Genomic DNA, 57,671 nt, shown 5'->3' with positions numbered 1-57,671 from the left:
GTATCCAACATGGTTGGTGGGCATATTTGTTGGCGCGTCTTGTGCTGCGTTTGCTTATCTAAACGGTGGCAGTTGGTCAATTACCGCCGTGACCTTTATCGCAGGTATGGTAGCGATGTTCACCCGCATTTATCTGGCCAAGCACCATTTTAATCCCTTTATCACAGTCATTGTAACGGCTTTTATCGCCTCTTTAATTGGCTCGTCCACCTATTATTTTGATATTGGTAATAATGCCGATATTGCCGTTGCCTCGAGTGTGCTGCTACTAGTACCCAGCTTTCCTTTGATCAATTCTTTCTCAGATATCCTAAAAGGCTATGTCAATATTGGCGTTGGGCGTGCCGTTTTTACCTATATGCTCACCTTGTCCGCGTGCGTTGGTATCGTGATGGCGCTGGTTTTACTTAGAATACAGCACTGGGGGTTTTAAGATGTGGTTCATTAAAACCGTGGTGTTGTCATGCATTATTACCCTTGGTTGGACGCTGATGTTTAGCGTGCCCAAACGCTATATTTTGCCGTGTTTGCTGATGACCGCGTTTGGATTTGGGTTAAAAACAGCGCTTGTTTATCAGCACATCCATCTGGTGGTGGCTAGCTTTTTTGGGGCGATGCTTGCCAGCTTTTTGGGTGTCTACTTTTCTAAAAAATATACTCTGCCGCCCAAAGCGTTAATTTCACCGAGCGTCATCTGTATGATGCCAGGTATCGCTGCTTATAAGGCGATGGTCAGTATGGTGCAGATTGGTTATTTTGGTTTTTCCGACGAATTATTTAGCCAAATGATGGTGTATTTATTTGAGGCCTTGTTTGTAACCTCGGGATTGGTGCTAGGCTTATCCATTCCCGGACTGCTATTTTATAGGCGGCGCGCCATAGTTTAGGCGGGTATAAGTGGGTGTAGATGGGCTTAGATATCAAGCTATTTTCGCCTAAATACTTTTATATTCTGATATTAGCTGGCATATCCTTATAATAAAAAACTTGTAAGATTAATTATCATACCCATTACAATAGAGTTCAAAATAACAGAATTAAAAAATAATAGACTGCAAAATTGCACCAATACGCATTAATACGTACTGAATAAAGAGACTTAACCATGACAAAACATTATGACTATATTTCCATTGGCGGCGGTAGCGGCGGCATTGCCTCGATCAATCGCGCAGCGAGCTATGGCAAAAAATGCGCCATTATCGAAGCCGACAAATTGGGCGGCACTTGCGTAAACTGGGGCTGCGTACCCAAAAAGGTGATGTGGTACGGGGCGCAAGTGGCTGAAGCCATCGAAAAGTATGCGCCAGATTATGGCTTTGATGTTGAATTAAAAGGCTTTGACTTTCAAAAGCTGGTACAAAGTCGCCAACAATATATCGAAAATATTCACCGCTCTTATGATAATAATTTGGCGAAAAATGGCGTTGAGGTGATAAAAGGCTTCGCCAAATTTGTCGACACCAATACGGTAGAGGTCAATGGCGAACTCATTACCGCTGACCATATTTTGATTGCGACGGGCGGTCACCCGATTCAACCCGATATCAAAGGCGCAGAATACGGCATCAATTCTGATGGTTTTTTTGCTTTGAATCATCTGCCAAAACGCGTGGCTATCGTCGGCGCAGGATATATCGCCGTTGAAATTGCAGGGGTAATGAATAGCTTAGGCGCTGAGGTACATCTTTATGTGCGTCAACACTCGCCGCTGCGCTCATTTGACCACACTATCGTGGAAACCTTACTGATAGAGATGGAGCAAGACGGCATTCAATTGCACACTAATACGACGCTAACTGAGGTCAATAAAAATGAAGATGGTAGTCTGACCTTATGCACCAAAGATGGTACCCTCGATACGGTAGATTGCTTGATTTGGGCCGTAGGTCGTGCGCCCTCCACCGACAATATCAATTTGCAAGTGACAGGAGTAGAGACGACCGAGTTTGGCAAAATTAAAGTCGATAAGTTTCAAAATACCAATGTTAAAGGGATTTATGCGGTCGGCGATATTATCGAAAACAGCATTGATTTGACGCCGGTGGCTATTGCCGCAGGTCGTCGCCTGTCTGAGCGCTTATTTAATGATAAGACTAATGAGCATCTAAGTTATGATTTGATACCAACGGTCATCTTTACTCATCCCGCTATCGGTACGATTGGCTTGTCTGAAATCGACGCGGTTGAGCAATATGGTAAGGATAATATTAAGTGCTATAAATCGACCTTTACCTCTATGTATAGTGCGGTGACCCAGCACCGTCAAAAGTGCGTGATGAAGCTGGTATGCTTGGGTGAGGATGAAAAAGTGATTGGCCTGCATGGCATCGGCTATGGCGTCGATGAGATGATTCAAGGGTTTGCGGTGGCGATAAAGATGGGCGCGACCAAAGCTGATTTTGATGATACGGTCGCCATTCATCCTACGGGTTCAGAAGAGTTTGTGACGATGCGTTAGTTTTTATAGACTGGGCGATATTAATCACAGTCTTAGAAATTATAAAAAGGATGCTTATTAGGCATCCTTTTTTATTGCCAGTAATCAGTAGACATGCTTATTTATTAGAAAACACCAAACCTTCTAATTACCCAACACCCATTCATCATTGACTTGATAAACTTTAAAACTGGTCTTATTGGTACGGCTATTCCCTGCAATCGTTTGGGTAATATCAGCGGTACACATATAGGTATTGTCACCCTCGACGCTGTCACAGTTGATATTCTCGACGCGCTCAAGTTTTGGCATCATGCCTTCCATCATACCGCTCATGGCTTTTGCCATCTCATCATTGCCTGCATTCGCCATTGCATCATCTATCATGCTATTGGCTTGCGCATACTGCGCTTCGATTAACTCTTCGACCGTGCTTTCAGGAGGCGCGTTTGAACACGCCGCAAACAGAGGCGTCAATAAAGCGATTAGAGCCAATTTTTTAAAATTATTCATACCAGTCCCAATGTATCTGTAATGTTACTTCACTATATAGAATTATGTTTTGAAACCCAACTTAATTTTAGAAAGCCTACTTAACCTTATTATAAATAAATTTCGTAGGGAAATAAGATGAAAATATTAAAGTGCAGCTAATGCTTAATGCTGACAGTACAATCGCGATGCTGCTATGATGCGCTTAATAATGACCGTTGCGAGATGCTTGTGTGGCAGATGTATGTTTCTATATTACCGATTGGTCTGGGCATTATGAGCTTGGTTGCAAGCTTGATTTGCTTGTTTGCTTACTTGATGTCTGATGATAATGCCACGCGCTTGCCCGCTTTTAACTGGTTTAAGCGCTTAATTATCGTGGCATTTCTACTATTGAGTGTCGGGCTATTTATGACCTTTGGACGTTTTTGGGGTTGATTGCTGTGGGGTTAATTACTTTGGATTCAGTTGAAATGAGGTTAGCTGAATTGAGGTTAATAAGCCTAATTGGCTTATGATTGACTCACGAGCTTTTCTAATTCTAGTAATTGCAAGTCTTGACGTTTGGGTTCGCCATTATTGCCATCGACGGGAAACGGCATACTATTGCCATTTAATTGATAACCACGGCGCTGATAATAAGCCAAAAGCTCAGGACGATGACTTAAAATAGACATGGTCAGACGCGCAGGATGTTTATCAGGCGTTGGCGTACTTGATTGTAAGTGCCGCTGCGCAAACGTCTCAGCTGCCTGTAATACTTGATGACCGACGCCATGTCCTTGTAGCTCAGGCAGTACAGCAAACATACCGATATAGGCTTTTTTATTGCCAGCGCTCTTACTTATCTCAGCCTCGTCCTTTATATCGACCGCGATACAGCCTAATAACTCACCTGTTTCTTTACCATCACGTTCACCTGTCGTGGTTTTTGGATAAATAAAAACGTAATGTTTGGGGTCAGCGATGACGCCTAACAGCTCGTCTTTGGTGGTGCGAATACCGCCGATTAAATCTGCCTCATTGGTCCAACCTTCTGCTTGCCGATAACAGCGATTTAGCAATTGTTCAAGTGCATCAATATCGCTTGTCTCAGCTTGACGTAAAAATACGGTTTTTTTATTTAATGGTTTTTTATTAAAGGCTTCTTTATTCAGTGTTTCTTTATTAATGTGATCTGTACTCATAACATCGGTTTTCCTTTTCCGTTTATTTATTATAAAAGCTATCGTATAAAAGGCTGACCTGAATAACCAAGCCAGCCTTTATAGTAAACCTTATGACCCATTAAATGCTAGCGCGATAACGCCTGTGCCTGCTCGATAATATCAAATCCTGCCTTTATTTGGGCGCGCGTTGGCGCATGACCACGGCGGAGTAGCTCAGAGAAGGCAATCAGCTCTTTATCACGTCCGAGCGAACTTGCGGCACTGGCGCGCGTGTCCTCCCCATCATCGTCAAAATAATATTCGATATAATCAAGGTTATCAGGCGAGCCAAATAAAATGCCATTATCAGGCGTGGCCGCATGTCCGCTATAGCGTAAGCTTTTGCCATACTGCCCTGTCCAAAAGAAAGGAATACGCTCCGCTAACGAATCCACATTATCTTCATTTAAGATAGCAGCTGCTGTGACTAAACCATGTTGCAGAGCCACGCGCCAATGCTCGATACGCATGCGCCCCATTTGATTGGTGGCTTTGGCGATATCACCGAGTGCATAGACGCCGTCACGCAGTTGCAAATGCTCATCAACTTGCACACCATCTGGCGCGTTTACCTCATTTAATAGCTCAATACGCGGTGCGACACCCGTTCCTAAAATCACCATATCGGCGGCAAGCGTACTGCCATCTGATAGGGTTACGCTACTAACTTTAGCGCTTTTATTGTCAGTACTGTTTTCGCCAGCATTGATTTCATTAACGCCCGCACCAAAGGCAAAGTTAACGCCTTTATCCTCATGCAGTTTGATTAAAGCATTACTAACGGCTTCAGAAACGATATTCGCCATCACACGGCGACTACGTCCAACGACAGTGATGGAGGCCGCCTTCCCTGCCTCCATTAACGCCGACGCCACTTCCATACCGATAAAGCCGGTGCCGACGATAACGACATGCTTATTATCACTGGCACTTTTAATTTCTTTGGCATCATCCATACTGCGTAGCGTATAAACGCCATCAAGCTCAGCACCTTTAAAAGGTGGTATTTTTGGCTCAGCGCCTGTCGCTACTACTAAGAAGTCCGCCGTTTGTTGCTCGCTTTTACCATCTGCATCTGTGATGACGATGGTGCGCTCATTGGGTAATACCTCGCTCACCGTTTGGTTTAAGCGCAAATCGATATCATTGTTACGTGCCCAGTTAGCACCACCAAGCATTAAATATTTCTCATCCATTTTCCCCGCCAAAAACATTTTGGATAATAAAGGACGATTATAAGGGGCTTTATCGTCCTGGCTAATTAAGGTAATCATGCCGCCATAACCGGTATGGCGCAGCTGATTGGCCGTCATAAAACCCGCGCCACCGCCGCCAATAATAATGGTATGGGTATCCGTCATTTTGTCATTGGCCACACGCTTATCTATCTTCGCAGCGGTATTGACGATTAAGCTATCGCCCTCATCGGTCAGCTCATACTGGGTCAAGCCGCGCATGGCGACCGGCTCTAATAACGTGCCATCGCGACTATCAAAGCTGCCATGATGCCACGGGCAAATAACGCGATTGCCACAGCGTAAGCCTGCGCCCAAATCTGCGCCAGCATGCGGACATTTACCATCAAAGGCGCTAAATTCGTCCTCATCACGCGTGATTAAAATGATACTATCGTCATCCTGTTTATAGGATTTCATGCCGCCATTTGGAATGTCGGCTTTGCTAATAGTGACGGTATGAATCGTTGCATTGCTCATAAGTTATCCTTAACATTTAATATTAATCGTTATTGGTTCATGCTGAAAAATTCCTGCTGAAAACGTATTGATGTCAGCTGATTAAATCAATCAATATCAATAAAAATACGCGATTTAAAAAACCAGATACCTTGATAGTAGCAAGCCCATTTGACAGGCGCTGTTTATTTGTATGCTGCCTGCGTTGCAAAACGTAATTTTGACTTTTAAATCTTTAATGCCTTTTAAACCTTTAATATATAATCCAGCCACTTTACGTTAAAACCTATAATCAAAAAAAGATGCCTTTATGACTTCTCAAGACGACAATGCAAACCTGAGCGCAAATTCTCAAGACGATTTAAATAACGACTCACTTAATAACGAAACGCTTGATGATAAGACATTTGATATCGCAAGCTTCGATATTAGCGCCGCTACTGACACGGCTAAATTACCGCAGCCAATGCAGCCGCCTTTAGCACAAGCGACCTATAAAGCCCATGCCACAGATTTTGTGGTTAATGAGATATTGCCGCTCGACTTTACGGGCGAAGGTGAGCATTTATGGCTGCATATCGAAAAGCTGGGCATGAATACCGCTTATCTGGCTAAACTGCTATCAGAATGGGCAGAGATTCCACTGCGCGATGTTGGTTACTCAGGGCTTAAAGACCGTCATGCGCTAACGACACAATGGTTTAGCCTGCGCATACCAAAAAAGCAATTGCCAGAATCTGAATTTGCCCCAGTGGATATCGGAGCCGACGAATCAGTCACTATCCTTGCGCAGCATTGGCATAATAAAAAGCTCAATCGCGGTACCCATAAGGCCAATCAATTTATCATTACCTTGCGCGATATCCAGTTTGCGGACTTAGAAGTTACAGCGTCCGAGCAGGATTTATCGGCTAAACAAAGTGACAAAAGTGCTGTCGAGCAGCATTTAGCCAATATCAGCACAACGGGCGTGCCCAATTATTTTGGCCCGCAGCGCTTTGGCCGTAATGGCAATAATGTCAGAGAAGCATTGGCATTATTTGCCCGTCCAGCGCCTGAAAGTCGTCCGCAGCCCAAAAAGAGCAAGCGCAAACAAGCGCCGCGCGAGCAAAACAGCATGGAGCTGTCTGCTGCGCGTAGCTTGATATTTAATGAAATATTGGCAGCGCGAGTACGCGATGGTAGTTGGAATACAGGGCTTGCAGGCGAAGTGTTTAATTTGGACGGGTCAGGCTCGATATTTGCCAGCGAAGCAATTGATGAGACTTTACAAGCGCGACTTGCCAGCGGCGATATTCATCCAACTGCCGTGTTATGGGGCGTGGGTAATGATAAAGTCAGTGGCGTAGCAGCCGCTATCGAAAATGAGATTGTGCAAAACGACCCATTATTACATCAGCTAGCTACAGGCCTAGAGAAGCGCGATATCAAAGCACAACGACGCGCGCTAAGATTACCGATTGAAGGATTAAGTTGGGAATGGCAGGACATAGATAATGAGTCTATATTGGTGCTGAGCTTTACCTTAACGACGGGTAGCTTTGCGACCAGTGTGCTTGCAAGCTTGGTTCACAATCTAAACACAGCATCAATAACGATTTAAAAATCAGAATTAACGGATCTCTAATTGCTTATGTGATGTATGTAAGCAATTAAATTGCAGATGATTAGCTAGTAGCGAAAGTTGCTCAAAGTTATTAGCTAATGGCATAAAGGACGGCAATCTTGTCTTTTTCTGCTGCTAGCATATAATTGGCACTGACCACTTGATTGCGGCCACGATCTTTTGCCTCATATAAGGCTTTATCAGCGATACAGATTAAGCGCTGACAAATATCGCTCGGCAGCTGCGCCTTTAATATTTCTGTGGCAGCACGTTTTCTTCTATGAGAGATTCTTTTTTGGGCGCGGGTTTTTTGCGAGCTTTCTTTTTGCGTACTGGCTTTGTTGGTGCTAGCTTTATTGATGCTGGTTTTGTCGGTACGGGCTTTATTAATATCGGCCTCTTGCCTACGAGATTTCTGCATCTCCGCAAGCGGCTGCGCACTTTCTTCTAATGCCAAAGCCCTATATTCACTCTGAATACGGGCGCGCTCCTCATGGGTCAGGGTATAAACCCCTATACTGGCGGTGATATTAAAATCCGTGCCATCATCGCTCTTGATGACATGTTGCGCAATATCTTGGCGCAGCTGCTTCGCAATGGTCATGGCACTATCATGCTGGGTATCGGGTAGCACAATCAAAAACTCTTCGCCGCCATAGCGACTGACAATGCTCTCTTCTGATAGAGATTTTAGTAGCGTCTGAGCAACCTCAGACAGTACTTGGTCGCCGACGTCATGACCATAGTTGTCATTGATATTTTTAAACCAATCTAAATCCAATAAAATCACGCTAAAATCTTGCTTATCTCCCATTGCGAGCAGCGCTTGCTGCATCTGCGTCAAACCATAACGGCGGCTTTTTAACTGGGTCAATTCATCTTGATTGGCATACTGCATAATCTCAGCTTTACTGTTATCCAATATCAATAGCAGCGTGCGAAACATATAAATGATAAAAATTGCCTTTGGCAGCGCCATATAAATATGGGTGGTGCGCCAAAAAAATGCTGAAGACAAACGCAGTTGATTAAAGGTATCCCAACTCAGTATCCCATTTTTAAAAATCGACGCAGAAATGGCATTTTCAATTGATGTCATCTCGCTATAAGTAAGATAGCTATAGCCATCTAAAGGAAAAGAGCTCATCGTCATTTGACGTAGATTGGGTATCGTCAAGCCAAAATAGGGAACCAAAGTGACCAGGAAAATCAGGACGATATGACCCAAAAAGGCTTTCCAGACATAGCGGCGACGTATAAGCATCATACCTAACATCGCGCCGCCAACGAGTGATACTCCCGCGACCAAACTACTGTGACCCATGACTAAAATGACCACGGCAATATAAAGGCTATAAAGCGTGACGATTATCGCTTGCCATTTATATAACGAATCCGTGTCTTTTCTAATCGGCGATAAGCGGCTAACCATCCAAGAAAAAAACAGGACCATCAAGGTGAGCCATATCCACAAGGAATACAGCACATCCATATTTACGTAGGAGCCATAGATATCTTGGCGCCACCAGACAAATAAACACCATAGCCAATGCGATGACACTTCCAGCAAAATAAACAATGCCAGCAGCGATGCCCTATCAGCAGCTTGCCACTCAAAAATCACTCGCGAGAGTTTTCTGTAGCCTAGATGAGATATCGATACAGCCATAATGGGCTACCGCAGATAATGAAAGTTATTGAGCTAAAACCAAATAAGAAAGTAAAAAGGATGATTTATGTTAGATCTAAACTGACGCATTTAGTGTGGCAATTTTTCTTTTAATTATCAATCTGTTTAAGTGATTTATGCGTCAGTATCTGACACCTCATTTTGGCCTATGTTTTTTAGTAATGATTTTTAATAATGATGTTTAATGACATTGTAAATTTACAATGCCGAGTCACAGTATCGACTTATCATTTTAACTAAGCCAATGTCGCAAACGACTGCCAAATACCCTGCTGTTCAGGGTGAAGGTTCGGCACGTCACCCAAACGTCGCCACGGCATATTACTGCCATGAAAGTCGCTGCCGATAGAGGCGGCTAGCTGGTGTTCAGCAATACTGCGATCGACCATTCTACGGGTACTAACTGGTTCGCTATTCGCTGGTAATTCACAAGCATCACCGCCAAGCCTTGCAAACTCTTCGATCAATTTACGTACGCGGGTGGCCGAAAGCTGGTAGCGCGTTGGGTGCGCCAATACCGCCTTGCCGCCGCAAGCATGAATCAGCTCGATACCATGCTGCATTGTTAATGCCTCAATCGCCACATAAGCCGGCTTATTGTCCGCCAAGTATTTATCAAAGGCTTTTTGTACGGTTTTTACGGCGCCGCGCTCAAACAACACTTGCCCAATATGCGCACGCCCTACCGCTTGTGGATTGCCACCTGCTTTATCGAGCACCGCTTGCCATAACTCGTCGTAATTAATATCTAATAACTCACTGAGTTTTTCAGTAATACGTTGACCGCGCGTGGCACGGCTGTCTTGCAATTGTTGCAAGGTGGCGTGCATTTTTTCACGATCGGAAAAATCAAGTCCAAGGACATGGATGATTTTATTGGTGGATTTATTCTTGCCGTAGCCGCCGCTTAGCGTGTGCTCGCAGCTAATCTCAACCCCATTGATTAACTGTATATCGCAGGCCTCAGCCGCCGCGCGTGCCTCATCGATACCCATTAAGGTATCATGATCAGTCAGCGCCAGTACATTAATACCAGCGTTATGAGCACGCTGTACCACCTCGGTCGGCGCATAGGTGCCATCAGAGAAAGTACTGTGGCAATGTAAGTCGATTTTCATAAAGCTGGCCTTAAGGTTTTGAATGTGTTGTTCATTTAAATATACTGGCGATACTAACTATATTATCAGTAAAACGAGCTAAAAACGGCGAAGGCATGGCATAACAACAGCATATCAATAACATATCGAGGGCATATCGGACGATTATCAGGTTGATTGCTTTTTTTTGCGGCAGTAGACGTGTAAACTACCCCATACGTTTTTTGTTGGACATCCTATTTGCTATGAAAGCCTTATTAGACTTCATTCCGTTGATCGCTTTTTTTATTGCCGCGCGTTACAGTGGCATTTTAGCGGCGGCAGGCGCCTTGCTCGTTGCCACTATTATTATTTATGCCATCCATTTTGTGCGGCAAAAAGGCAAATTTGATAAACAGCAGTGGGTCGTTTTATTATTAACCATCGTTTTTTGCGGTGGTACGCTGCTATTGCGTGACGACATCTATTTGCGTTGGAAATCGCCTATTATCAACGGTATCTTTGCCTTAACGCTATTGGTCAGTGCGGCGATTAATAAACCACTGATGCAACTGGCCATGAAAGAGGTGTTTTCACTCACGCTGAGTGGCTGGAAAAAACTGACCGTCGCTTGGGCATTGTTTTTTGCCTTTATGGGCGTTCTGCATTATATCACGGCATTCACTATGTCTGATGAGGCTTGGATTAACTTCAAAACCTACGGCTGGATTCCGATTATGTTGGTATTCGTGGTTGCCCAATTTGCGTTGTTGAAAAACCATCTCAATCCAGCGTTAAGCGACAAAACCACTAAATAAAAGCTGATTTAATTATAAGACCTAGTTTAATCGTAAGCTGGTTTAATCATAATATATGATTTAAAAGTATAATGAGACATATCATCATTATTTTTTATTCTGGTCATTAGCGCTTTATTCATACTATTTACTTGAGGAAGTCCCATGTCCTTATTTGCCATTATCGGTCACGATGTTGCTGGTAGCAGCGCACAACGTCAGGTGACGCGCGCCGAACACGTTGCCCGCCTGCAAGTATTACAAAGCGAGCAGCGACTCATTATCGCGGGTCCAACGCCCATTGAACACGGTAAAAGCGAGATGTCAGGCAGCCTGATTATTGCTGACTTTGACTCCCTCGATGCCGCGCAAGCATGGGCGAGCGCTGAGCCTTATTTGCGCGATGGCGTCTATAGCCATGTAGATATCAAGCCGTTTGTTCAGACCTTGCCTGCACCTACTGACAGCGCAGCAGATAAACCAGCCAATAAGGTAGCAGCATCGTGATTGAGCAGTTATTATTAAATAGTTCTGTTTCTAATCATGTCGCTCATCATGTCGCTCATCATGATATTGCGCGCGTTTTTGGCCGCGTCGCTAACGTTAGCATTGCTAGCCTATTGTTGCTTGCCAGTTTATCAGTACAAGCAGCGCCAACTGTGACCAATGCTGACCCTGCGGCAGGAACGGCTACGCTAGCGCCTAACGCTGTTAGTCAACTAGCGCTACCAAATACTGCCTCAAATACGGTGTCTACTATAGCAGCGAACCCAACTGCGAGTGCTCAGCCTGCGACCAATATTAACGATACCTTAGCCGCGCAGCTACAACCGTCTAATAAAGCGCTCTCTGCGGCCAATCAAGAATTGCTTAGCCGTAATGCCCAGCTTCAGCGTCAAGTCAACGACTTACAAACGCAAGTGAACGTTTTGGTTTATGAAAGCAAAGGTCAATTGTTTTTATATGGTGCATTTACGGTGTTGATTAGCTTGTTGGTTGGGATTTTTATTTCGTGGTTGGTGTTTGTTCGCCGCGAGCGTTGGTAGCAAATCCTTTATAAATGTGATGCTTTATGTCCAAATTTGTGTCTAAACCTCAGTCTAAATCTGCTATATCTAAGCCTACCTCTTCCGCCGCGCATAAACCTTATAAAGCCACCAAACCCCCTAAAAAACCCGCACCGCCAAACGTGATTGTCCCTGCTAAGATTGGATGGCAAACCGATGATGCTGGCAATCAAGTGCCAGTATCAGGGGAGTTTGGCGATGTGTATTTCTCGCATGCTGATGGCTTGGCAGAATCGCGCCATGTATTTTTAGCCCATAATCAATTACCCGAGCGCCTAACAAACCTTACCGACAAGCAATGCTTCACTGTTGCTGAATTGGGCCTTGGTACGGGCTTGAATTTTTTAGCGACATGGCAGCTTTGGCGTGAGCTTCGTGCTAAAAAGCCGCATTTAACAAGCGCACGCTTACACTTTATCACCACTGAAAAATATCCCATTCCGCTTAACGACTTAACGCAGATACTCGCTTTATGGGCACAGCGCGCCCCCGAACTTGCTAAATTGATTGAGCAACTTTTAGCCAACTACCCGCCGCTTATTGCGGGCTGTCATCGACTAAATTTTATTGACGATAATATCACGCTTGATATTTGGTTAGGCGATGCGGGCGATAGTTTGGCAAGCTTAGGTGCGTTAGATACCTCAGATATTTTCGATACCTCAGATATTTTAGATAATGATTCGGCTATTAAGCGCCCTTACGTTGATGCTTGGTTTCTAGATGGTTTCGCGCCCTCTTGTAATGAGACCTTATGGGCAGAGTCGATATTTACCCAGATGCAGCGCTTATCTCGTCCTAGCACGACCGCCGCCACTTATAGCTGTGCTGGTATCGTCAAGCGTGGGTTACAAACTCATGGCTTCGAGATTAATAAGGTGAAAGGTTTTGGGCGCAAGCGTGAAATGCTGACGGCAGTTATGGCTGACAACGCTCATTCTTTAGCACTAAATGACGATAACAATCTCTCCGTTTTGCCAAACCCTCTCAGCCATACAGTGGTGATTGGCGCGGGTGTTGCGGGACTACTCACCGCTTGGACGCTGGCCAATCGCAGTATGACAGTGACCATAATAGATAAAGTCGCGCCACTTGCTGGGGCTTCTGGCAATCCGCGCGCCCTCCTCGCGCCGAACATGACACCCATTCATCATGTTTATGAGCACCTGCACTCTATCGGCTACCTCTATAGCGGCAGGCTGTATCGTTATTTTAATCAGCAAGCAGCTCTGCAACAAACGCCGCTCATACTTGAGCAAACAGGTACGTTAGATTTGCTGATAAAAACCAATATCGGCACGGCGCAAATTGCCGATTATCCCAATGAGATGGCAACTACGATTACGACTGCAGAAGCACTGCGGTTAAGCGGCTTAAAAACTAAAGACTTAGCGGAAAATTTATATTTACCACAATCTGGTTTGGTCAATCCACAAGCGCTAAAAACCGTCATTCTTAAACACCCAAATATCAATTATCAGCAGCTTAGCGTTACCAATATCAAAGAGACTGCAGATAAAGTTACGGTGACTGGTGATAAAGAAAGTGGCAGTGATAATAATCAAAGCTCTATTACTATCTGCGCTGACAATGTGGTGATTTGCGCCGCGTATGAGAGCCATCAACTAGATAAACGTATCGTTGAATGCCGTACCATCCGCGGGCAATTATCTTGGTTTACGCCCACTGCTGATCAACTCGCTGATCTGCCTAAATTACCGCTCAAATACAGTGGTTATTGCGCGCCCTTTATCGGGCAAATCGGTGATGCCGAAGTGAATAATATTAGCGACCATCAGCCGCAGTTTTTACTTGGTGCCAGCTTTATGGATGCTGACGCCAGCATTGACATCCGTGGTGAAGAAAATCAGCAGAATTATGACAAATTGCTTGAGGATATTCCTGAATTAAGCAATGTCTTGCCAGACGATACCAGCGCATGGCAAGCGCGCGCCGGTGTACGCACGCAAACGATTGACTATCATCCCTTAGTCGGACGACTTGCGCAAAGCCGCCGCATTTGGACGCTCTCCGCGATGGGGGCAAAAGGTTATGCCTTAGCACCGATATGCGCCGAAGCATTAGCAGATATGATGTTAGGCTGCTTTACGCCTTTATCTGCCGTTACCTTAGCGCGATTATCACCCAATCGGGCGCGATTGCATAAAGCATAAAAGGTAATAATTTAACGTTACGCTAACCTTTATCACTATTTATACAGATGCTATTTTATACAAATGCTCTCAAGGCCAAGGCATGTATTTATAACAGTATAGAAGCTGACTTGAAAAATAATGCTAGACTAGCCTTAAAGCTTAAAACACTTAAATAACCATTATAAATGGATAGCTGTCTATTATGAAAACCGATATTTTTACCTTGGTAACATCAAAATCATCACTTAAAGCGCTTTCTATTGCGTTCTTAAGCCTATCACTACTCAGTGCTTGCCAAAAGACGCCAGAACCTGAAACCGCCAATGAAAATTCTGCTGAAGCAACCACCCAAACGACGCCCGTAAGCTCTAATATTAATGCGCCTAAAGTTGCTGATGAAGATACTGACAAGTCTGCTGTTAATGTAGAAGCAGATATGAGCTTGACTGAATTAGAGAACGAGCTTGGCGCAGCGGAGACTTCAGAAAATAATGCCGCGATAGCGCCCAATCCAGAACAAGCCATCAAAGGCGCGCAAATCACTGATGTTAATTATCGCAGCGCCAGCGGTGAGACGTTGTTTGTCATCTTTGAAACCTCAGAAAAAGGTGTGCTTAACGCTATCGTTACCTTACCAAACAAACCAAAAATGACCTTGAGTGCGCCAGAAGGCCAAGGAAATAACCCTACTTATCGCTCAAACGATGGCAGTATTCAGCTGGTCAGTCATGGCGGTGGTAGCAGCATTGATCTTATTCAAAACAATAAAACAACGAGCTTTGAGGCCATTAGTGTAGAAGCAGAAGTCATCTCCGAATAATGTTATCAATAAAAACTTGGCTTAGAATCTGTTAAAGGTAATAAATTCAGCAATAAAAAGGCGGCAAATATCATTAATATTTGCCGCCTTTTTGCTCTGCTTTACCTTTAGCCAAAGCCAGTGGTCTTGCCAAACAGACCGACCAGCCAGCTTATCATCGCCCATAAGCCCCAGCCGATAACCACAATAACGATTAATCCCAATAGGTCAGGAATGTGCAGATATAACCAAGCAACGACAGGGTTACGCCAAAAGAACGCAAAGGGGCTTTGCTGCTGCTTATCTTCCAATGATTGATGCAAAAACGGTCGATCCATATGCATGGTTTCGGTAATGCCGTATTCATCATGTAGATGCTCGTGCACGATGCTCAATGTCTTGCGACTGGGCTGAATGAAAATATCGAGCACTGTGCCTATACCCGGTACGATACCAACCACCATATCAATTAGCGCCAGCCTAACCGCTGGCGTCATTTTATGCGCAGGGACGCCCAACTGCCGACCTAATATAAAGGCATAGCTGGTCAACGCCAATCCTGCCAAATCACCTGCTAGCGGAATGGTCGACAGCGCCGCATCAGCACCCATGCCTTGCTTGGTAAAGGGCACTCGTACGAGCGAATCCATAGTATTAGCAAACTTAGCCAGTTTACGCTCGGTCGCGATAACCTGCTCGCGCGTTAATCCATGCTCAGCAAGCTTTGCCTGATAATCAATAACAGGCGCATTAATAGCAACACCCTTTTTCGCTTTTGACTTTGAGAGCTTCTTAAAGTTATCCATTAAAAGTCGTCCATAGGCAAGCGATTGCGATAAGAGCAAAGACGTAACGTCCTACCCATATATTGGCCAAAAACGCCTGAAAACATGCCAAAGCTTGACGACTGGCACAAGCGCTGTTTTGCTTGGCAAACATCATTGCCACTAACGCCAAACCAAATACCGGTATCACACCTACACTGGTTGGCGCAAAGTAATGCCACATAACCGCACCCATAATAAGTAAAAACGCGGTTTGTAGCAGCGAGATGATAATCACATCGTGGCGACCAAATAATATCGCCGTTGATTTGACGCCAATTTTTAAATCATCCTCACGGTCAGCCATAGCGTATTGGGTATCATAAGCCACTGTCCAGCACATATAAGCGATAAACAATAGCCAACACCAGATATCAGGCGCGCCTTGTATCGCGACATAAGCCATCGGTATTGCCCATCCAAATGCTGCGGCTAAAAAGACTTGCGGCAAATGGGTATAGCGCTTCATAAATGGATAAATAAAGGCTAATATAATCGCGCCAAGCGACCAGTAGAATACGGCAATAGGCAAAAATAACAACAAACTGGCACTAAGTAATACCAATATTAAGAAGGCAGCAATGGCTTCTTTAGCAGATAAGCGCCCATCGGCTAATGGACGGCCTTTGGTGCGGCTTACATGACCATCGACCTTGCGGTCAGCAAAGTCATTAATCGCACAGCCTGCCGCCCGCATAAAAATCGCGCCCAGCGCAAAAAGTACAAATACCTTTAGACTCGGCAAACCTGCCGTTGCCCCTTGCTGCTGCGCCTGACCCATCGCCGCCAACATCACACCCCAAAGCGTCGGCCAGAGTAATAGCTCTATACCTACGGGTTTATCAAATCGCGTTAGTTGAAGGTAGGCTTGTAATTTATCGTTAAATGTCATGGTTTTTTATTATCATCTATAGGAATTTTATATACTTTTTTGCAGGCTATGGAATCGGGTGAACGAATTAGTGAACTACTGAATTTGTTGCCATAAGTTGTTGGCTTCAATGAGCGACAACTCAGGATATTGCTTACGTAATGCCTTAATGGATGCCATCTTATTATTTTGGCTAAGCTTTGCTTGCTGCCGTAAGTAGTCCATTTGTTCTTTTGGATTCCTAAGCGCTTTTAGGTGGGCTTTGAGCTGTAAAACTTCTGTTCGCAACGCAATATTCATCAGTAATAAGCCTGCACCAATGACCCAAATTATAATCGTTGACATCCTTTTCTCCTGAATCCATTACTATTAAATCCACCACTTCTAAATCTTTGTATTCTAAACACTCAAACTGATTCACTGAGCCCATTCATTATCATAAATAATAGCCATCAAACAAAATAACCATCAAAACGTACTGCTTCATTATGCCAGCTTTCACTCGGTTGTTGATTTGCAAGTAACGGCGCAAGCTGCGGGCGCTTGACGACTACGCGGCCTTGTTTTTCACCATCTTGACTGACGACCGCTTGCGCACTTTGTAGCAATTGCTTCTCTTGCTCTAGGGTTGGCGGGCGAGCCAATTGGTGCAAGGCTTGCATATGCTTGCCCACTTTAGCACCTTTACCTGTTTTGCTATCTTGATAGCTGTCTTCTGGAAACATAGGATCCAGATATATTATATCAACTACTTTCGCATCATTTTCTTTAATACCATCTATCGCATCAGCTTGTAGTTTTGCAAAATAACTAAGCGCATCAGTATTAATAATCTGTAGTCGGCTCATCAGCTTTTGCCAGTTTGGCAGCGCACTCATACGCTGCTGTTCAGCTAGTAACAATAACGCCATCAGGGGCTGCTGCTCAAGCATAGTAACTTGAGCGCCAGTACTGGCCAATATCAAACTATCATGCCCAAAGCCTGCAGTCGCATCAATGACTGTACTGTCCGATGTAATTTTAGCAGCTTGTAGCAGTAACTCAGACTTACGCCCTGCACTTACCACCCGGCGTTGTAGCTTATCCCATTCTGGTGCCACACTGAGACCATCACTCAGCCATGAAAGCTTGTTTTTCTCATCTAACAAGAGAATAGGTTGGGTTGAGGTTTCGCTTAATTGCTGGCGACGTTTTTGATTAAGCTTTTCGGGAAAAAGCTCAATATCTAAAATGATGGGTAGGGCATGCTCAGCGATGAGCGCCTTCAAGCTCTCGACTTGACCTGCCTGCGACTCGCTAACATAAAATAGCTGGCAGTTAATATGAGCGGTCGGTATTGGCTTCACATTGGTCATATTAACTGCCATTCCTTTCTAGTAGTGAAAAGTACAGGTATTAGCATCAAAAACTATTCCACTATAAATCTTAGCCTGCCATCTGGTAGCCAAAGCCCCAAGCGGCGACCAATACGATGACGCCTGTGACAATGCGTAGCCATGCAAAGATTTTAAAGTCACGGCGGCTAACCCAAGCAACCAATAGGCGAATACAAAGTAAGGCTACAATAAACGACACCACGGTGCCGATGCCCAATACTAACCAATCTTCGCTACTGGTCAATACATCACCATGTTTTAGCAAATCTAATAATGCCGCACCGACAATGACTGGAATACCTAAAAAGAAGGAAAACTCCGCTGAAGCCTTACGCGATACGCCAAGCCAAAGCGCACCAATAATAGTGGCACCTGAGCGTGATGTTCCTGGTATTAAGGCCAGACACTGCATCAAACCAATCATCAATGCCGTTTTTAGGCTGACATCTTCAGCTTCTTGCGCGATAATCGTTTTAGGGCGATTTTCTACATAAAATATCAGCAAACCGCCAACAATCAGCATAATTGCCACGACGATAGGGTTAAACAAATACGTCTTAATCTCATCAGCGAAGGTAAAACCAACAATCATCACCGGAATGGTCGCGACAATTAAGCTTAAACCTAACTGTCTTGGATTACTCATACCGTCCGCTTTACCGGTCAGCAGCCCCAAGAGCGCTTGCCATAGTCTGCCCCAGTAATCATAAATGACTGCTAAGATAGCGCCAAGCTGGACTACCACCACAAACAAATCAACCTTTTCTTTGGTCCAAAAGCCCATCAAATCCGCGGATAAAATCAAATATCCCGTACTAGAGATGGGTAAAAACTCAGTGATACCTTCAACGATACCCATGATGACCGCTTGGATTAATAACAGTATATCCACAGTTGCTTCCCTAAAAAGACAGCGCTATCGGCTGTCCTATATGATCGTTGCTTTTATAATCGTTTGTATTTTTGTGACACAAGGTATTTAGTGATTAACGATATTTTATGCTATAAAGCAAAAACTACGCCTTACCCTGTTCTTTCAACGTTTTCCATGCTTGGTTACGCAGATATCTTGGTAACGCATTGGCGGCATCGGTACCACCAACATTCATGAATTGAGCGATGCCCAATTGTCCAATCACCACCGCATCTGGCCACACATCTTCATGGCATACTTGTCCATCATGTGCTTTTAATAGCGGCGCACCATTGCCGACGATAGGCAAATTAAGCACTGTTTGGCTGTCATAATCAAGCAGCTGCTCGGTGCTATCGCTATCAGTAGCCAACACTGGCTGCATGATAGAATTGTCTGCTACATCGCCTAAAATTGAGTACTGGCCAAAATAAACTTGCTGCATACGCGCATCAAGCGCGCTATAAACTTGGGTCAGGCCGTACTTTTTATACGCACATTGGGCAATTGCTTGCAGGCTTGAGATTCCTACACAAGGAATATCATGTGCGACAGATAGCGCTTGCACCACTGCCGTATTGATTCGTATACCACTAAATGCACCCGGGCCACGGTTGAATATCAATGCTTTTATATCAGCAAGACGCAGATTGGCCTCGGACAATGCCGCATCAATCATCGGCAGGATTTGCTGGGTCTGCTGGCGTTTACCCGTTTCAGTATGGCTCGACAGCACTTGCCCATTGGCATCTAAAATTGCGATCGAACACTGATCCAATACGGTATCCATTGCTAAAAACATCATCACCTCGGCTTAGTCGCTTGGCATCATAAAACAGCGCCTATCATAGCATTTAGGATAGGCGAATTTTATTAATTTCTACCTTTTTTCTACTTTATTAATGAGAAGTTGTCTAAATAAGAGAGACCTAAAAAAACCTCAAAACCTATATAGATTTGAGGTTTTTGTTAAAAGCACTTGCTAATAGTGACTGTTAATACAGTCAGCCACTACTTAAAAGCGTGTTTTAAATTTCTTTGAGCCTTGATTTTGCAACTCTTGCATCTGCTTTTGCATCTCTTCAGTGCTAGGCATGTTATTTGGATCAAGTTCCATCTGCTTTGCCATTTGCTGTGGGTTCACATCTTTAACACCACCTTGCTGACCGCCACCGCCGAATAATGGACCACCGCCACCCGCTCCAGCGCCGCCGCCCATCAATCCTTGCATCGATTTCATCATTTTACTGATGCCTTCTGGCTTAGAAATCATCTTCATCATTTTTGCCATTTGCTTGTGCTGCTTGAGCAAGCGATTGACGTCTTGAATCTCACGACCTGAGCCTGCGGCGATACGACGCTTACGGCTTGGATTGATTTTATCTGGGTTTTTACGCTCAAATGGCGTCATTGAATTAATCAAGGCTTCCATCTCACGTACTTTTTCTTCTGGTTTGGCTTCTTCGACGGCTTTTTGCATATCAGAGCCGCCCATACCTGGCATCTTATCTAAGAAGCCTGCCATGCCGCCCATACTTTTCATTTGCTGAAACTGGGTCAATAGATCTTCAAGGTCGAACTCGCCGCCCTTTTGCATCTTTTTCGCCATTTTTTCGGCTTTATCACGGTCGATCTTTTGCTCGACTTCTTCAACTAAACTTAAGACGTCACCCATACCAAGAATACGCTGAGCAATACGTTCAGGATGGAACAGCTCTAGCGCGTCTAGTTTTTCACCGCGACCTAAAAACTTAATAGGTTTACCGGTAATCGCACGTACAGACAATGCCGCGCCGCCGCGAGCATCACCGTCAGTCTTGGTTAAAATAACACCTGTTAATGGCAGCGCATCGTTAAAGGCTTTGGCAGTATTGGCCGCATCTTGACCGGTCATCGCATCAACGACAAATAGCGTCTCAGAAGGATTGACCGCCGCAGTAAGCGCTTTGATTTCCTCCATCATGGCTTCGTCGATAGCCAGACGACCGGCGGTATCAATAATCAAAATATCTTGATACTGAATTTTAGCTTCTTCGATAGCACGTAAGGCGATATCAATTGGGTTTTCGTCGCTAGTTGAATTGACGAACTTGGCATTTACCTGCCCTGCCACTTGCTCAAGCTGGGCAATTGCTGCTGGGCGATAAACGTCAGCAGAAACTAGCATCACCTTTTTCTTATGGCGCTCTTGTAAGAATTTCGCCAATTTACCAGCCGTGGTGGTTTTACCTGCACCTTGCAAACCCGCTAATAAATAAACAACAGGCGGTTTACCAGTCATTTCAAGCTGCTGATTGGCGCTGCCCATCATTTCGGTCAGCTCATCGTGGACGATTTTTACAAACGCTTGTCCTGGCGCCAATTCTTTCAGCACTTCCGCTCCAAGCGCTTGCTCTTTTACCCGCTTCACAAAATCACGGGTGACCGGTAGCGCGACGTCGGCTTCTAACAGCGCCATACGCACTTCGCGCAAGGTATCTTTAATATTATCTTCGGTCAACTGCCCAGTGCCGACGATATTACGCAGGCTCGACGATAAGCGTTCTGTTAAGGTATCAAACATAAATGACTCTCAATTAAAATAATTCTTAGTGAAAACAATTCTTGATAAAAGCAATTCTTGGCAAAAGCTACTATGACAACAATACGTCGTTAAACTTGGTTCAGCGTTCATTGCTGATAACTATTATTAAGATGTGCTATAGCATATGAGGTGGCGTTTTTATAAAAATCATTATAAAAAGCAGCACAGTATCAATACTATAGCATTAAGGCGCTGCAAAGCTTATAGTCGTTTTGCAAATGACAGTTTTCAAATGTAGGGTTAAATAAAGCTGACTATTTAATTTTATAGCTAATAAATACTAAATTTTAGCGCTACTGTCCTACAAGTGCTTATAATCAATCCGTAAGATGGCGCTCAATTGCTTGCCATTTTATGATAAATTGGATGATTATTCTAATCATTCTGATAATACCATTTTAGCATTCAATTGAGCGGCGATTTTGCGCTCATCATGAGATGAGGTTTTTTATCTTGCAACTTGCATTTTTACTGGCTGGCATGGTTTATATTTTGGTCAGCATCTACATTGGTTGGGCGCTGATTCAGGACAACCCTATCCACAAAGGCGTGAGCTTAGGTTTATTGGTTGTCGGTATGCTGGCACATGCAGCATTACTTTATCCGCATGTGGTCACGCTATACGGGCTAAATTTCAATCTATTTAACATCATTAGCCTGATCAGTTTATTTTTCTTATTTTTCTATGTTATTTTTAGCTTATACCGCCCTATCGTCAGTCTTGGTATTTTAGCAGCACCGACGGCATTGGTCGGGATGATTGTCGGTTATATCGGCCGCGCGCCTTATCGTCCCATCACGGATATCAGTGTCGGGCTTGAAGCGCATATCCTACTATCACTTGCCGCCTATTGTGTGCTGCTGATGGCAGCGCTGCAAGCACTATTTTTACGCCTGCAAATACGCGAGCTCAAGCACCAATCGATTCATCGCTTTTGGGTGAATAAACTGCCGTCTTTGCAGAGCATGGAAAGTCTATTGTTCGACATGCTATTGGTCGGCTTTGTCTTGCTCAGTATCGCGCTAGGAATTGGCTTTGTTTATGTAGAAGACTTGATGGCACAGCACCTTGCCCATAAAACGTTATTTAGCGTCCTATCGTGGCTGCTATTTGGCGCATTATTATTGGGTAACTGGCGTGCAGGATGGCGTGGCAAACGCGCTGCTAATATGACCATTTATGCGTTTATTCTATTAGCAATTGGCTTTGTCGGTAGCAAGTTTGTGTTAGAGATGCTGTTATAAATTCAATTTTGCAGCAGCATTCTAATGAAAAAAAGGCCGCCAGTATTAAATACTAATACTGGCGGCCTTTTTTTGCGCTCTTATTTCGGTTTAAAACCGTTTTAACATAAAGCTAATTAAAAACCACGGTCTTATTACCCGCCACAATCACGCGGTTTTGCACATGCCAATTCACCGCGCGCGCTAAGACATTGCGCTCGATATCACGGCCAATCGCACGTAACTCTGTCACCCCTTGACGGTGAGTGACACGATGTACGTCTTGCTCAATGATAGGGCCTTGGTCAAGCTCGGCTGTAACATAGTGCGCGGTCGCTCCGATAAGCTTTACGCCTTTCTCATAAGCCTGACGATAAGGGTCGGCGCCGACAAACGCGGGCAAAAATGAATGGTGAATATTGATGACTTGCATCGGCCAACGCTTAACAAAATCAGACGATAATATCTGCATATAACGCGCCAATACCAACAAATCATTGCCTGCCATCAAGGTATGAATCTGCTCTTCTGCTTCGTCTTTGTTATCCTTAGTGACTGGCACATAATGAAAGGTTATGCCAAAGTTTTCTACCGCTTGGCGCAAATCTTCATGGTTACTAACGACAGACGTAATCTCGCAATCCAATAATCCGCGCTGATGCCGCCACAGTAAATCTAACAAGGCATGATCGAACTTTGATACTAAGATGCCAACCTTGGTTTTAATCGCATTGTTATGTAAGCGCCACGCCATGTTATGGCGCTTAGCCACCGTATGACCGAAGCTGGCTTCAAAGTTATCCATAATTTCGCTCAAGCCTGCTAACGCAAACTCTAAGCGCATAAAGTACTGCCCGCCTTCATGAGCGGTTGAATACTGATCGAGCGTAATAATATTGCCGCCATAACGATGAATAAACTCAGATACGGCTTGTACAATGCCAGCTTGATCGCGGCATTTAATCAATAGCGTCGCAGTATCAATAGCAGCCGCAACTGGTATGTTTTGAGAATTTTTGCTCGACTTTATGCTTGCTGTAGCAGTCGTGGTATTGTCTGACATAATGTGCCCAATTAAAAATGAAACGTGCTGCTTACTTTGAATATGGTTAGCAGCATAGGAAACCGACTATTCTAATCGCTTTTGCAAAACTTTGCTGATTGAGTTGCTTGTATTTAGTTATTGAGATTATGAATACAAAAACCCCCAACGCGAGGGTTGGGGATTTGTATTTATAGTTTTTTATTTTATAAGGTTGTTAATCTCTACTGGGCTTGAATCACTTTAGAGAAGCCAAATCCATTACTATTTACGCTAATAGTAGACCCTAAGTCAAATGCTTTACTAAAGTCTACTATGAAGCTGTTATAACCTGTAGATATGTTACTTGGACCTTCACCGTTAATAGATACAGAATAATTTGGCTGATAAGGAGATAAAACCACCTTGGAGATATCCTTCTCAGCATCGATATTGATACTCATACTATCAATACATGGAACACCGCCAGTACCAAATGGACTTGCATGATCTATCCAAGGTGTAATTAAGCTCGAATCACTTATCGACAGGTCGCCTAACTGATACGGTAATACATAGTTGATACTTTGTGTACTCTCACTACCGTTCAAGAACGTTGAAGCATCAAACCGCACTTTCACCCAAGTTGAATAGCGTATTGGATAACGAATCTCAAAATCAGCTCGCCCTACTTCATCAGTTGTAAATGAATAACCATCTTCAGACACTTGGCCATTTATAATAGCTACTGGATTGATAGGGTCTAATCTACCATTTCCTATACTACCATCATCATTGATATTGATGTCAGCATCTTTATCTAGAGTGTAATTATACTCTGGATCTTCAGTATCATACCAATTAGACTTAAAGATAAGTGGTTCTTGCTTAGTAGATGTCTTAAGTGCTGGCGTATTTACTGTACCATCTTTATCTATAGTATTTGCACCTTGATAAGCTACATTTGTATTCAGTAAGCATACCTTTCCTTGAGCGTATTCAACTGCATAAGACTTAATTGATACTTCTTTATTTGGCACAGCACGGCCCGAACCATCCATGACCGATATCGAACCACGTACAGTATAATAAATATCATCTGATGATATCTTATCAGCGAATGCTAAGGTGGTATACACTGCTTCTTCTGATACGGTAATAGTGGTTGTTCTAGTAGGAACATTAAATTTATCATCGAGTAGTCGAGCATTGATAATCACACCGCCAATAGGTGAGCTGGCGTTGGCTTGATAGACAACACGTGCTTCACCTCTACTGTTTGTTACTGCTGTGGCAGCTGACAAACGACCTGCTGAAGAGTCTGACGTGCGACTAAAGACAACGGTTTGTCCTTCAACTGGCACGTCGTTTTTATCTTTTACTGTAGCGACAATTTCAGTACTACCACCTGGAGTGATGACCGACTTCACCGCTTGGAATAGCATTTTAGCAGGTGTCGTAGCTCGGAATCGCGTATCAACAGTAGCTCTATAACGTGGTTCACCATTTTGCAATGTATCGCCCAATATAGTCGCTTGTAAAGCAGTAATGCCAGCAAGCTGCGATGTTAAAGTAACTGGTATCGTAATAATACTGCCATTTATATTAGCGGCGTCAATGGTTTTTGTAACAATAACTTTGTTGCTAGCAGCACTACCATCTGCAAATTCACCAAGCGTCGTTTGTACTTCGACTTGCTTACCAATCAGACCTTCCGCTTGTACCGCTGTATCACGACGTATCTGGATATTTATGGTTTGTGGGGTGTTTACATCATAAACGTTTTTAACATCAATAAAGCTGATACCTGCTTGTGAGACTTTGACCAAATCAATACTGCTTAAGCTACGTTGATTATTTATCTTATTTTCACCGAAAGCACGGGCATACACACGTAGGTTACCATTACTATCAAACGATAAGGCATCCTCACTGATATTAAAACTCGCTTTACCATCCGCATCGGTAATTGCTGTAGCAGTAGTAGCTATAATATTACCGTCTTCACCTATCAACTCCATACCAGAATTGGCAATAGCATGTCCAGCGCCATCTACCAGAGTAGTACTAATAGTAGTTATTTCCCCATCTTTCAGCTTAGTCTCTGTAGCAGCAAGGGTAATTTCAGTACCTACTGCTGACAAGCTAAGAGATTTTTCTTCACGTACTTGCATACTGACTTTACCATCTGCACCGTACTGTGGCGTAACGATTTTAGCATTAATCACTACACTATGATTTAGACGGGCATTGACCGTATTGGCAGCTAAGATAACACCAACATCGATCTGACCATTAGCATCCGTCGTTACCATACTTGGAGTCGTTAAAGCTGCGCCGCTTGCTTCTAGATTCTCAATACTAAACTGTACAGGCACCCCTGCTAGAACACCACCACTACTGTCAGTCACACGGAATATCGCATTCGTTTGGTCACCACCAGTATTTAATGTGGATTTATCAGAGGATGCTATGAGCTGATAACTATCGACTGTTGCGTTATCTACAGCAACGATATAGTTTTGCTCTAATTTAACGTTTTCTACGGTCGTCGTAGTTGCTGTTAAACGAATACCTGCTTGTAATATAGCTTGGTTGACACTCGCACCTGCTTCAAGCTTAAGGTCAAAAGTTGCCACGCCATCGCTATTAGTGTTAATAGTACCGTTAGAAACGCTAACCCCAGTTTTTATAGGATCGTCTACATTTAAACGAACAGCACGATTAGCAATAGCACCATCTTTATTTTCTAAACGAACGAATACCTTAAATGTATCACCTTTGGTATTAACAACTTTATTTGCCCCAATACTAAGACTTTCCTTGGTACCACTTGGATCTGGGGTAACTGTAGTCACTGAACTGGCTTGGGTTACTATATTACCATTAGCATCAGCTGCTGATAATCCAATAGAAAAGCTGTTGGCGTTTTTCGCAATCTCTGCTTTCTGTGCATCAGTTAAGTTATTAGGTACAGCGACAGTAAAGACAGCTTTACCCGAATTATCAGTAGTTTGACTATTACCTGATACTAGTGTGACGCCTTGGCTGGCAATAGCTGCTGGCAGCGCCAAGAATACTTTTTGGCCCGCAACAACTTTTGGCTCTACTGATTTGTCTGCAACAGTCACTTCAATTTGAGTTTCTCCACCATTTAGATTCAGTGGGTTTGTCTGTTTAGCAATCAAAGAGATTGCAGCAGTCATAGACTGTACTTTGATTTTAACTTGCTGCTGCTTGCCTGTTAGCGTCTCTGTCAAGGTGGCGGTTAATACTTCCTTGCTAAGCGCTTCTTTTTCCGCATCAGTTAAACTACCTGGGACCACAACATTAAAGTTAACTAAGCCATTTTCATCTGTAGTAGCAATGATATTTGACGAACCATTCTGCGCATTTACTATTAGAAGACTTGCTAGTGATTTGTTTTCAAATATTAATTTGACTGGCTGGCTAGTTATTTGTTCATCAGTTGACTGGTTGTTAAGCTGGGCTTGTATCGTAACATTACTACCTACATTGTTAAGAATGTAGCCAGCTTGATTGTCAATGTTATTAGTTGCATTAAGAATACTTAAGTCAACTTTAGGAGTCGTGATATTAACTTGACTGATTTCAGAGTAGGTAATGCCTTTTTCGACATAGGACAGCTGATAGTTAATACCAGTAAGCTTAAGCTTAGCTCGCTCTTCTGCTGTTAAGGTGTTGGGAATACTAACTATAAAGGTTGTCTCACCATTAAAATCAGTTATTGCCGATTCTGTATTGATGGTAACGCCATAGTCAATCGCTACTTTACCCAACTGAATAGCAACTGCTTGTCCTGTAACAGGTAATTGCTTATCTTTGGTCGATAGCTTGACACTAATAGTGCCTTTACCACCAAGCTCGCTAATAGTTGGTGTTTCGATAGATGCAAATTGGATGGCGCTTAACGGTTGCTCCACCTGAATAGTTTGAATAATTTTAGACTGAGTACCATCTTGATCAGTTACGATAGCAGTATAACTAATGCCTGTCTTGATAAGTTGATCACGTTGGGCTTGGGTTAGACTTTGGCTAATACCAATATTAAATTCTGCTATACCACTACCGTTAGTAGTTTGCTGATTACCTTGAATAGTAACACCTGTACTCGAACCTTCATTAAGAACTAGTTTTACGGTTCTGCCATCTGCAGCGCTACCATTTTTACGTTTGGCTGCAATTTGCAATTTAAATTGATTTTCTAAGATATTCACGGTAGTAGGAATACTTTGGGCAGTTAACGTGATATCACTTTGACCAATCTCTGAACCAATAACAATTGGGCTGCTACTCGCTATGCTACTAGCACCAGAAACTTCAACTGCTTTCACAGCTAATGCAAAATTACTGGCTTTTTCTAATGCTGCTTTCTGTGCTTCACTCAGGCCTGCAGGCACACGTACCACGTAGCTTACAACACCTTTGTCATTAGTAGTCTGTTCAGTACTACCATCAATAGTTAGTAAGCCTTTACTTGTCAAAGCAGTTGGTAGAGTCGCTGAAACTAATTGATTGGCTACTGCTCCACCATTTTGGTTATTTACCCTAAAGCTAATAACTGCACTACCACCAGAGCTTGAGATTTGTTTCTTATCACTTCCTTCAAAACTAACAATATTTTGTGCGAGCGGTATTTCAACTAAGCTTTCAAACGTTTTGGCTGTTACAGAATTATTAGGTTCTGACAGAGTAGCAGTATAGCTAATGCCGTTTTCAGCAAGTGCCTTTCGCTCAGCGTCGCTTAATCCTGGCGCTATAGACAAAGTAACAGTAGCTTGACCTTTACCATCTAGCGTTAACTGATTACTTGCTAAGCTTACGCCCGTAGGCGCATTATTCAGTTTGAAAGCGACTTTAGCGCCTTCAATTTTGGTAGGAACAGCCGCACTGATAGCAGCAGCCGTGAGCGTAAGACTTTGTGTATCACCATAAGCACTAAGTTTATTTGAATTTCCTGTAACCTTTAAATTATAGTCAGAAACAGGCAACCCCACCTTTAAGCTATCAGTTACGCTTTTGCTTGCCCCACTCTTTTCTCGAATATTAAGAGTATAAGTAATACCTTTTAATAGTTTTTCGCGTGCAGCTTCTGATAGATTCTCATCTATTTTAATATTAAAATTTACAATACCTTTACTATCAGTTACTTGACTAGCAGGACTAATAGATACGCCTTCTAAAGGTATAATTCCTAAACCTACTGTTACATCAGGAGCCAAAGTACCTTTTTCATCTTTGACTTCAACACTAAATATACCCGTATCACCAAAAGGATTTAAAATATCATTAGAGACAGAGCTCGTCTTGATATTAGGCCTCACACTAAGCTTACTCACTATTACCTGAGTCCCATCTCCACTACCTTTTTTACTGACAGAAACCTTAAGTTCTTGCGGTGCAATAGCCGTACCATCAGCTTTCTTAGCGCTAGCTATTAATGTAAAGCCGCTTTTTATCAGCGCCAGTTTATCAGCAACTGCTTGTGGATTTAGCTTTAATGCATATACAGCGTTACCATCACTGTCAGTAGTTTGGGTACTCTGACCTTCAATAGTGATACCGTTATTTTCAGAATCCACTACCTTTAGAGTCACAGCTTTACCAACCATTGCTCCACCAGATATCTTCTCAACAGCTTTAACAGTTACATTAAAGCTTGTTTGTTCATCAGACAGCTCAATGATAGTAGGCATTGTACTAAGTTTTTGAATAAAGAATTCAGGCTCAACGTCTGGCACTTGTTCACCGCCACCAGTATTACCATTACCACCAGTACCACCACCAGTACCTGGCTGTACGCCTAAATCAGGTGGAGGAGCGATAGAATCTACCGTGTCACCATCACCGCCACCACAGCCTGCTAATGCTAGTGCGCAGGTTAAAGAAGTAAGCTGAAATAACTTAGAAGTCAGAGGTAGTGAGCTATATGACATTTTTGAACTCCGCGGCGAACGCAATTTGTTTGAGTAAATACACATAATCATTACATGGCTTCATATTTGATGAGTAATGATACATGAACTTACAATAATAACAGTTGTATTAACAGATTGTATTAAATATATAACCGCAACTTTACTGACTTTTGTCATAACTTACAACTAAAAAATGAATCTTTACTATTAAATAATCAATCACATAGCGCGCGCAATTCAGGGTATAATAGCTATCGTTTAAAGCGGCGATTATTATAAAAATATTTGAGTATTCTTTACTTTTATGGTATAAATGTCGGCTTTAAAATTTTCTGAATTGGTTTGCCTGTTATTTGCCTTTAGATGACAGTAATATCAGCTCAACCTTCATAATAGTTTTGTTTGGTGCAAAGCTGCCGCTTGCTGTGTCCATGCCGCAAAAACGTGCAACTTGCCCAGACTGGTATGAGAATCCCTCATACCTCATAGATTAGGAGTTCGCCATGTCTAGAGTTTGCCAAGTGACTGGAAAGCGCCCTATGGTGGGTAATAATGTTTCGCACGCAAACAACAAAACCCGTCGTCGCTTTCTACCAAACCTTCATAACCATCGTTTTTGGGTAGAGTCTGAAAATCGTTTTGTACGTCTACGTGTGTCTACCAAAGGTATGCGCACTATCGACAAACTTGGTATCGACAAAGTGTTAGCGGATCTACGCGCACAAGGTCAAAAAGTTTAAGTAAAAACGGACAGTCTATCTTAGCGATGATTGTCGCTATTTGGACTGCTCTGACGCTAGCGATTGATTGGCTGATAAAGCCAGCATCGTTAGCGACTTAATCATTTAGACCCGTACCCATCGTTTGAAGACCCCTCATTTACAGGAAAGCTATCATGAGAGATAAAATTAAGTTAGTATCAACTGCTGGTACTGGGTATTACTATACCACTACCAAAAACAAGCGCACTATGCCTGGCAAAATGGAAATCAAAAAGTTTGATCCAAAAGTACGCCAGCATGTGATCTTTAAAGAAGCTAAAATCAAATAATTGCTGTTTTTTATAAAATGTATTTTTTATAAATATGTTCTATAAATAAATTATTTGAACAAAAAAAGGGTTTATCAAATGATAAACCCTTTTTTATTGCCAATTTTTTGACCATTTATTCGTTTTAACCAGTGATTCATTAACTATAGTGCGTTGGCTCTTTATCATAGACATGGGCATGCCACTGGCTCATCTGCTTTTGCATAATTACTTGAATCGCAGCATGAATCATATGCTGACCAATCGCCTGCGTATCACTGCCAAGGATTTCTTTGAGCTTTTCAGAAAAATCAATGGTCATAAGTGGCGCTTCATCTTGTTCAGCGTCACGTAATAGTAAGCGACCATCATCTGCTTCTACCAGCTCAAGCGTGGTTTCTTTGGCGAATCCTGCAAACTGATCGCTACTGTCGCTATCTACTTCTATGTCATTATCAATATCGTATGGCATTCATTTTTTCCTTATTATCCCGTTTTACACCTGTAAAAATGCGGTCATGTTATTCGTTAAAGCGCTCGTCTTACAGTCATGCGGGCAAAACTATCTTACTCATACAATGGACGCTTTACGCCTACAATTCAAGGGCTGACGTCCAAGTCTTTTGCATAAATGCCTTTTATCCGTGCCTTTATCGGTGCTCATGCGCCAAAAACTGATGCTTAACGCCAATAGCGCAATTTTGCCAAGGTAAATAAGAAGGCGACGAACATACCCAGATAATAGGTCAGCTTAAGCTCAAGCGTAGGGTCACGGTATTTAAATGGTAAGGCAACGGTGGCAGTGGCGGTCGGTATTATCAGCAGCATAAGTAGCCAATTTTCAAAGACGTGTAGCCAGCCTTGCAGCCCGGTACCGTGACGCAGGTAGGATAAACCTAATAGCAAACAGGCAATAATCAGCGCAATAAACAAACCGTTTGGAAGGTCCTTTGGGAAAATAATATCGGTGATTTTCTTAGAAGATGTGGCCATACTAGCAAGTGTCCAGTCACGTCATAAAGCGCGACTTATTAATGAGGAGAAATCGATAAATGTAATAAAGGCAAAGTTTTAAATCATAAAAACATCAGTATTATGAGGCACTTATATTAGCTATAAGTACCCATTAGCCAAAGGATCGATATACAAGAGGTTAAATAGCCCAAGCTAATGGCATTCCAACTTGCTATATGCAAACCTTTAACCTTATTTAAAATGCGTGAACCTACCCAGAAAAACAGCGGAATACCTATCATAAAGGCTGGCACTATTACCGCCGCATGGCGTAACACCTCTCCCACATCCTCACCAATCAGCAAGCGAAAGCCGTAACCGGCAAGACTTAATATCAAGGCAAAAGCCGCCATGCCAATGGTAATACCTTTGGGCACTAAGCTAGGTGATGGCAAGCTAGGTGATTGCGAGCTAGCTTGCTGTGACTCAGGCTCTTTGACAGATTGAGGCGGTACTGGGGCGTTAACTGGCTTTTGCTTATCCATATTTCACCTTTACATGACTTGTTATTGGTCATGATTCTATGATTATCACTCTATAGTTATCATTCATTCTGATGGCTACAAAGGGTAATTAATAGCCATTTGCCAAGGCCAACTCTGCGCGCATGGCATCGATAGCCGCTTTATAATCTTCTTGGTTAAAGATAGCGGAACCGGCGACAAACATATCCGCACCTGCTTCGGCAATCGCACGGATATTACTGGCTTTGATGCCGCCATCGACTTCCAATCTGATGTCACGACCACTGGTAATGATACGTTGACGAACTTGGCGGACTTTATCTAAAGTGCCTTCGATAAATGACTGACCACCATAACCAGGATTCACACTCATGAGTAAGATTTGATCAACCTTATCCATGACATAATCTAAATAATGTAGCGGCGTCGCGGGATTTAACACCAAGCCACATTCAGCCCCACCATCTTTAATCAGCTGCAAAGAGCGGTCAATATGGGCGCTGGCTTCTGGATGAAAGGTGATAACACTCGCACCCGCCTCTAAAAACTGCTCAATCATACTATCGACTGGCGACACCATCAGGTGGACATCGATGGGCGCATCAATACCGTAGTCACGTAGAGCCTTACATATCATGCTACCAAACGTTAGATTGGGCACATAATGGTTGTCCATTACGTCAAAATGGATGACATCCGCACCTGATTCTAATACACGCTCTACTTCTTCACCCAGTCTGGCAAAGTCAGCAGATAAAATAGAAGGAGCGATTAGATACGGTTTAGAGGGGCTAATCATAGTTGAGCTACCTAATTGAGGTTTGTATAAAAGTTCAATAAAAAAGGTTCTTAATGCATATTGTTAGTATTTAAATAACTGGTTTTAAAACATTAGCTGTAAATAACTGGCTATTAAATAAATAAAGCTAAATAACTAGCGCGGCTTATATTGGGTTTTGCAATAGGCGCGACCAACGTTAAACGGACGCTTGGCTTGATGTTTAGTTGCACGGTTGGTGACACGCTGACGCCATAAGCGAAAAGATGACGGTTTCAATGTTTGACGCATCAATTTAATGACCGCTGTCTCATCGAGAGCGTAGCTATGTTCTATCGCTTCAAACGGCGTCCTGTCTTCCCACGCCATCTCTATCACCCGTGATAGTTGCACGGCATCAAGTTCTTTAGCGGCAGTTGCAGAAGATGATTTGTCGTTACTGGCAGCTGGCTTTAGATTGCTTTTTTGCGCAATACTATCTTGCTGCTTATTTTCTTGCTGCTTATTTTTGATAGCAGCAGCCATGTCAGCTTGCATAGCCAAAAGCGATAAGTTAGCGTTTTGCGTTGTATTATTGGCACCCGCATTTGCCGACGCTGTCAGACTATTTATCATAAAACCTTACCTTTAAGCACATTGATTATCCAACCAAGCTCTATTTTATACCAATAACTGCGCTTGGTTAAATAATCAGCGTAACTGTCTGTCAAGTTATATAACGGGCTGGCAGCTTATATAGCAGGCGGCCATTATTTAACCGGCTTAACCCATCTGCGCCATACGCCAGTGATGTTCAATATGATCATCAATCACTGTTTGAATAAAGTAATAGCTGTGGTCGTGGCTAGCAAGATAGCGCAATGTCAGCGGCTGCTGCGCTTTATTACAAGCTTCTTGGAGCTTAGAGGTTTGCAGTTGCCCTTCTGCTAAGAAGTTATCAGCACCCCCTTGATCGACCAAAATATTGGTGTATTGCTGCCCAACTTCCATAATCACCTGTGCAGCATCTGCTTGCGCCCATAATGATTTATCATCACCAAAGTATTCTGTATAAGCGGCCTGCCCCCACGCTGACTCACTGGCTGCACAAACAGGCGATAAGGCGGAGACACTGACAAACTTACTTGGGAACTTAAAGCCCAACAATAAAGCGCCATGACCGCCCATCGAGTGCCCAGTGATACCAATACTATCAATCGGAAACTCAGAGCGCAGCAAATCGTATAATTCATCAACGATATAGCTTTGCATATTAAAGTGTTCTGACCACGGGGCTTGCGTCGCATCAACATAGTAGCTTGCGCCCTGCCCAACAAAATAACGCTCGTCGTTTGGTACATCGTGACCTTCACTGCTTCTAGGAGAAGTATCAGGCGCAATAAAAATCATGCCAAGCTCACTGCATTTTTGTTGAAAATGGGCTTTATGAGTGACGTTATCGGCATTACAGGTCAAGCCTGAGAGATATAAAAGCGCGGGACAGCGGCGACCGGCAAGCGCTTCATCGGGCAGATAAATACTAAACGTCATCGGCGTTTTGGTCGACGTCGACTCGTGGCTATAGTAATGCTGCTCTCCATCGAAACAGCGATTGACACTTTTTTGGGTCAACTGGCTACTGGCTGAAAAACTATGGTTATAAGCATTATTCATGAGTAATATCCTTTGTATCTAAGATAAAATAAGCGTTGAGAGATAGTCGGTCATTCGTGATTAATAGTTAATAGTTAATAGTGAGAAATTAGTGTTTAGCATTTAGCAATTAATGTTTAATCAATAGCAGCAGGGGCAATATTTACCGGCACATTTGAAGTCGTATCAGCGTTGGTACTATTGGTCATACTAGCAAGCGACGGCCGTGTTTTATCAAACAAGGCTTGCTCAAATGCTGGCAAGGCAGTTTCCATTAAGCTACCAATGACCATTTGCGGCTCTGATGGCTCAAAACCCATATAAAGCTCACGCTCTTTTACGCGGTAAGCGGCGTCTTTAAAGGCATCAGAAAAGCTGGTGTTTTCACGCAAACTTTCAGCAAAGAATGCTTGGCCAAAATAGGTCATCTCAGCGGTATTAGTACAGCCAAACGACATCTTATCAGCAGCAGAGGCGGTAATCACCACCGTCGTTGGAGAGGCCAATTCATCGATAAATGAGCCTGAATAGCACGCGGACACCACGATGACACGCCAACGAATACCGGAAGCATCCAACGCCTCACGCAGCCAAGTAGCGTCCAAATTGTCCATCGCTAGCGGCGGATTTGATAGATGAATAAAATCTTGATCGCCATGCGATGATAGGGTCATAAATAGCACATCTTCATCAGCATTCATCTGCTGACCGATGGTTTTTAAACCGCGCAAGATACTGGTCTTAGTCGCAATGGGTTCATCCAACCAAGTGTAATTATTATTGACCAATGCCAGTGAATGCCCGCTGGTACCAAAGCGCACATCGAACAGCTCACGGACTTTATTAATCTCAGAGCGAAAGACGTTTTGATCTGAAAATCCTGCCACGCCCATAAAATACCAGTCGCTTTTACCCGGTATACTGGGGTCAATGCGGTCTAGGGCTTGCTGCAGCAATCTTGGCTGCTCGTATAAGGCCGCCTCTTCTAGTACCGGTTCAACAGGGATTTGCTTAAATATCGGCTGGTCAGCGACATTGCGCTGCCAAATGGTCAATAATGCCACTGCCCCGATTATGACAATAATGCGCTCCCACCAAGGGACCCGCAAGCGCCGAGAGAAAATCCATAACAAAGCCAATGTTTGCCATAAAAACAGCACTAAAAACAATATCGGTAAAAGTGAATAGCTCCAACTTGGTAGCCAGCCATAGCTGCCAAAAAACTGCACAAGGCTTTGCAGTAGCGCAGATAAGGTATCGGCGACTAACCACAGCACCACAGGCACAAAAACCAGCGCTTGATTACCGGCGCGGCGTGCCAAAATAATACCGCCCAACAGAATAATCATCGGCCAAATTAAATAGCTGACCAATCCTTGCTCATTAAAGACGCTACCATTTTCTGCCGCCAACCACGAAAAAAGCACGTTACTACCCAGTGCTAATAAGGCGAAGACCGCAAACTGGATAAAGGTAGGTTTTACCCAAGAAAACGCCCGCGTTGACCCTACTAGCATCCATAAGGTTGCAATAATATTGGCAGCGAAATTGAGCGAAAAGCGCTGAAGCGAGACAGTTTTTAACGACGCAAGTGACAAAGACTTAGACCTCTAGCCAGTCGAGAGAAATAACGCAAATCCATGATAATGTATCTTGCTGCGCACAACGTTTAATAGGCTGTTTAATATGATTAACCTACGTTTTTTAGAGAGCTTATTGGCAGCAATTTTATATCTGATTTACGATAAAATGGGTATAGGACGCGAAAAGCGCAACGAAATCGTTTAGCGTGCTAATCTGTCACAATTGTAACGGATTGTCGGTCAAGAGCATAAGGCTGATTTGTAAAAATCGCTTGAAGATTCCTCTAAAAACCTATTAAAAAAGGAGGCCTTAGCATTAAGACCTCCTTTTTTATCAAAACCTTCTATCAAACCTTAAACATTATCTCATCAATAGCTCATTGACGCGTTTTAGATAGGCAGCAGGATCATCTAACTGACCGCCATCCGCCAATAATGCTTGGTCAAAAATCACTTGCGCAAGCTTGTCAAAATCGCCGTCAGATTGCTCGCTACTCTCAAGCTTTTTAATCAGTGGGTGATCAGGGTTGACCTCAAGCGTTGGTTTGCTTTCTGGTACATCTTGACCCATTTGCTTAAGCATCTGAATCATTTGTGGCGACAGCTCACCTTCTCCAACCACCAAACAAGCTGGACTATCGACCAGACGTGTTGAAACTTTAACGTCTTTGGCGCGCTCGCCTAGAGCCGTCTTTAATTTATCAACGACAGGCTTCATGGCCTCCACAGCTTTTTCCGCTTCAGCTTTTTCCGCTTCATTTTGCAAGTCGCCTAAATCAACGGCACCCTTAGCGATATTTTGTAGCGGTGTCTCATCAAATGAGGTTAAGAAATTCATCGCCCATTCATCGACACGGCTGGTCATCAAAATAACTTCGATGCCTTTTTTCTTAAATAGCTCAAGTTGCGGACTGTTTTTAGCAGCAGCCAAATTATCAGCCGTTAGATAATAGATGGCTTTTTGACCGTCTTTCATGCGCGCTTTATAGTCTTCAAAGCTGGTTTCAACCTTATCGTCGGTGCTGGTGGCATAACGCAGCAATTTGGCAATACGCTCTTGATTGCCCATGTCTTCGCCAAGGCCTTCTTTGATAACATCGCCAAATTCGCTATAGAACTGCGCAAATTTTTCTTGCTTGTCGGCATCTTCGCTATTAGCAAGGCTAGCTAGCAAAGTCAAAATACGACGCGCGTTACCATCACGGATAGATTTTACATCACGCGATTCTTGTAAGATTTCACGGCTGACGTTAAGTGGCAAGTCCGCTGAATCGATGACGCCTTTAACAAAACGCAGATACATCGGCAATAACTGCTCAGCTTCATCCATGATAAAGACGCGTTTAACGTACAGCTTTAGACCATGCTGCTGCTCACGCGTATATAAATCTACCGGCGCTTTTTTAGGAATATAAAGCAGCTGTGTATATTGCACACGTCCTTCAACACGGTTGTGCGTCCATGTCAGCGGCGCATCCATGTCATAAGTGATGTTTTTATAAAAATCGACATACTCATCATCTTCAATTTCAGATGCTGAACGTGTCCATAGTGCGCTGGCTTTGTTGATGGTCTCCCATTCGTCAGTCAGTACCATTTGTCCATTGGCAGGCGTGTCACTTCCTTCCTCAACCTCATCTTCTTGCCAAACTTCTTTACGCATCTGAATCGGCAAGCTGATATGGTCTGAGTATTTATTGACCAAACGCTTGATTTTGCCGCGGTCTAAATAATTGTCTTCGCCTGCCGCATACTCTTCTTTTAGATGCAAAGTAATGGCGGTGCCGCGCGTGGCTTTGGTGATAGGCTCAACGGTAAAGCTACCTGTGCCATCTGATACCCAGCGTACGCCTTTATCGGCAGTCTCGCCCGCTTTGCGTGACTCAACGCTGATGGTGTCAGCGACGATAAAGCCTGAATAGAAACCAACGCCAAACTGGCCGATTAATTGACCGTCTTGTTTTTGTGATTCAGAGAGTTTGTCTAAAAATGCTTTGGTACCAGATTTAGCAATCGTGCCTAAGTTCTCAATCGCATCGGCTTCGTTCATACCAATACCATTATCAGTAAAGGTAATGGTTTTAGCGTCTTCATCAATATCAATACGGATTTTTAACTCGCCATCGTCCTCATAAAGACTGTCATCATTGGTCGCTTCAAAGCGCAATTTATCGCAGGCATCAGAGGCGTTTGAGACCAACTCACGCACAAAAATATCGGCGTTAGAATAGAGCGAATGCGTTACTAAATGCAGCAGCTGCGCCACTTCTGCTTCAAAGGTATGTTTTTTTAATTCAGGGGTGTCTTTATTAACATCAAGGTCATTAGCGTTTTTATTGTCCGCTTGGGTCTGTTCACTCATAAAAACTCCTATTATTGTTACCAAAAATGCTGTTGCCAGCACACATAAATCGCAAATTTTCAAATACCAACAGTGTCGCCAATCTGCTTAATAAGACTGCGCTGTAAATACTGTTAGGCTGCTTAATCAGATAGGGGCGCGGGCGAAAATTTCAAGCTCGAACAAGCCAAAAATAGTTATTAGTCATAAAAAAACCGCCCTAGTTTCCTAGAGCGGTACTTTTAAATCAATTGTTATAATTTGCAGTCTATAGACAGCTAGGCAAATCGCGTGCGGGATCAGACTCGCGCGCTGCCATCGCATCTTCCACAGTCAATCCTAATGCCTTGGCAACACCTTCACCATAAGCAGGGTCACACCAGTTGCAGTTACGGATATGACGATACTTAATAAAGTCTAACGCATCACCCATTGCTCTGGCGGTATTATCAAACAGTGCCTGCTTTTGCTCATCATTCATCAGATTGAATAAAGCACGTGGCTGACTGAAATAATCATTTGAGTCTTCACGGAAATCATAGTGATCCGCATAGCCATCAATCTTGAGTGGCGGCTCAGCATACTGAGGTTGATCTTGCCATTGGCTAAAGCTGTTTGGCGTGTAATGTGGTCGACCGCCGTAATTGTCGCCTATTCTACCTTCACCATCGCGGTGATTGCTGGTGACCGGACAACGTGGTTTGTTCACTGGAATCTGCTTATGATTGACCCCGACACGATAACGCTGGGCATCTGCGTAGCTAAACAAGCGGGCTTGGAGCATACGATCTGGTGAGGCACTGATACCAGGTACTAGATTGTTCGGCGCAAATGCTGCTTGTTCTACGTCTAAGAAATAATTGTCCGAATTTCTATTGAGTTCGAACTCGCCGACTTCAATCAGTGGATAGTCGCCTTTTGGCCAGACTTTGCTCAAATCAAACGGATGGTACGGCACGGTATCAGCTTCTTCTTCTGGCATGATTTGTACGTACATTTTCCATTTCGGGAAATCGCCATTCTCAATAGCTTCAAACAAGTCTTTTTGATGGCTTTCACGATCCATACCGACGAGCGCTTCGGCTTCGGCATCGGTTAGGTTTTTGATACCCTGTTGGGTAACGAAGTGGAATTTGACCCAAAAGCGCTCATTGTTGCGATTGATAAAGCTATAGGTATGCGAGCCAAAGCCATGCATGTGTCTATACGATGCTGGCAGACCGCGATCGCTCATGGTAATGGTAACCTGATGTAGCGATTCTGGCAATAACGTCCAAAAATCCCAGTTGTTGGTCGCTGAACGCATATTGGTACGTGGATCACGCTTAACCGCTTTGTTCAAATCTGGAAACTTGCGTGGGTCACGGACAAAGAATACTGGCGTGTTGTTACCAACCAAATCCCAAATACCTTCATCGGTATAAAACTTCAAAGCAAAACCACGAATATCACGCTCAGCGTCAGCCGCGCCGCGCTCGCCTGCGACTGTACTAAAACGCGCAAACATCTCGGTCTGCTTGCCCACTTCGCTAAAAATATCAGCACGAGTATATTTGGTGATATCGTTGGTTACGGTAAATGTACCAAACGCGCCAGAACCCTTAGCATGCATACGACGCTCTGGAATAACTTCACGGTTTAAATCGCCCAGCTTTTCATTCAACCATAAATCTTCTGCCAAAAGCGGCCCACGTTTGCCAGCGGTTTTACTGTTTTCATTATCAACAACAGGGGCACCATTGCTCATCGTCAGTGGGGTGGTATCGTAAGGGCATTTCTTATCGCTCATCATCATATTCCTTTTGAGATAAATTGAGTGTGGCGTTTATTATTAAAACTCATCATAGCAACCATGAGCTACTTTGATATCTTGTTGGCTTCCATTACAACCGATTTTTAATTATTTGTATAATAGATTAATTACATAATTTTCATTTATTTTATATAACATAGACTGATATCTAGCTGTTTAATAAAAGCTGCTTCACAATGTTAGATGTTACTAAAAACTAGGATGCTATTAAAAGCTACAATGGCTCACTTAAGTTCAGCTAGCCAAAGATATCAGGTTAAAATTAGCGCGGTATCGGACGAATGGTCAAGATTTGCTCGCTACGACCAAATGGACCATGTATATCATGCAGCACGGCGCTAGTCAGCCCTATGCCATCATTGCCGTATTGCTGCATGGCTTCGATACCAAGCCATTTACCTGTTGGGATACGATGCATATGGATTTGTAAATCCGTATTGGGAAACATCCACTCTAACTGCGATAACCCAAGACCGAGGCGTGGCACCACGCCATTGGCGGTATCGACCATGCCTAGTAGATGCACCAAATCATCAGTAGGCACGCCCTCTACCATCTCGACATCGTTGGTGATCCATACCATACCACGACCAGGACGACGGTCTGGATCAGCCACTAAGCGTACGCTTTCGATAAAACCGCCCGGCCAGCCTTTCATATCTTCCCAAACCGGTAACTCTTCAGGTTGATACCGAGCTTTTTGATCTTCAAGTCCGGCAATCTCACTGGTATCTTGGGTCATAAGACGCCATGCACGCGCAATAATCGCATCACGGCCGCGACTACTCATGACCGCTTCAATCAACTCAATGGTCTTACCCGGACGGATACAACGGGTGGTAATCGTAAAATCATCAAGTGGAATCAAGCCTAAAATATCTAGGCTAATACGGGCAATACGGGTGTTGGCTTGCGGTGCATAGCCTTGGAGCTCCGCTGTCAGCAATCCTGTCGCTGGTGCCATATGCTGCTCATGCTCATTCCAAGCGCCTTGTGCATGCTTGGTTGGCTGATAATGGGCAACGCTGACGCCGCCTTCTTGCTGTTCGCGTTTGATAAAATGATAGTAAGCTGACATGAATATCCTTAACCTTTAATCCAATCTTTTTTGTTGACTCAGTACTTTTAATCGCCGTGAGAAGTCAATGTTGTTATAAATATAGTTAAACTTAGCTTACCTGTATATATAACTTATTTGGTAAGCTCTTGTTTTCTCATCGTCAGCAGCGTGCGACTTTTGGCCATTACAAATAGAAAAAAAGCCATAATGGCAATAAGCGCACCATATAGCAGGCTGTAATCTCTCATAAACTGCGCGATATTCATAAAAAGCACCAATATCAACATGACAATGGTAAACATATTGATTCTTAATTGCTTATTAATCTCATCAAGCGACGCCTCTGCCAAGACAAACTTCTGCTTTTTCATGTTATTTACCTACTTGCGTGACCGGAATACGTAAGGCTTTCGGCAAACTAAAAGTGACATTTTCCTCGATACCTGACAGCTCACTCGGTAAATCACCGCCCCAATCTTGCAGCTGCTGTAGCACTTCTTGAATCAACACTTCGGGTGCTGACGCCCCAGCGGTCACACCGACACTTTGTATCCCATCAAACCAACGTTTATCCATCTCGGTGGCGTTATCAATCAGATAAGCACGGCAATCCATACGCTCGGCCAATTCACGCAAACGGTTAGAGTTGGATGAGTTTGGCGAACCAACTACTAAGACCACCTCACAGCGACCGGCTAAATCTTTGACCGCATCTTGGCGGTTTTGGGTGGCATAGCAGATATCGTCTTTACGCGGACCTTGGATACTCGGGAATTTTTCACGCAATGCATCGATAACGCGCGCGGTGTCATCCATAGATAAAGTTGTTTGGGTAACAAAAGCTAAGTGCTCAGCATTTTGTACAGTCAATGCTTCGACATCGGTTTCATTTTCGACTAAATGAATCTCACCGCCGTGGCGACGATTAAAGCGCCCCATGGTGCCTTCCACTTCAGGGTGTCCTGCATGACCAATCAATACCGCATCCATACCGTCTTGAGCAAATTTTGCCACTTCGATATGTACCTTGGTAACGAGCGGACAAGTCGCATCAAATACCGTTAAGTCACGGCGCTGTGCTTCATCTTCCACCGCTTTTGAGACGCCATGAGCTGAGAAAATAACGATTGAACCATCAGGTACTTCATGCAGCTCTTCAACAAACACCGCACCGCGATTGGCCAAATCAGACACCACAAATTTATTATGGACGACTTCATGACGCACATAAATGGGTGGCTCAAAACGTGTCAATGCTTCGTTCACTATCGCAATCGCGCGATCTACACCAGCACAAAATCCACGTGGATTGGCAAGATAAATTTGCATAAGAAGGCCTATCATTAGATAATTTATAGTTAAAGCTAAATATCAAACAGCTTCACATTAAAAACTGGGATAAAATCAATGCTCTACTTTAGCATAATTTGCTTTTATTGCCTTTGAAAATAGCCATGTTTTAAATTAACAATACATTGGCTAAAGCGCCTTTTCATTTAAAAATCACTTCAGAACAACAGCTAAGTAATGAAAAACTGGCGCTAAATAAAATAAAAGCCCTAAAAGCAGTTTATAATAAGGCATCGATTACCATTCAATATAAGTCTCTAGCGCCATACCTGATGGCGTTTTTTATTTTTACCAGTTTTTAGCCATTTACTAAGACAGTTTTGGGTCTTTTAGCCGTACAGATTTTTACGAGCCTAGATTTTGCTAGGACACACTTTATTAGAGCAAATTGCATTAGAACAGACTTCATTAGGAAACACTTCATTAGGAAATACCGTATGACAGGTTCATTATTTATTATTACCGCTGCCTCGGGTACAGGCAAGACTTCACTGGTAAAGCAGTTATTGGCTACTACTAATGATTTGACTGTCAGCGTGTCGCACACCACGCGCGCCCCGCGTCCCGGTGAGATTGATGGTCATCATTATCATTTTACCGATGTTGATAAATTCGTCACCGCCATCGGTGAAGGCAAGTTTTTAGAACATGCCGAAGTGTTTGGCAATTATTATGGTACCTCAGAGCAAAGCGTACGCACGCAGTTAGAAGCCGGCGTCGATGTCATCTTAGAGATTGATTGGCAAGGAGCGCTACAAGTGAAAAAAATCTTCACCGACGCGACGATGATTTTCATTTTGCCGCCAAGTATTGCTACCTTACGTCAACGTCTATCGACGCGCGCACAAGATACGATAGAGGTCATCGAGCAGCGTTTGGCAGGCGCAGTCACTGAGATGGCACAATACGTACATTTTGATTTTGTGATTATTAATGACAATTTCGAAGTAGCACTGACTGAGCTCAAAGCCGTTATCGTCGCTGATAGACAGACGCTTAAACGCCAACAGCAGCGTTATCATCGCACCATTACTAACTTACTGAGTACTAAAGTAGAAGAGTAGCTACAAATAAAAGGGAATGCTAAAATCGCATTATCTGTCTTCTTATCTGGGCATTGCGCGCGGCGGCGTAGATATAAGTAGCAGCCGATATAAAAAGCAACCACGCGCTTAAACAAAAAATGCTATAATGCCTAGCTATCCCCCTTTTGTATTTTTGATATTATTTTTATTGAGTGACGGACAAGCTCCGTGACTAATAAAAACAACCGAGGTAGCTATTTATGGCACGAGTGACGATTGAAGATTGTTTGGATAATGTTGATAATCGCTTTGAGCTGGTATTGGTCGCAAGCAAGCGCGCCCGTCAGTTGGCCAAAGGTATTGCTGAACCGTTGGTTGACGTTGATAACGACAAGCCTACCGTATTGGCCTTGCGTGAAATAGCTGCGGGCAAAATCACCCGTGACATTTTAAATCAGCCAGATCATAACTTTGCTACAAGCTCATTAGATTTAGCATTATCAGGCGATCATAGCTTCTAATAAGGCTTTATCAGCCAGCTTTTAGTGCTTAGTCTGTATGACCACTTTATCAAGTGATGACATTCCTGATTAATAAAAACCACAGCATAGGCTGTGGTTTTTTGGTTGTAAGGCTATTGATGACGTTACTTATGTAATGCTAAGTTATTATAGTCAATTCAAAACGAAATAGCGTTCTGTTGGGATAAACTTCCCTTGCTTGCTGTGCGCTCTAGAGGCTGCGAAAAACTTATCCCAGCAGTATGTTGTAATTTTTTAGATTAAATCGACTATATATTAAACAGTTAGCAATTTTAACCACCGTTTATAGCGAAAATCCTACCATTGAGTGGGAATTTCTTAATTTTTGCATAGCCTACTCGCTTAGCAGTTGACATTGAATGCGATTTACGATTAATTAGAGGGTGGTCTGCCCCTTTTTTAGCTCTGCGTCTTTAAGCTTTGATGTCTTTAAGCTTTGATAGCGTAGGTCAGCATTCATTCAGTCACCATTTACCCAGACAGTCTAGAACCAAGAAACCGTCTTGAACTGACAAATAGGTATTGGAAAATAGGATCGCCGCTTTATGAGTCAAACCTTACCCAAACTCAGTCATCCTTTAGTCGATGACGCTCAATATAATCTGCTGCGCTCAGTAGGTTATCTCACTGCGGCTGAACGTAGTGATATTATTGATGCCTGTGAGTTCGGTGACATTGCTCATATCAAAGACAAGCGTAAATCAGGGGAGCCTTATATCACTCATCCGATTGCCGTTGCCGAAATATTGGCAGGCTTTCGCTTGGATCGCGATACGATTATTGCAGCCATCCTCCATGACACGGTCGAAGATACCGAGATCAGTGCTGAGCAGATTCAGCAGCGTTATGGCAAAATAGTGGCAAGACTGGTCGACGGTGTGACCAAATTAAAATCATCGACCCATAATAAACAAGAAAATAAAGCGGCAACCTTTCATAAAATCCTAACTGCCACCCTCGCCGATCCGCGGGTATTGATTATCAAACTCGCTGATCGCCTACATAATATGTCGACGCTGGATGCGGTACGCCCAGAAAAACAGCGCACCACTGCGCAAGAAACCCTGGATTTTTATGTGCCCTTTGCACGCTTAATGGGTCTCAATGACATTGCCGATTATATCGAAGTGCTTTGCTATCGTAACCTTGACTCAGATATGTATAACAAGCTGTCTGATAAGCTGCTACAACATGGACTTGGGCGTAATTTTCAAAGAGAGGCCATTCATCGCTATTTAAGTATTGTTCTAAATAATCTTGGTCTGAATGGCATGGTTAAAGTCTTAGACAATCGCGTCGTTATCTTTCGCCAGTTTTTCCGTAATCGCGGTGAAATCAATGCGCTGTTGCGCCATTATGCGTTTGAGATTGTCCTTGATAATATCGAAGCCTGTGACAAATTGGCTTACTACCTGATTAAAAAATATCAGATTGATGACAGCCATATCGCTGATAATATTCGCCGCCCGCTACCGGGTGGTAATCAGTCGCTGACCCTTATCTATGAGCGCGATAATGATTTTGTTAAAGTGACGATTTTAACCAAGCAAATGCAGAACGCGGCAAGGCTTGGCGTTATTGGCGCAGAACACGCCTCAGATGTCAGTCAATCGGTCATTCAAGCGTCATTACGCAATATGAAAGACTTGGTCGACGATGAAGACAGCTTAGATGAGGACAGCCCTGACTTTTCAGCGGCGGTCTCCACCATTAATGAGCTGATGGATTATCTGCACTCGAGTAAAATCATCTGCTACAGTCCGCAGGGGCGCGCCTATGAGCTACCGCAGGGGGCAACTGCGCTCGACTTTGCTTATGCCGTTGGACCTATGGTCGGCAATGTCGCCGTCGGTGCCAATGTCGATAACAAACATGCGAAACTCGGCACGGTACTTAAAAACGGTCAATTGGTCGAGATTGAAGTAAACAGTCACTCTGAGCCAAAAGCGGAATGGCTTGGCTTTGTGGTCACCAATAAAGCCCGGGTAGAGATTTTGCGCTGGTTTAAAGACTTATCTCCTGCAGATAAGCAGCATCATGGCATGCAAGCTTTAGACCGCGCATTAAAAACGTATCAGAAAAGCCTCGATGATTTAAGCGAAAGTGACTGGAAAAACCTCACCGAATGGCGCGGTTTGACAGAAAAAGATGCACTATTTGAGCAAATAAGCTCCGGTACGTTACTGCCGCAACTGGTGGTCACCCGTTTGTTTAGCGATGAGGTCAGTGATATTCAATCGCAAGAACATATCGATGATATGACCCAGCCGCAGCAACTGATTGTCAATGCCTCAGGCGTCGAGCTTGATTTTGCCAATTGCTGTCACCCGATTTATGGCGACCCTATCGTTGGCCATTTATCGCGTCATGGTTTGGTTGTCCATCGACATAAATGCTTTTCATTGGACGATATCCGTAAAGACAATCCTTATCAAGTTATTCAGTTGCGCTGGCGTAACGATAAAGCAATTAAGCAAAGCGACTCAGACGAACACGGTAGCAAAATCCGTTTCCCTGCTTACCTTAAGCTCTCAATTGCTCTCAGTGATGAGCAAATCAGTGAAGTGATTTATCATCTGCGCCAGTTAAATATCGGGGTCGAAAAGGTCGATGTACGTAGCAGTGATACCATTATTCATATCGTGGTGCGTAGTCGCAATCATTTAGCGCAAGGTATTCGCGAATTACGCTCATTGCTTGGCTTCCCTAATATTATCCGGCTATACCAATTATAAAATCAGTTAAAATAAATGTCAAAATCTATCCCTTTTACCTATGCCGTTTAAGCGTTAGGCATTAACCTTTACATTTAATTTTAAGCGTTTAACGCAGCCTGAAATTTTTGCTAACTGTTCAACCAAATAAACATCAAAAAATATCATAAGGATATAATATGACTCGTCAAACCATTCAAACCGATAAAGCACCAGCCGCCGTTGGTACCTATTCACAAGCAGTAAAAGTGGGTAATACTGTTTATATTTCAGGTCAATTGGGTTTTGACCCTGAGACCATGGAGCTAAAAGAAGGTTTTGAAGCGCAAGCGAAGCAAGTATTTGAGAATATCAAAGCCATTTGTGAAGCAGCTGGCGGCAGCTTAAATGATGTGGTCAAATTCAATGTTTCTTTAACCGATTTAAATGACTTTGCCGCGTTAAACGAAGTATTCGTTGCGAATTTAAGCGAGCCATACCCTGCCCGCGCAGCCGTACAAGTTGCCGCCCTACCTAAAGGCGGCGTGGTTGAAATTGAATCTATTATGTATATTGAATAAGATGGCTATTGAGCTTTGGTAAGCTCTACGGCTTTATGTTCAATGATAATAAGCTTAGCATCGTGCTAAGCTTATTGGTCTTTATCTATTTATCTCTTAACCTTTCTTCCTACTCCCTATTCACCTGATAAGACTGCGAAGCCCTTTTATGTTGCTACAAGTTGCGCTACCCGTGCCCCTTTATCGGGTGTTTGACTACAGCTTGCCAGCAGATAGCAGCGCGTTGCCGTATAGCACTTCAGCTCATATACCGCCCATTGGTAGCCGTGTCGAAGTATCCTTTGGTCGTCAAACCTTAATCGGTATCGTTATTGCTCATATTGCTGCAGCGGATAGCGACGTACCTCTCAATAAGCTTAAACCTATTAATAAATGCTTAGATGCTGAGCCAATTTTAGATAACAATATGCTAAAGCTGGCGCATTGGCTGGCGCGTTATTATCACTATCCGCTCGGTGATGTCTTAGCGGTGATGTTGCCAACCCTCGTGCGGCAAGGTAAGCCGCTAGACTTGCTGATTACCCATTGGCGCATTTTACCGCATGTAAGCGACGACGATTTTCGCGCCAATGCAAAAAAGCAAAAGCAACAATTTGAGATGCTTAAACTACACGGTGAGCAGGGCGCTAGTGAAGACATTTTGCTCTTAGAAGGGATGCAGCGCAGTTTCTTAAAAGCGCTAGAAGAAAAAGGCCTTATCGAGCGTTATATTCAGAATAAACAAGCACCTGCTCCTGTTAAATTAGCAACCATGCCCCTTGACCTTAATGAAGAGCAACAGCTTGCCGTTACTGCGATTATTGCTGCTCATGAAGCTAATCGCTATACGGGATTTTTGTTAAACGGTATCACCGGTAGTGGCAAGACCGAAGTCTACTTGCAAGCGATGCAAGCGGTCTTAGAAGCCGGCAAGCAAGTTTTGATTTTGGTGCCAGAGATTGGACTCACGCCGCAGACGCGCGCGCGTTTTGCCAGTCGCTTTGCCGCTCATATTGTTTTATTGCATTCGGGAATGAACAATACCCATCGCCTGCAAGGCTGGCAAGATTGCCGTACCGGTCATGCGCAGATTATCATTGGAACGCGCTCAGCGGTGCTCTATCCCTTTGCAGATTTGGGCTTAATTGTGGTTGATGAAGCGCATGATGGCTCTTATAAGCAGCAAGATACGCTGCGCTATCATGCCGCCGACGTCGCGCTTTATCGCGGACTACAAGCCAATATCCCCGTCGTCCTTGGTACAGCCACCCCTTCTCTTGAGCATCTAAAACTGGTCGATGATGGCAAGCTGGTAGAGTGCCAATTGCAAACTCGCCCCGGTAATGCCAAGCTTGCCAGCATGCAGCTGATTGATGCGCGCCTGCAAAGTACGCATCAACAAACGACGGACGAAGGCGCACGCTATGATACGGGGCTGACCGATGCGCTGATTGGCGCAATACGGCAAACGCTAGAGGCTGGCGATCAAGTATTAATATTTTTAAATCGTCGCGGCTATGCGCCAGTTTTGCTATGCGAAGCTTGCGGTTGGCAAGCAGATTGTCCACGCTGTGACGCGCATTTAACCGTTCATTATAATAGCCAATCGCCATCTAATTCCTATTCAAGCAGCTCATATTTAAAATGCCACCACTGCGATTGGCAAGCCTATATTCCAACGGTTTGTCCTGATTGTGGCAGTCAAAATTTGGATGCCAAAGGAATGGGCACTACAAGGCTCAGCGAAAACTTGCATGCGATTTTTGCCAATCCGCAAACCAGTAAAGAGCTGTACCCCATTATCCAAATCGATCGCGATACCACCAGACGTAAAGACAGCTGGGAAAATATCTATCAGCGTATCAATGAAGGCAAGCCTGCCATCTTAGTCGGTACGCAAATGGTCGCCAAAGGTCATCATTTCCCCAATGTTACGCTTGTTTGTTTACCCAATGCTGATCGCGGCTTTTTATCAGCCGACTTTCGCTCACCGGAACATACCGCACAACTGATGGTTCAGGTCGCAGGGCGTGCCGGTCGCGGTGATAAATCGGGGCGCGTATTGATTCAAACCCTGCAACCAGATAATGAGCTGTTATTAAAACTGGTGAGAGATGGTTATCTTTCATTTGCTCGCGAGCTATTGCAAGAGCGTAAAATGATGGGCTTGCCGCCTCATAGTTATGCTGCCCTAATACGCTGTGAAGGCAAAACCCTTGCCGCCACAACGCAAGCGCTTAAAGATGCGATTGCTATTTTGCCAAATGGGCATAATCTTGCTGTCCTCGGTCCTATCGATGCGCCAATGAGTAAAAAGAACAGTCGCTACCACGTGCAGTTACTGCTGTTAGGCAAAGACAGACAGCAATTACATCGGGTATTACATCACTGGTGGCAACCTGTACTTGCCCTGCCAAGCGCCAAATATCTGAAGCTGACCTTGGATATTGACCCTGTTGGCTGGTAATATCCAATTTCTTAGCATGGTTCTTTAACTAGAATTATCACGCTATATTCAGTACTAAATAAAATGGATACGTTATCTGACAACGTGAAACTGGTACGAATTTTTCTAGCTTGCTGTGCCTACGCCGACAGAGGTTACAAAAAATTCATTCCAGTTTCACTGTATCTTCTTTATATGAAGCTGACTATATAGCTTGCAGTCACTAACCAACGCTTTTCAAAATAGGTCATTCATCGTTTACTGCCTAGATACAGCAAGCATTTATTAAATGTGCTAAATTCTTTATATCTGTCTGGTTTGAGCACAGCAAGCCCAGCTTTATGAGCAATCAAAGCTTTATAAGCAATCAAATTTCACCTTCTATCATCCTGAGTGTTGTTATGAATCAAAATCACCCAAAATCTGAAAAAAATGACCATTCTCATGAGAATGCTGCGGCTGATAACCATAAGCACGGCCAAAAGGATGCAGAAGGTCATTATACTAAAGACAGTTATACTGACGATAATCAAGACAATCACGACCACGATGAACACCTAGAACAGACGGTTGCACCACGCGATACCAAAGGCTATCAGCGTACCTTGCTGTTTAGCTTTATCATTATTACTGCCTATATGTTTGTCGAAGCCATCGGCGGCTGGCTTACTGGTAGTTTGGCGCTGCTGTCTGATGCTGGTCATATGCTCAGTGACGCGGTGGCCCTTGGCGCGACATTGATGGCATTTAAAATTGGTGAAAAAGCCGCCACCCATCAAAAGACCTTTGGTTATAAACGCTTTGAGATTTTAGTGGCAACGGTCAATGGTGCGACGTTGGTTATTATTGCCATCATGATTTTTTATGAGGCGATTAAACGCTTTAATTCGCCACCTGAGATTGCGACCCAAGGCATGCTTATCGTTGCTACCATTGGTATGTTGGTCAATATTCTGGTCGCTTGGCTGATGCACCGTGGCAGTCGGGGCACAGATGCGCATGGTCACAGTCATGCAGGCAGTAATGAGGACAGTCAAGGAAAAAATGCGGGCAAAGCACCGGTCAATCTGAATATGCAAAGTGCTTATTTGCATGTATTAAGTGACTTAATGGGTTCGGTTGCCGCTATTGTTGCCGCGCTTTTGATGATGAGCTTTGGCTGGATTTGGGCGGATGCGGCGGCCTCGGTGATTGTCGCCATATTGATTTTGTTTAGTGGTTACCGCGTCGTCCGTGATTCGGTCCATATCTTGATGGAAGGTACGCCAGAAGGTATATCGCTAGTTGAGGTCGAAGACAAATTACTTGCCCACCCACAAGTACGACAAGTCCATGACCTGCATGTTTGGAGTATCACCAGCGGTCTCAACGCCCTATCGTGTCACGTGGTCGTCGATGGCGAAATGAGTATTTATGAGTCCAGTATCCTGATTACCAGTTTAGAGCAAAGCCTCCTTGAGCTTGATATTCACCATGCGACCATTCAGGTTGAAAGCTTAGCGCATCCGCAAACTAAGACGCATAGCGATGCTTTAGTTTGCGATATCTCACAGCAGGCGACTGATACCAACAATCATATTGGTCACAACCATTAAACATAAGACATTAAATATTAAATCATATAATTATCAATTAAGACGTCGCCTATCTGGTTGTTAGTTATGAGCGACGTTTTAATTGATATTTTTTTATAAAGTGCTGGCAATAACGCAGCATCAGCCAAATTATCCACAGCGCTGTTATTAGCCAAATACTTAGCCCCAACCCTAACAATATCATGCGAATCCAAAAATCTAGCGCGCCGTTCATGAGGTGCGGCAGATAAGCCGGTCCCATATTGGATGCCATTATTAACCAAAACCCAAATAGCAGCGCCAGTCCTGCACCGATAATCCTTAAAATTATTTTACCAAAGTTTATTAATAAGCCAAGCCAGTTATCATATATGGACGAAGAAGGTGAATGATTATTCATAAAAAAGCGCCTAAAAAGTGACTTAAAAAAGATAAATAAAAGACCTTTATTGCAAATCAGCTTATATCAGGCAGATTTTTATCATTGTAAGAGCATGTTAAAAATAATGGAAAATTTGGCCGCGCCGCCATATTTTTCCTATAAATTCTGTATACTTAAGGCTTAAAACCCTTATCCATAACCAATTGATGACCTTTTGCCATGTCGAGACGCTCAGCTCCTTTCGTTGCTCCTAGCTACATTGATGACCCTATCTCAAGCGAGGGTAAAAAGCATGCCAAAGCATTGCTATCAACGCTGCAAGAAGATATTGCCAGCTTTCGAGATGAGCAGTTTCCGCCTGACATTTTGCGTCAAATTCGTGATATGCCGATTTATGAAGGCAATTTAGCCGAAGTCCAAGCCTATCAGCAGCGTTGGCATAATCTGCTTGAGCGTGCGATGGCGTTTTATCCGGCGGCCAACCTACCGCCTGATTATCTGCCGCTACCAGCCAGCCTTGAGATACCGCAATTTATCTACCACGTGCAAAGACTACATCTGACCAAGACCCGTGCCAAAGAATCCAAAAGCTTTGGGTCGGTCGGTGCGCTTACTGATAAATGTGGCGATTACAGCGCTGATGAAATTGCGCGTATGAGCGCCGTATTTGATAATGATGATGAGGCGCGTTTGGTGGCACATCGTGAATTTATCGATTTGCGCGCGTATGTATTTTGCCGTGATAACAAAGGCGAGATGCTAGAGCCTGAGCGCGTACGCTTTTATCGCACGGGGCTTATCGTTCATGCTCTACCCGATTTTAAAATCGTCGACAGTCGGCAGACACCGCGTAAGCGCCGTAACGATGCTTATAGTAATCCGCTGGCAGATAATGGCGTATGGAAGATTTATCGTAAGAAATAAACGATGTTCAAAATTTTTGACTATTGATTTACCCTGTTGTACTGCTTATTTTATCGTTACTGCTAAGGATTCCAGATGCTCGCTGCCGCCGCCGGCTCACCAAATTTAATGTTACAAGCTACTATTTTCTTGGGAGCAGCCCTGCTCTTTGTACCCCTTGGTAAACGTTTTGGCATCGCGACGGTTCTAGGTTATCTCATCACAGGATTGATATTAGGCCCCAGTGGTTTAGATGTCGCAGGCGATGCGGAAAGCTTGTTGCATTTTTCTGAGTTTGGCGTGGTCATGCTGCTGTTTATCATCGGCCTTGAGCTGCAGCCTTCACGATTATGGGCGCTACGGCGTTCGATTTTTGTCCTTGGTGGCTTACAAGTTGGTTTGACTGGCACGCTATTAATGTGGCTGTTACATCAGTTTTTTGCCTTGCCGCTTGATACCGCTTTTATTGTCGGATTTGGTCTTGCCCTATCATCGACTGCCTTTGTCCTACAAATCCTGACAGAAAAACAGCAGCTTTCAAGTACCCATGGCCGTGAAGCCTTTACCATTTTATTATTCCAAGATATTGCCGTTATCCCTTTATTAGCCGTTATTCCGTTTTTATCAGGAGTACGCGAACAAAGCTACGATTTGATTTATTTCGGCAAGGTATTTGCCGTCTTTGCCGGACTCATCTTTGCCAGCCGTTATATCATTCGACCTTTCTTTAAATTTGTGGCATCTAGTGGCGCATCAGAACTCTTAACCGCAGTCGCCTTATTTATCGTCATGGGCGTGTCTATTTTGATGGGGCAAATCGGTCTATCGATGGCATTGGGCGCTTTTTTAACCGGCGTATTGTTAGCAGATTCTGAATATCGTCATGAGTTAGAAGCCAGTATCGAGCCTTTTAAAGGGCTGCTGCTTGGGCTGTTTTTTATGTCGGTCGGTATGCTGACCGATGTCAAACTCATCTTAGCAAAGCCTGTCTTTATCATCGGCTGTGCCATGGCATTAATGGTGATTAAATTCGGTGTTATTACTGCCATTGCCAAAATATCGGGCAATCGCTGGCCGACCAGCATCCGCTTGGGCGTCACCCTTGCTCAAGGTGGTGAGTTTGCCTTTGTCTTATTTAGTGTCGCTACGGCACAAAATGTGTTGCGCCCTGAGCTTGCCAACACCTTAAATCTTATCGTCACTATTTCTATGGCGCTGACGCCACTGGCGTTTTTATTATTAGAAAAAATCGGTGAGCCAATATTTGCTAAAAGCAAACCAAGCCGCGAGTACGATGCCATTCCTGATCATGAGCATCAGGTGATTATTGCCGGTTTTGGGCGCGTTGGTCAGATTATTGGTCGTGTGCTGCGTATGCATAATATCGAATTTACCGCCATTGAACGCTCGGCAAATCGCGTCGATTTCGTGCGTAAGTTTGGTAACCAAGTCTATTATGGCGATCCAAAAAACCCCGAGATACTACGCGCTGCTGGCATTAAAAAAGCACGCGTCTTTATTCTTGCCATCGATGATTTAGAGCGTTCTATCACTACCGCCCAATATTTGCGTAAAAACTATCCTGATATGATTGTCTTAGCACGCGCCCGTGACCGCCAGCACTATTATCGCCTGCGTGAAGTCGGTGTGCGTCATATTTGGCGGGAGACCTATTTATCGTCTTTAGATATGTCGCGCGAATCATTACAGCTACTCGGTATATCACCAGAAAAGGCACGCGAGACGGTACAAACCTTCCGTGATTATGATGATGATTTGATTGAACGTCAGCAAGCAATTTATGGTGATGAAGCAAGCTTAATTGAATCGGCACAGTCAGCGATGGCCGAGCTTGAAAGTCTATTTGATGAAGATATCGATAAAGCCCGTAAAATGGATTTGACCGATTTTTATGACGCCCTAAAGAGCCAAGCGATACCAGTCGATGAGAAAGACGATCTCGCTACTGACTCTAAACCCTAAGTGTCAAAAATCTTTAGTTCTCATTACAACCTTTAGGCGCCTGTCTTTTATTGAGTGAGGTCATACAGTTCCAATTATCGCTATCGGGCACATGATAAAAAACCAGCGTTTGATTATTTAGGTAGCGAATCGGAAACTTAACGTTCTGGATGGTAGCTATGACCGCGCAATCCGTTGCTGGCACGCCAGCTGCTTTGCTGTCGATAGCGATATATACCTGCTCTGTACCCATGTCTAAAGGAAGATTGCTAGGACACTGCCCTGTTTGCCGATACGCCAGCGCCACACGATTTTGCGCTGTTTTAGCGGTATCGTAAGCATCAAACAACACTTCGTTTTCTTTGGGCTTGGCAACAATGGGTAAAAACTGCACCTTTATTACCATTAAAGCAAAGGCAAAAAAGCCAAAGCCCAATCCCAAGCCAAATAAGCTGACCCCACCTTCTTTTTGCAAATGCGCTTTTTGCGCCGCCTCATCGCGCGGATAATCATTAATAGCATCAGCAATCTCGCGCCTTGCCATACGGTAATAATAAGCGTCCGTCCAGCGTGCAACCATAACCGACCAAAACAGCCATATCAGCGCCGCAATAGCGATACGTATGGCCATCTGATAAGCATCGGCAATATAAGGCATCGCGACAAATTCAAACGCCACCAACACCAGTGCGACGTTAAGCTGAATAAACGACCAACCGGCAACGCTATAAACAATCGCATCCATATAACGCTTACGATAAAGCAGCCAAGGAAAAGTGACAAAAAACGCCGCCCAATGCCATTTTGGCGACAGATATCCCTGCTTATCAAATTCCTCAAAGCGCTTAAGATAATATGATTGGCTACGCTGACTGATAAACCATTTATCCAGCTGCTGACGCTTTTCAGGCGTTAGCTGCTCTTGATAAAAAGGGGGCGGCGAATCCGTCTCGATAAATAACATGGCAGTCTGCTCTATAGATTCTCAAAAATAGGGTATCAAGGATTGTTATATGATAACGCCAAAAGCCAGTGATAGAAAACCCATATATATGCAATCTGTATCGAGAAAATCCGTCTATGGCCTTGTATAATTTAGAGAAACTGTAGCGATACATAGAATATATGGCAAACTTACAAACTTACTAAAATTGGATTGTCCGTTCACAGTGGTCACGATTTCACTTATAATGAAGCAACTTTACCCACCTAATTAAGCCTTGTTAATCCTATGAGTCAACATCCTGATATCAATGACAACATCAATGGTGCTAATACTACTGATGAGCAAAACCCTAATAGCACTAACCCTATGAACCCTGAAAATCAGGCTACCACTGATACTGCCATTAGCATTGATGCCGATGCTAGCAGCCAAAACGAGCCGGAAACGGACAAACACATTCGTATCGTTAATACCTTTATGAAACGCCGTACGCATATGAATAAAAATGCCGAGCTGGCACTGACTGCGCCAGAGTTTGCGCATTACTTAGTCAATAACAGTTTCGGTGATGGCAATCTTGAAGGCATTAACGATTTGCGAGTGCTATTTGCAGATAGCCCTAACGGCAGTGACGCGCCGCTTACGGTAGAGATTGGTTTTGGCTTGGGTGATTCATTTATCGAGATGGCCGCTGCTGAGCCGACGCGCAATTTCGTTGGCGTCGAAGTTCATGAGCCAGGTATCGGTAAATGCGCTTATATGGCAGGTACACAAGGTTTAACCAATGTTAAAATCATTAACGGTGATGCTATTCAATTGCTGAAACAGCTACCAGAAAACCATATTGATCGTATCCAGCTCTACTTCCCTGACCCTTGGCAAAAAAAGCGCCATTATAAACGCCGCTTTGTCAGCCCTGAGCGCATGGCGATTGTCACACGCAGCTTAAAGCAAGGCGGCTGGTTCCATACGGCGACTGACTGGGAGCATTATGCCTTTTGGATGGTGGAAGTGTTGGATGGTTTTGTAGGGCTGACCAATCAAGCAGGCGCCGGTAATTTCACCGACCGTCCTGACTTTCGTCCAATGACCAAGTTTGAGCGCCGCGGTTTAGAGCGCGGACATGGCGTTTGGGATTTAATCTATATTAAAGACTAATCTCGATAGCACTACCCTAGCGATATTGCCCTATAGCGGCTAAGATACTGATAAAGTACTTAGCCGCTTTTTTGTGGCTGAATATCTCTCCTGCCCTACTTTATCTATTGATATATAAGGCGTCGCGCGTTGTGCGAGCTACTTTTAAATCGTTAGAGCCTTTAAGTGCTTGCTCTATATCCACTAGATACCCACAAGCAATATGTGAAACATAGGCGTTAGAGAGCAATTTTATGGCTAAATTTAAAGTTGCAAAAACAGAAATAGCCTATATTTGGCTTGCATGCAATATTTCATATCTGCGCAAACATTGATAGGATAAGGGTTTCGTGAGTTCTCCCCATAAGCTGTGGATAACCCTGTGTATAAGTCGCCACTTGACAAGTATTTCCCTAGGTAGCTTAAAGGGTTAGGTAAAATCGTTCATTTTTTGTACAATTTTAAAAACGTTTAAAATCAATTACTTACACGGTATTTGAAAGTAAAGTAATATATTTTTAATATTTTTTAAATTAATTTAACCGTTATGGATGTTTCACAAGCGCTCAATAAAAATACCTTTTTTATTGTGGACAACTCATAAATCTATTGACAAATGACCCTGTCATCAAGTTCAAAACTGAAAGTTAAAACAAGCC

50 protein-coding genes (1 of these 50 running past the window's edge) are annotated in these 57,671 nt (G+C 43.6%); 22 read left to right on the top strand and 28 right to left on the bottom strand.

The window, feature by feature from the left end; all coding sequences use genetic code 11:
• From PG901_RS04040 to gorA, 3 genes are all read left to right on the top strand, one after another.
• Positions 1 to 433 carry the 3' portion of a threonine/serine ThrE exporter family protein gene (locus tag PG901_RS04040; RefSeq protein ID WP_271133589.1) on the top strand. 359 nt of this gene lie to the left of the window's left edge, so only the last 433 of its 792 coding nucleotides appear in the window; the start codon falls outside the window, past its left edge; it ends in the stop codon at positions 431 to 433.
• 1 nt (position 434) lies between these two features.
• Positions 435 to 887: a threonine/serine exporter family protein gene (locus tag PG901_RS04035; protein ID WP_011280954.1), complete on the top strand. Its 453-nt coding sequence runs from the start codon at positions 435 to 437 to the stop codon at positions 885 to 887.
• Positions 888 to 1,105: 218 nt separating this feature from the next.
• Positions 1,106 to 2,461: a glutathione-disulfide reductase gene (gorA, locus tag PG901_RS04030; RefSeq protein ID WP_271133588.1), complete on the top strand. Its 1,356-nt coding sequence runs from the start codon at positions 1,106 to 1,108 to the stop codon at positions 2,459 to 2,461.
• 123 nt (positions 2,462 to 2,584) lie between these two features.
• On the opposite strand, the gene PG901_RS04025 is transcribed toward gorA, so the two are convergent.
• Entirely contained in the window at positions 2,585 to 2,953 is a 369-nt protein-coding gene (locus PG901_RS04025) for a hypothetical protein (protein WP_201619730.1), read from the bottom strand.
• Positions 2,954 to 3,157: 204 nt separating this feature from the next.
• Between PG901_RS04025 and PG901_RS04020 the strand changes: the two genes are divergently transcribed.
• Complete coding sequence (locus PG901_RS04020) at positions 3,158 to 3,370, top strand: hypothetical protein (protein WP_271133587.1); 213 nt, start codon at positions 3,158 to 3,160, stop codon at positions 3,368 to 3,370.
• Between the two features lie 74 nt (positions 3,371 to 3,444).
• Here PG901_RS04020 and PG901_RS04015 read toward each other — a convergent pair whose 3' ends face one another.
• Together PG901_RS04015 and PG901_RS04010 are read right to left on the bottom strand one after the other, a co-directional pair.
• A complete protein-coding gene (locus PG901_RS04015; RefSeq protein WP_271133586.1) occupies positions 3,445 to 4,119 on the bottom strand; it encodes a GNAT family N-acetyltransferase in 675 nt (224 codons plus the stop codon).
• A gap of 107 nt (positions 4,120 to 4,226) precedes the next feature.
• Positions 4,227 to 5,855 (bottom strand): FAD-dependent oxidoreductase, encoded by a 1,629-nt coding sequence (locus PG901_RS04010; RefSeq protein ID WP_271133585.1) that lies wholly within the window; start codon positions 5,853 to 5,855, stop codon positions 4,227 to 4,229.
• Between the two features lie 445 nt (positions 5,856 to 6,300).
• On the opposite strand from PG901_RS04010, the gene truD reads away from it, so the two are divergent.
• Complete coding sequence (gene truD, locus PG901_RS04005) at positions 6,301 to 7,437, top strand: tRNA pseudouridine(13) synthase TruD (protein ID WP_442966847.1); 1,137 nt, start codon at positions 6,301 to 6,303, stop codon at positions 7,435 to 7,437.
• Between the two features lie 94 nt (positions 7,438 to 7,531).
• On the opposite strand, the gene PG901_RS04000 is transcribed toward truD, so the two are convergent.
• Together PG901_RS04000 and PG901_RS03995 are read right to left on the bottom strand one after the other, a co-directional pair.
• The gene (locus PG901_RS04000; RefSeq protein ID WP_271133583.1) at positions 7,532 to 9,109 is read right to left on the bottom strand and encodes a GGDEF domain-containing protein; all 1,578 of its coding nucleotides are present in this window, start codon (positions 9,107 to 9,109) and stop codon (positions 7,532 to 7,534) included.
• A 257-nt stretch (positions 9,110 to 9,366) separates the two neighbouring features.
• Positions 9,367 to 10,248, bottom strand: a complete 882-nt coding sequence (locus PG901_RS03995; RefSeq protein ID WP_271133582.1) for a PHP domain-containing protein — start codon at positions 10,246 to 10,248, stop codon at positions 9,367 to 9,369.
• A 224-nt stretch (positions 10,249 to 10,472) separates the two neighbouring features.
• Between PG901_RS03995 and ispZ the strand changes: the two genes are divergently transcribed.
• The 5 genes from ispZ to PG901_RS03970 all read left to right on the top strand — a co-directional run bounded on the left by ispZ (position 10,473) and on the right by PG901_RS03970 (position 15,046).
• On the top strand, positions 10,473 to 11,024 hold the full coding sequence (gene ispZ, locus PG901_RS03990) for a septation protein IspZ (RefSeq protein WP_271133581.1): 552 nt from the start codon (positions 10,473 to 10,475) through the stop codon (positions 11,022 to 11,024).
• A 144-nt stretch (positions 11,025 to 11,168) separates the two neighbouring features.
• Positions 11,169 to 11,510, top strand: coding sequence for a YciI family protein (locus PG901_RS03985; protein WP_201563257.1), 342 nt, complete (start codon positions 11,169 to 11,171; stop codon positions 11,508 to 11,510).
• Positions 11,507 to 12,049 carry a hypothetical protein gene (locus PG901_RS03980; RefSeq protein ID WP_271133580.1) on the top strand — a complete coding sequence of 181 codons (543 nt, stop codon included), beginning with the start codon at positions 11,507 to 11,509 and terminating at the stop codon, positions 12,047 to 12,049. The genes PG901_RS03985 and PG901_RS03980 overlap by 4 nt, the downstream gene beginning before the upstream one ends.
• A 26-nt stretch (positions 12,050 to 12,075) precedes the next feature.
• Positions 12,076 to 14,244: a tRNA (5-methylaminomethyl-2-thiouridine)(34)-methyltransferase MnmD gene (mnmD, locus tag PG901_RS03975; protein ID WP_271133579.1), complete on the top strand. Its 2,169-nt coding sequence runs from the start codon at positions 12,076 to 12,078 to the stop codon at positions 14,242 to 14,244.
• 184 nt (positions 14,245 to 14,428) lie between these two features.
• Positions 14,429 to 15,046 carry a hypothetical protein gene (locus PG901_RS03970; protein WP_271133578.1) on the top strand — a complete coding sequence of 206 codons (618 nt, stop codon included), beginning with the start codon at positions 14,429 to 14,431 and terminating at the stop codon, positions 15,044 to 15,046.
• Between the two features lie 107 nt (positions 15,047 to 15,153).
• Here PG901_RS03970 and PG901_RS03965 read toward each other — a convergent pair whose 3' ends face one another.
• The 7 genes from PG901_RS03965 to ffh all read right to left on the bottom strand — a co-directional run bounded on the left by PG901_RS03965 (position 15,154) and on the right by ffh (position 21,572).
• Positions 15,154 to 15,831 (bottom strand): DUF4112 domain-containing protein, encoded by a 678-nt coding sequence (locus tag PG901_RS03965; RefSeq protein WP_271133577.1) that lies wholly within the window; start codon positions 15,829 to 15,831, stop codon positions 15,154 to 15,156.
• Positions 15,824 to 16,741: a 4-hydroxybenzoate octaprenyltransferase gene (gene ubiA, locus PG901_RS03960; protein ID WP_271133576.1), complete on the bottom strand. Its 918-nt coding sequence runs from the start codon at positions 16,739 to 16,741 to the stop codon at positions 15,824 to 15,826. Before ubiA ends, PG901_RS03965 begins: the two co-directional genes overlap by 8 nt.
• Before the next feature lie 75 nt (positions 16,742 to 16,816).
• Positions 16,817 to 17,065: a hypothetical protein gene (locus tag PG901_RS03955; RefSeq protein ID WP_068403940.1), complete on the bottom strand. Its 249-nt coding sequence runs from the start codon at positions 17,063 to 17,065 to the stop codon at positions 16,817 to 16,819.
• A gap of 107 nt (positions 17,066 to 17,172) precedes the next feature.
• Positions 17,173 to 18,075: a class I SAM-dependent methyltransferase gene (locus PG901_RS03950; protein WP_271133575.1), complete on the bottom strand. Its 903-nt coding sequence runs from the start codon at positions 18,073 to 18,075 to the stop codon at positions 17,173 to 17,175.
• Between the two features lie 70 nt (positions 18,076 to 18,145).
• Positions 18,146 to 18,988, bottom strand: coding sequence for an undecaprenyl-diphosphate phosphatase (locus PG901_RS03945; RefSeq protein ID WP_201619134.1), 843 nt, complete (start codon positions 18,986 to 18,988; stop codon positions 18,146 to 18,148).
• 124 nt (positions 18,989 to 19,112) lie between these two features.
• Positions 19,113 to 19,811 carry a tRNA (adenosine(37)-N6)-threonylcarbamoyltransferase complex dimerization subunit type 1 TsaB gene (gene tsaB, locus PG901_RS03940; protein ID WP_201619282.1) on the bottom strand — a complete coding sequence of 233 codons (699 nt, stop codon included), beginning with the start codon at positions 19,809 to 19,811 and terminating at the stop codon, positions 19,113 to 19,115.
• 213 nt (positions 19,812 to 20,024) lie between these two features.
• A complete protein-coding gene (ffh, locus tag PG901_RS03935) occupies positions 20,025 to 21,572 on the bottom strand; it encodes a signal recognition particle protein (protein WP_271133574.1) in 1,548 nt (515 codons plus the stop codon).
• A gap of 459 nt (positions 21,573 to 22,031) precedes the next feature.
• On the opposite strand from ffh, the gene PG901_RS03930 reads away from it, so the two are divergent.
• Positions 22,032 to 22,838 carry a cytochrome C assembly family protein gene (locus tag PG901_RS03930; protein ID WP_271133573.1) on the top strand — a complete coding sequence of 269 codons (807 nt, stop codon included), beginning with the start codon at positions 22,032 to 22,034 and terminating at the stop codon, positions 22,836 to 22,838.
• Between the two features lie 112 nt (positions 22,839 to 22,950).
• Here PG901_RS03930 and purU read toward each other — a convergent pair whose 3' ends face one another.
• On the bottom strand, positions 22,951 to 23,880 hold the full coding sequence (gene purU, locus PG901_RS03925) for a formyltetrahydrofolate deformylase (RefSeq protein ID WP_271133572.1): 930 nt from the start codon (positions 23,878 to 23,880) through the stop codon (positions 22,951 to 22,953).
• A 203-nt stretch (positions 23,881 to 24,083) separates the two neighbouring features.
• Positions 24,084 to 29,795, bottom strand: a complete 5,712-nt coding sequence (locus PG901_RS03920) for an Ig-like domain-containing protein (protein ID WP_271133571.1) — start codon at positions 29,793 to 29,795, stop codon at positions 24,084 to 24,086.
• Positions 29,796 to 30,280: 485 nt separating this feature from the next.
• Between PG901_RS03920 and rpmB the strand changes: the two genes are divergently transcribed.
• Positions 30,281 to 30,517 carry a 50S ribosomal protein L28 gene (rpmB, locus tag PG901_RS03915; RefSeq protein ID WP_149488796.1) on the top strand — a complete coding sequence of 79 codons (237 nt, stop codon included), beginning with the start codon at positions 30,281 to 30,283 and terminating at the stop codon, positions 30,515 to 30,517.
• 155 nt (positions 30,518 to 30,672) lie between these two features.
• Entirely contained in the window at positions 30,673 to 30,828 is a 156-nt protein-coding gene (rpmG, locus tag PG901_RS03910; RefSeq protein ID WP_010201403.1) for a 50S ribosomal protein L33, read from the top strand.
• A 139-nt stretch (positions 30,829 to 30,967) separates the two neighbouring features.
• Here the strand turns inward: rpmG and PG901_RS03905 are convergent, their stop codons facing one another.
• From PG901_RS03905 to ispH, 12 genes are all read right to left on the bottom strand, one after another.
• The gene (locus tag PG901_RS03905; RefSeq protein WP_183620458.1) at positions 30,968 to 31,279 is read right to left on the bottom strand and encodes a hypothetical protein; all 312 of its coding nucleotides are present in this window, start codon (positions 31,277 to 31,279) and stop codon (positions 30,968 to 30,970) included.
• A 209-nt stretch (positions 31,280 to 31,488) separates the two neighbouring features.
• The gene (locus tag PG901_RS03900; protein WP_183620456.1) at positions 31,489 to 31,800 is read right to left on the bottom strand and encodes a hypothetical protein; all 312 of its coding nucleotides are present in this window, start codon (positions 31,798 to 31,800) and stop codon (positions 31,489 to 31,491) included.
• Between the two features lie 116 nt (positions 31,801 to 31,916).
• The gene (locus tag PG901_RS03895; RefSeq protein ID WP_271133570.1) at positions 31,917 to 32,306 is read right to left on the bottom strand and encodes a hypothetical protein; all 390 of its coding nucleotides are present in this window, start codon (positions 32,304 to 32,306) and stop codon (positions 31,917 to 31,919) included.
• Between the two features lie 88 nt (positions 32,307 to 32,394).
• The gene (rpe, locus tag PG901_RS03890) at positions 32,395 to 33,084 is read right to left on the bottom strand and encodes a ribulose-phosphate 3-epimerase (RefSeq protein ID WP_271133569.1); all 690 of its coding nucleotides are present in this window, start codon (positions 33,082 to 33,084) and stop codon (positions 32,395 to 32,397) included.
• A 135-nt stretch (positions 33,085 to 33,219) separates the two neighbouring features.
• Positions 33,220 to 33,456, bottom strand: a complete 237-nt coding sequence (locus PG901_RS13645; protein WP_333780659.1) for a TIGR03643 family protein — start codon at positions 33,454 to 33,456, stop codon at positions 33,220 to 33,222.
• A 369-nt stretch (positions 33,457 to 33,825) separates the two neighbouring features.
• Complete coding sequence (gene fghA / locus PG901_RS03880; RefSeq protein ID WP_201563282.1) at positions 33,826 to 34,716, bottom strand: S-formylglutathione hydrolase; 891 nt, start codon at positions 34,714 to 34,716, stop codon at positions 33,826 to 33,828.
• Positions 34,717 to 34,832: 116 nt separating this feature from the next.
• Entirely contained in the window at positions 34,833 to 36,293 is a 1,461-nt protein-coding gene (locus PG901_RS03875; protein ID WP_271133567.1) for a C13 family peptidase, read from the bottom strand.
• Positions 36,294 to 36,639: 346 nt separating this feature from the next.
• On the bottom strand, positions 36,640 to 38,640 hold the full coding sequence (gene htpG / locus PG901_RS03870; protein ID WP_271133566.1) for a molecular chaperone HtpG: 2,001 nt from the start codon (positions 38,638 to 38,640) through the stop codon (positions 36,640 to 36,642).
• Between the two features lie 247 nt (positions 38,641 to 38,887).
• Positions 38,888 to 40,408, bottom strand: coding sequence for a catalase (locus tag PG901_RS03865; protein ID WP_271133565.1), 1,521 nt, complete (start codon positions 40,406 to 40,408; stop codon positions 38,888 to 38,890).
• A gap of 286 nt (positions 40,409 to 40,694) precedes the next feature.
• Positions 40,695 to 41,510, bottom strand: a complete 816-nt coding sequence (locus PG901_RS03860) for a thioesterase family protein (RefSeq protein ID WP_271133564.1) — start codon at positions 41,508 to 41,510, stop codon at positions 40,695 to 40,697.
• A gap of 113 nt (positions 41,511 to 41,623) precedes the next feature.
• Positions 41,624 to 41,863, bottom strand: a complete 240-nt coding sequence (locus tag PG901_RS03855; protein WP_271133563.1) for a hypothetical protein — start codon at positions 41,861 to 41,863, stop codon at positions 41,624 to 41,626.
• A gap of 1 nt (position 41,864) precedes the next feature.
• Positions 41,865 to 42,821 (bottom strand): 4-hydroxy-3-methylbut-2-enyl diphosphate reductase, encoded by a 957-nt coding sequence (gene ispH / locus PG901_RS03850; RefSeq protein ID WP_201563295.1) that lies wholly within the window; start codon positions 42,819 to 42,821, stop codon positions 41,865 to 41,867.
• Between the two features lie 458 nt (positions 42,822 to 43,279).
• Between ispH and gmk the strand changes: the two genes are divergently transcribed.
• From gmk to PG901_RS03820, 6 genes are all read left to right on the top strand, one after another.
• A complete protein-coding gene (gmk, locus tag PG901_RS03845) occupies positions 43,280 to 43,906 on the top strand; it encodes a guanylate kinase (RefSeq protein ID WP_271133562.1) in 627 nt (208 codons plus the stop codon).
• Positions 43,907 to 44,127: 221 nt separating this feature from the next.
• Positions 44,128 to 44,388 carry a DNA-directed RNA polymerase subunit omega gene (rpoZ, locus tag PG901_RS03840; RefSeq protein WP_201563299.1) on the top strand — a complete coding sequence of 87 codons (261 nt, stop codon included), beginning with the start codon at positions 44,128 to 44,130 and terminating at the stop codon, positions 44,386 to 44,388.
• A 566-nt stretch (positions 44,389 to 44,954) separates the two neighbouring features.
• The gene (locus PG901_RS03835) at positions 44,955 to 47,144 is read left to right on the top strand and encodes a RelA/SpoT family protein (protein WP_201563301.1); all 2,190 of its coding nucleotides are present in this window, start codon (positions 44,955 to 44,957) and stop codon (positions 47,142 to 47,144) included.
• 158 nt (positions 47,145 to 47,302) lie between these two features.
• Positions 47,303 to 47,683, top strand: coding sequence for a RidA family protein (locus PG901_RS03830; RefSeq protein WP_201563303.1), 381 nt, complete (start codon positions 47,303 to 47,305; stop codon positions 47,681 to 47,683).
• A gap of 148 nt (positions 47,684 to 47,831) precedes the next feature.
• On the top strand, positions 47,832 to 50,129 hold the full coding sequence (locus PG901_RS03825) for a primosomal protein N' (RefSeq protein ID WP_271133561.1): 2,298 nt from the start codon (positions 47,832 to 47,834) through the stop codon (positions 50,127 to 50,129).
• 380 nt (positions 50,130 to 50,509) lie between these two features.
• On the top strand, positions 50,510 to 51,703 hold the full coding sequence (locus PG901_RS03820; protein WP_271133560.1) for a cation diffusion facilitator family transporter: 1,194 nt from the start codon (positions 50,510 to 50,512) through the stop codon (positions 51,701 to 51,703).
• A gap of 64 nt (positions 51,704 to 51,767) precedes the next feature.
• Here PG901_RS03820 and PG901_RS03815 read toward each other — a convergent pair whose 3' ends face one another.
• Positions 51,768 to 52,082, bottom strand: coding sequence for a hypothetical protein (locus tag PG901_RS03815; RefSeq protein WP_271133559.1), 315 nt, complete (start codon positions 52,080 to 52,082; stop codon positions 51,768 to 51,770).
• Between the two features lie 201 nt (positions 52,083 to 52,283).
• Here PG901_RS03815 and PG901_RS03810 point away from each other — a divergent pair, with 201 nt between their 5' ends.
• Together PG901_RS03810 and PG901_RS03805 are read left to right on the top strand one after the other, a co-directional pair.
• Positions 52,284 to 52,988 carry a hypothetical protein gene (locus tag PG901_RS03810; protein ID WP_201625218.1) on the top strand — a complete coding sequence of 235 codons (705 nt, stop codon included), beginning with the start codon at positions 52,284 to 52,286 and terminating at the stop codon, positions 52,986 to 52,988.
• A 75-nt stretch (positions 52,989 to 53,063) separates the two neighbouring features.
• Positions 53,064 to 54,950: a monovalent cation:proton antiporter-2 (CPA2) family protein gene (locus tag PG901_RS03805; RefSeq protein ID WP_201563311.1), complete on the top strand. Its 1,887-nt coding sequence runs from the start codon at positions 53,064 to 53,066 to the stop codon at positions 54,948 to 54,950.
• Between the two features lie 13 nt (positions 54,951 to 54,963).
• On the opposite strand, the gene PG901_RS03800 is transcribed toward PG901_RS03805, so the two are convergent.
• Entirely contained in the window at positions 54,964 to 55,893 is a 930-nt protein-coding gene (locus tag PG901_RS03800) for a DUF2628 domain-containing protein (RefSeq protein WP_271133558.1), read from the bottom strand.
• Positions 55,894 to 56,160: 267 nt separating this feature from the next.
• Between PG901_RS03800 and trmB the strand changes: the two genes are divergently transcribed.
• A complete protein-coding gene (gene trmB / locus PG901_RS03795) occupies positions 56,161 to 57,033 on the top strand; it encodes a tRNA (guanosine(46)-N7)-methyltransferase TrmB (protein WP_271133557.1) in 873 nt (290 codons plus the stop codon).
• Positions 57,034 to 57,671 lie beyond the last annotated feature (638 nt).

Origin of the sequence: Psychrobacter sp. ANT_H3 (genome assembly GCF_027919975.1) — a bacterium.
Taxonomy (GTDB): domain Bacteria; phylum Pseudomonadota; class Gammaproteobacteria; order Pseudomonadales; family Moraxellaceae; genus Psychrobacter; species Psychrobacter maritimus.
Note: the sequence above shows the minus strand (reverse complement) of the source record. Positions and strands in the feature narration are given on the sequence as shown.

Coding starts and splice junctions, on each gene's coding strand:
- PG901_RS03930 (WP_271133573.1), top strand. CDS start 22,032: ATGAGGTTTTTTATCTTGCAACTTGCATTTTTACTGGCTGGCATGGTT.
- htpG (WP_271133566.1), bottom strand. CDS start 38,640: ATGAGTGAACAGACCCAAGCGGACAATAAAAACGCTAATGACCTTGAT.
- PG901_RS03955 (WP_068403940.1), bottom strand. CDS start 17,065: ATGTCAACGATTATAATTTGGGTCATTGGTGCAGGCTTATTACTGATG.
- ispZ (WP_271133581.1), top strand. CDS start 10,473: ATGAAAGCCTTATTAGACTTCATTCCGTTGATCGCTTTTTTTATTGCC.
- PG901_RS03920 (WP_271133571.1), bottom strand. CDS start 29,795: ATGTCATATAGCTCACTACCTCTGACTTCTAAGTTATTTCAGCTTACT.
- PG901_RS03900 (WP_183620456.1), bottom strand. CDS start 31,800: ATGGCCACATCTTCTAAGAAAATCACCGATATTATTTTCCCAAAGGAC.
- PG901_RS04015 (WP_271133586.1), bottom strand. CDS start 4,119: ATGAGTACAGATCACATTAATAAAGAAACACTGAATAAAGAAGCCTTT.
- rpmB (WP_149488796.1), top strand. CDS start 30,281: ATGTCTAGAGTTTGCCAAGTGACTGGAAAGCGCCCTATGGTGGGTAAT.
- PG901_RS03800 (WP_271133558.1), bottom strand. CDS start 55,893: ATGTTATTTATCGAGACGGATTCGCCGCCCCCTTTTTATCAAGAGCAG.
- PG901_RS03985 (WP_201563257.1), top strand. CDS start 11,169: ATGTCCTTATTTGCCATTATCGGTCACGATGTTGCTGGTAGCAGCGCA.
- mnmD (WP_271133579.1), top strand. CDS start 12,076: ATGTCCAAATTTGTGTCTAAACCTCAGTCTAAATCTGCTATATCTAAG.
- PG901_RS03860 (WP_271133564.1), bottom strand. CDS start 41,510: ATGTCAGCTTACTATCATTTTATCAAACGCGAACAGCAAGAAGGCGGC.
- PG901_RS04025 (WP_201619730.1), bottom strand. CDS start 2,953: ATGAATAATTTTAAAAAATTGGCTCTAATCGCTTTATTGACGCCTCTG.
- PG901_RS03895 (WP_271133570.1), bottom strand. CDS start 32,306: ATGGATAAGCAAAAGCCAGTTAACGCCCCAGTACCGCCTCAATCTGTC.
- trmB (WP_271133557.1), top strand. CDS start 56,161: ATGAGTCAACATCCTGATATCAATGACAACATCAATGGTGCTAATACT.
- fghA (WP_201563282.1), bottom strand. CDS start 34,716: ATGAATAATGCTTATAACCATAGTTTTTCAGCCAGTAGCCAGTTGACC.
- PG901_RS03905 (WP_183620458.1), bottom strand. CDS start 31,279: ATGCCATACGATATTGATAATGACATAGAAGTAGATAGCGACAGTAGC.
- gorA (WP_271133588.1), top strand. CDS start 1,106: ATGACAAAACATTATGACTATATTTCCATTGGCGGCGGTAGCGGCGGC.
- PG901_RS03965 (WP_271133577.1), bottom strand. CDS start 15,831: ATGGATAACTTTAAGAAGCTCTCAAAGTCAAAAGCGAAAAAGGGTGTT.
- tsaB (WP_201619282.1), bottom strand. CDS start 19,811: ATGTTTTTAGCAATGGATACCGTATTGGATCAGTGTTCGATCGCAATT.
- PG901_RS03830 (WP_201563303.1), top strand. CDS start 47,303: ATGACTCGTCAAACCATTCAAACCGATAAAGCACCAGCCGCCGTTGGT.
- rpoZ (WP_201563299.1), top strand. CDS start 44,128: ATGGCACGAGTGACGATTGAAGATTGTTTGGATAATGTTGATAATCGC.
- PG901_RS04020 (WP_271133587.1), top strand. CDS start 3,158: ATGCTTGTGTGGCAGATGTATGTTTCTATATTACCGATTGGTCTGGGC.
- PG901_RS03835 (WP_201563301.1), top strand. CDS start 44,955: ATGAGTCAAACCTTACCCAAACTCAGTCATCCTTTAGTCGATGACGCT.
- ispH (WP_201563295.1), bottom strand. CDS start 42,821: ATGCAAATTTATCTTGCCAATCCACGTGGATTTTGTGCTGGTGTAGAT.
- PG901_RS03805 (WP_201563311.1), top strand. CDS start 53,064: ATGCTCGCTGCCGCCGCCGGCTCACCAAATTTAATGTTACAAGCTACT.
- rpmG (WP_010201403.1), top strand. CDS start 30,673: ATGAGAGATAAAATTAAGTTAGTATCAACTGCTGGTACTGGGTATTAC.
- PG901_RS03815 (WP_271133559.1), bottom strand. CDS start 52,082: ATGAATAATCATTCACCTTCTTCGTCCATATATGATAACTGGCTTGGC.
- truD (WP_442966847.1), top strand. CDS start 6,301: ATGCAGCCGCCTTTAGCACAAGCGACCTATAAAGCCCATGCCACAGAT.
- PG901_RS03865 (WP_271133565.1), bottom strand. CDS start 40,408: ATGAGCGATAAGAAATGCCCTTACGATACCACCCCACTGACGATGAGC.
- PG901_RS03855 (WP_271133563.1), bottom strand. CDS start 41,863: ATGAAAAAGCAGAAGTTTGTCTTGGCAGAGGCGTCGCTTGATGAGATT.
- PG901_RS03810 (WP_201625218.1), top strand. CDS start 52,284: ATGTCGAGACGCTCAGCTCCTTTCGTTGCTCCTAGCTACATTGATGAC.
- PG901_RS04010 (WP_271133585.1), bottom strand. CDS start 5,855: ATGAGCAATGCAACGATTCATACCGTCACTATTAGCAAAGCCGACATT.
- gmk (WP_271133562.1), top strand. CDS start 43,280: ATGACAGGTTCATTATTTATTATTACCGCTGCCTCGGGTACAGGCAAG.
- PG901_RS03970 (WP_271133578.1), top strand. CDS start 14,429: ATGAAAACCGATATTTTTACCTTGGTAACATCAAAATCATCACTTAAA.
- ffh (WP_271133574.1), bottom strand. CDS start 21,572: ATGTTTGATACCTTAACAGAACGCTTATCGTCGAGCCTGCGTAATATC.
- PG901_RS03825 (WP_271133561.1), top strand. CDS start 47,832: ATGTTGCTACAAGTTGCGCTACCCGTGCCCCTTTATCGGGTGTTTGAC.
- PG901_RS03995 (WP_271133582.1), bottom strand. CDS start 10,248: ATGAAAATCGACTTACATTGCCACAGTACTTTCTCTGATGGCACCTAT.
- PG901_RS03950 (WP_271133575.1), bottom strand. CDS start 18,075: ATGACCAATGTGAAGCCAATACCGACCGCTCATATTAACTGCCAGCTA.
- purU (WP_271133572.1), bottom strand. CDS start 23,880: ATGTCAGACAATACCACGACTGCTACAGCAAGCATAAAGTCGAGCAAA.
- rpe (WP_271133569.1), bottom strand. CDS start 33,084: ATGATTAGCCCCTCTAAACCGTATCTAATCGCTCCTTCTATTTTATCT.
- PG901_RS04035 (WP_011280954.1), top strand. CDS start 435: ATGTGGTTCATTAAAACCGTGGTGTTGTCATGCATTATTACCCTTGGT.
- ubiA (WP_271133576.1), bottom strand. CDS start 16,741: ATGACATTTAACGATAAATTACAAGCCTACCTTCAACTAACGCGATTT.
- PG901_RS04000 (WP_271133583.1), bottom strand. CDS start 9,109: ATGGCTGTATCGATATCTCATCTAGGCTACAGAAAACTCTCGCGAGTG.
- PG901_RS03820 (WP_271133560.1), top strand. CDS start 50,510: ATGAATCAAAATCACCCAAAATCTGAAAAAAATGACCATTCTCATGAG.